The organism is Streptomyces sp. SAS_272 (genome assembly GCF_052543235.1).
The window spans coordinates 58,131-109,572 of record NZ_JBMNDR010000017.1 but is presented as its reverse complement, the minus strand read 5'-3'; the positions used below and the strand labels follow the sequence as shown (position 1 = coordinate 109,572).

Annotated in this window: 42 protein-coding genes and 1 pseudogene; 26 read left to right on the top strand and 17 right to left on the bottom strand. The window is 71.0% G+C overall.

Annotated elements, in window-relative coordinates; genetic code table 11:
* Positions 1 to 40 precede the first annotated feature (40 nt).
* Complete coding sequence (locus ACN6LD_RS13405) at positions 41 to 1,309, bottom strand: MFS transporter (RefSeq protein WP_445043265.1); 1,269 nt, start codon at positions 1,307 to 1,309, stop codon at positions 41 to 43.
* Between the two features lie 743 nt (positions 1,310 to 2,052).
* Here ACN6LD_RS13405 and ACN6LD_RS13400 point away from each other — a divergent pair.
* Genes ACN6LD_RS13400 through ACN6LD_RS13390 form a run of 3 tightly spaced genes read left to right on the top strand, consistent with a single transcriptional unit; the run spans position 2,053 to position 4,682 of the window.
* Positions 2,053 to 3,057: a C-terminal binding protein gene (locus tag ACN6LD_RS13400; protein WP_445043264.1), complete on the top strand. Its 1,005-nt coding sequence runs from the start codon at positions 2,053 to 2,055 to the stop codon at positions 3,055 to 3,057.
* Positions 3,054 to 4,106 (top strand): phosphotransferase family protein, encoded by a 1,053-nt coding sequence (locus ACN6LD_RS13395; protein WP_445043263.1) that lies wholly within the window; start codon positions 3,054 to 3,056, stop codon positions 4,104 to 4,106. Before ACN6LD_RS13400 ends, ACN6LD_RS13395 begins: the two co-directional genes overlap by 4 nt.
* 45 nt (positions 4,107 to 4,151) lie before the next feature.
* Positions 4,152 to 4,682: a cupin domain-containing protein gene (locus tag ACN6LD_RS13390; protein WP_445043262.1), complete on the top strand. Its 531-nt coding sequence runs from the start codon at positions 4,152 to 4,154 to the stop codon at positions 4,680 to 4,682.
* Positions 4,683 to 4,865: 183 nt separating this feature from the next.
* Here ACN6LD_RS13390 and ACN6LD_RS13385 read toward each other — a convergent pair.
* Together ACN6LD_RS13385 and ACN6LD_RS13380 are read right to left on the bottom strand one after the other, a co-directional pair.
* Positions 4,866 to 5,230: pseudogene (locus ACN6LD_RS13385) on the bottom strand (acyl-CoA dehydrogenase family protein).
* A complete protein-coding gene (locus ACN6LD_RS13380) occupies positions 5,227 to 6,942 on the bottom strand; it encodes an AMP-binding protein (RefSeq protein WP_445043261.1) in 1,716 nt (571 codons plus the stop codon). The pseudogene ACN6LD_RS13385 and the gene ACN6LD_RS13380 overlap by 4 nt, the downstream one beginning before the upstream one ends.
* Positions 6,943 to 7,052: 110 nt before the next feature.
* On the opposite strand from ACN6LD_RS13380, the gene ACN6LD_RS13375 reads away from it, so the two are divergent.
* Positions 7,053 to 7,910 (top strand): LuxR C-terminal-related transcriptional regulator, encoded by an 858-nt coding sequence (locus tag ACN6LD_RS13375; protein ID WP_445043260.1) that lies wholly within the window; start codon positions 7,053 to 7,055, stop codon positions 7,908 to 7,910.
* Between the two features lie 420 nt (positions 7,911 to 8,330).
* Entirely contained in the window at positions 8,331 to 9,428 is a 1,098-nt protein-coding gene (locus ACN6LD_RS13370; protein WP_319190812.1) for an NmrA family NAD(P)-binding protein, read from the top strand.
* 464 nt (positions 9,429 to 9,892) lie between these two features.
* Here the strand turns inward: ACN6LD_RS13370 and tnpA are convergent, their stop codons facing one another.
* Positions 9,893 to 10,291, bottom strand: a complete 399-nt coding sequence (gene tnpA / locus ACN6LD_RS13365) for an IS200/IS605 family transposase (RefSeq protein ID WP_445043269.1) — start codon at positions 10,289 to 10,291, stop codon at positions 9,893 to 9,895.
* A gap of 43 nt (positions 10,292 to 10,334) precedes the next feature.
* On the opposite strand from tnpA, the gene ACN6LD_RS13360 reads away from it, so the two are divergent.
* Positions 10,335 to 11,558, top strand: a complete 1,224-nt coding sequence (locus ACN6LD_RS13360; RefSeq protein WP_445043259.1) for an RNA-guided endonuclease InsQ/TnpB family protein — start codon at positions 10,335 to 10,337, stop codon at positions 11,556 to 11,558.
* A 56-nt stretch (positions 11,559 to 11,614) separates the two neighbouring features.
* Here ACN6LD_RS13360 and ACN6LD_RS13355 read toward each other — a convergent pair whose 3' ends face one another.
* A complete protein-coding gene (locus ACN6LD_RS13355) occupies positions 11,615 to 12,610 on the bottom strand; it encodes a LacI family DNA-binding transcriptional regulator (protein ID WP_319188432.1) in 996 nt (331 codons plus the stop codon).
* Between the two features lie 492 nt (positions 12,611 to 13,102).
* Here ACN6LD_RS13355 and ACN6LD_RS13350 point away from each other — a divergent pair, with 492 nt between their 5' ends.
* From ACN6LD_RS13350 to ACN6LD_RS13315, 8 genes are all read left to right on the top strand, one after another.
* Positions 13,103 to 14,641 (top strand): ABC transporter substrate-binding protein, encoded by a 1,539-nt coding sequence (locus ACN6LD_RS13350; RefSeq protein ID WP_445043258.1) that lies wholly within the window; start codon positions 13,103 to 13,105, stop codon positions 14,639 to 14,641.
* Positions 14,642 to 14,643: 2 nt separating this feature from the next.
* Positions 14,644 to 15,678: an ABC transporter permease gene (locus ACN6LD_RS13345; protein ID WP_319188435.1), complete on the top strand. Its 1,035-nt coding sequence runs from the start codon at positions 14,644 to 14,646 to the stop codon at positions 15,676 to 15,678.
* Positions 15,675 to 17,603, top strand: a complete 1,929-nt coding sequence (locus ACN6LD_RS13340) for a dipeptide/oligopeptide/nickel ABC transporter permease/ATP-binding protein (RefSeq protein WP_445043257.1) — start codon at positions 15,675 to 15,677, stop codon at positions 17,601 to 17,603. The genes ACN6LD_RS13345 and ACN6LD_RS13340 overlap by 4 nt, the downstream gene beginning before the upstream one ends.
* A 1-nt stretch (position 17,604) precedes the next feature.
* Entirely contained in the window at positions 17,605 to 18,621 is a 1,017-nt protein-coding gene (locus tag ACN6LD_RS13335) for an ABC transporter ATP-binding protein (protein WP_445043256.1), read from the top strand.
* A gap of 250 nt (positions 18,622 to 18,871) precedes the next feature.
* Positions 18,872 to 19,699 carry an alpha/beta fold hydrolase gene (locus ACN6LD_RS13330; RefSeq protein WP_445043255.1) on the top strand — a complete coding sequence of 276 codons (828 nt, stop codon included), beginning with the start codon at positions 18,872 to 18,874 and terminating at the stop codon, positions 19,697 to 19,699.
* Between the two features lies 1 nt (position 19,700).
* Positions 19,701 to 20,846 carry a serine hydrolase domain-containing protein gene (locus ACN6LD_RS13325; RefSeq protein ID WP_445043254.1) on the top strand — a complete coding sequence of 382 codons (1,146 nt, stop codon included), beginning with the start codon at positions 19,701 to 19,703 and terminating at the stop codon, positions 20,844 to 20,846.
* A gap of 58 nt (positions 20,847 to 20,904) precedes the next feature.
* Positions 20,905 to 22,593 carry a CocE/NonD family hydrolase gene (locus tag ACN6LD_RS13320; RefSeq protein ID WP_319188444.1) on the top strand — a complete coding sequence of 563 codons (1,689 nt, stop codon included), beginning with the start codon at positions 20,905 to 20,907 and terminating at the stop codon, positions 22,591 to 22,593.
* Between the two features lie 144 nt (positions 22,594 to 22,737).
* Positions 22,738 to 22,866, top strand: a complete 129-nt coding sequence (locus ACN6LD_RS13315; RefSeq protein WP_319188445.1) for a hypothetical protein — start codon at positions 22,738 to 22,740, stop codon at positions 22,864 to 22,866.
* 317 nt (positions 22,867 to 23,183) lie between these two features.
* On the opposite strand, the gene exaC is transcribed toward ACN6LD_RS13315, so the two are convergent.
* The 4 genes from exaC to xylB form a co-directional block, all read right to left on the bottom strand.
* A complete protein-coding gene (exaC, locus tag ACN6LD_RS13310) occupies positions 23,184 to 24,707 on the bottom strand; it encodes an acetaldehyde dehydrogenase ExaC (protein ID WP_319188447.1) in 1,524 nt (507 codons plus the stop codon).
* 312 nt (positions 24,708 to 25,019) lie between these two features.
* A complete protein-coding gene (locus ACN6LD_RS13305) occupies positions 25,020 to 26,288 on the bottom strand; it encodes a GAF domain-containing protein (RefSeq protein WP_319188494.1) in 1,269 nt (422 codons plus the stop codon).
* 541 nt (positions 26,289 to 26,829) lie between these two features.
* On the bottom strand, positions 26,830 to 28,047 hold the full coding sequence (locus ACN6LD_RS13300) for an ROK family transcriptional regulator (protein WP_319188449.1): 1,218 nt from the start codon (positions 28,045 to 28,047) through the stop codon (positions 26,830 to 26,832).
* 61 nt (positions 28,048 to 28,108) lie between these two features.
* Positions 28,109 to 29,554, bottom strand: a complete 1,446-nt coding sequence (gene xylB / locus ACN6LD_RS13295; RefSeq protein ID WP_319188451.1) for a xylulokinase — start codon at positions 29,552 to 29,554, stop codon at positions 28,109 to 28,111.
* Positions 29,555 to 29,693: 139 nt separating this feature from the next.
* Here xylB and xylA point away from each other — a divergent pair, with 139 nt between their 5' ends.
* Both xylA and ACN6LD_RS13285 read left to right on the top strand, forming a co-directional pair.
* Positions 29,694 to 30,860, top strand: coding sequence for a xylose isomerase (gene xylA, locus ACN6LD_RS13290; RefSeq protein ID WP_445043253.1), 1,167 nt, complete (start codon positions 29,694 to 29,696; stop codon positions 30,858 to 30,860).
* A 186-nt stretch (positions 30,861 to 31,046) separates the two neighbouring features.
* A complete protein-coding gene (locus tag ACN6LD_RS13285) occupies positions 31,047 to 31,505 on the top strand; it encodes a hypothetical protein (protein WP_445043252.1) in 459 nt (152 codons plus the stop codon).
* 53 nt (positions 31,506 to 31,558) lie between these two features.
* On the opposite strand, the gene ACN6LD_RS13280 is transcribed toward ACN6LD_RS13285, so the two are convergent.
* The gene (locus ACN6LD_RS13280; protein WP_445043251.1) at positions 31,559 to 32,962 is read right to left on the bottom strand and encodes an SWF or SNF family helicase; all 1,404 of its coding nucleotides are present in this window, start codon (positions 32,960 to 32,962) and stop codon (positions 31,559 to 31,561) included.
* The gene (locus tag ACN6LD_RS13275) at positions 32,959 to 35,982 is read right to left on the bottom strand and encodes a DEAD/DEAH box helicase (protein WP_319188460.1); all 3,024 of its coding nucleotides are present in this window, start codon (positions 35,980 to 35,982) and stop codon (positions 32,959 to 32,961) included. The genes ACN6LD_RS13280 and ACN6LD_RS13275 overlap by 4 nt, the downstream gene beginning before the upstream one ends.
* Before the next feature lie 313 nt (positions 35,983 to 36,295).
* Between ACN6LD_RS13275 and ACN6LD_RS13270 the strand changes: the two genes are divergently transcribed.
* A complete protein-coding gene (locus ACN6LD_RS13270) occupies positions 36,296 to 36,478 on the top strand; it encodes a hypothetical protein (protein WP_057582629.1) in 183 nt (60 codons plus the stop codon).
* A 54-nt stretch (positions 36,479 to 36,532) separates the two neighbouring features.
* On the opposite strand, the gene ACN6LD_RS13265 is transcribed toward ACN6LD_RS13270, so the two are convergent.
* From ACN6LD_RS13265 to ACN6LD_RS13255, 3 genes are all read right to left on the bottom strand, one after another.
* A complete protein-coding gene (locus tag ACN6LD_RS13265; RefSeq protein ID WP_319188463.1) occupies positions 36,533 to 37,447 on the bottom strand; it encodes a hypothetical protein in 915 nt (304 codons plus the stop codon).
* Between the two features lie 137 nt (positions 37,448 to 37,584).
* The gene (locus ACN6LD_RS13260) at positions 37,585 to 37,914 is read right to left on the bottom strand and encodes a hypothetical protein (protein ID WP_319188465.1); all 330 of its coding nucleotides are present in this window, start codon (positions 37,912 to 37,914) and stop codon (positions 37,585 to 37,587) included.
* A 109-nt stretch (positions 37,915 to 38,023) separates the two neighbouring features.
* Entirely contained in the window at positions 38,024 to 38,548 is a 525-nt protein-coding gene (locus ACN6LD_RS13255; RefSeq protein ID WP_319188466.1) for a PadR family transcriptional regulator, read from the bottom strand.
* Positions 38,549 to 38,709: 161 nt separating this feature from the next.
* Between ACN6LD_RS13255 and ACN6LD_RS13250 the strand changes: the two genes are divergently transcribed.
* Positions 38,710 to 39,468 carry an alpha/beta fold hydrolase gene (locus tag ACN6LD_RS13250; RefSeq protein WP_445043250.1) on the top strand — a complete coding sequence of 253 codons (759 nt, stop codon included), beginning with the start codon at positions 38,710 to 38,712 and terminating at the stop codon, positions 39,466 to 39,468.
* A 4-nt stretch (positions 39,469 to 39,472) separates the two neighbouring features.
* Here ACN6LD_RS13250 and ACN6LD_RS13245 read toward each other — a convergent pair whose 3' ends face one another.
* On the bottom strand, positions 39,473 to 40,072 hold the full coding sequence (locus tag ACN6LD_RS13245) for a class I SAM-dependent methyltransferase (protein WP_445043249.1): 600 nt from the start codon (positions 40,070 to 40,072) through the stop codon (positions 39,473 to 39,475).
* A 152-nt stretch (positions 40,073 to 40,224) separates the two neighbouring features.
* Between ACN6LD_RS13245 and ACN6LD_RS13240 the strand changes: the two genes are divergently transcribed.
* The 7 genes from ACN6LD_RS13240 to ACN6LD_RS13210 all read left to right on the top strand — a co-directional run bounded on the left by ACN6LD_RS13240 (position 40,225) and on the right by ACN6LD_RS13210 (position 47,064).
* Positions 40,225 to 41,028 carry an MHYT domain-containing protein gene (locus ACN6LD_RS13240; protein ID WP_319188472.1) on the top strand — a complete coding sequence of 268 codons (804 nt, stop codon included), beginning with the start codon at positions 40,225 to 40,227 and terminating at the stop codon, positions 41,026 to 41,028.
* A gap of 45 nt (positions 41,029 to 41,073) precedes the next feature.
* Complete coding sequence (locus tag ACN6LD_RS13235) at positions 41,074 to 43,824, top strand: nitrate- and nitrite sensing domain-containing protein (protein WP_319188474.1); 2,751 nt, start codon at positions 41,074 to 41,076, stop codon at positions 43,822 to 43,824.
* Entirely contained in the window at positions 43,821 to 44,258 is a 438-nt protein-coding gene (locus ACN6LD_RS13230; protein ID WP_445043248.1) for a roadblock/LC7 domain-containing protein, read from the top strand. The genes ACN6LD_RS13235 and ACN6LD_RS13230 overlap by 4 nt, the downstream gene beginning before the upstream one ends.
* Before the next feature lie 17 nt (positions 44,259 to 44,275).
* Entirely contained in the window at positions 44,276 to 44,686 is a 411-nt protein-coding gene (locus ACN6LD_RS13225; RefSeq protein ID WP_445043247.1) for a DUF742 domain-containing protein, read from the top strand.
* Positions 44,687 to 44,741: 55 nt separating this feature from the next.
* Positions 44,742 to 45,347: a GTP-binding protein gene (locus tag ACN6LD_RS13220; protein WP_057582619.1), complete on the top strand. Its 606-nt coding sequence runs from the start codon at positions 44,742 to 44,744 to the stop codon at positions 45,345 to 45,347.
* 215 nt (positions 45,348 to 45,562) lie between these two features.
* Positions 45,563 to 45,976, top strand: coding sequence for a roadblock/LC7 domain-containing protein (locus ACN6LD_RS13215; RefSeq protein ID WP_445043246.1), 414 nt, complete (start codon positions 45,563 to 45,565; stop codon positions 45,974 to 45,976).
* Between the two features lie 137 nt (positions 45,977 to 46,113).
* Positions 46,114 to 47,064 carry a DUF6397 family protein gene (locus tag ACN6LD_RS13210; protein ID WP_445043245.1) on the top strand — a complete coding sequence of 317 codons (951 nt, stop codon included), beginning with the start codon at positions 46,114 to 46,116 and terminating at the stop codon, positions 47,062 to 47,064.
* 8 nt (positions 47,065 to 47,072) lie between these two features.
* Here ACN6LD_RS13210 and ACN6LD_RS13205 read toward each other — a convergent pair whose 3' ends face one another.
* Together ACN6LD_RS13205 and ACN6LD_RS13200 are read right to left on the bottom strand one after the other, a co-directional pair.
* Positions 47,073 to 47,939, bottom strand: a complete 867-nt coding sequence (locus ACN6LD_RS13205; RefSeq protein ID WP_445043244.1) for an acyl-CoA thioesterase — start codon at positions 47,937 to 47,939, stop codon at positions 47,073 to 47,075.
* A 67-nt stretch (positions 47,940 to 48,006) separates the two neighbouring features.
* A complete protein-coding gene (locus ACN6LD_RS13200; protein ID WP_445043243.1) occupies positions 48,007 to 50,520 on the bottom strand; it encodes a DEAD/DEAH box helicase in 2,514 nt (837 codons plus the stop codon).
* Between the two features lie 145 nt (positions 50,521 to 50,665).
* On the opposite strand from ACN6LD_RS13200, the gene ACN6LD_RS13195 reads away from it, so the two are divergent.
* Positions 50,666 to 51,442, top strand: a 777-nt coding sequence (locus ACN6LD_RS13195) for a metal-dependent hydrolase (RefSeq protein ID WP_445043242.1), incomplete at its 3' end; no start/stop codon positions are given.

Sequence of the window (51,442 nt, the reverse complement as noted above, 5' to 3'; positions counted from 1 at the left end):
GCGACACGGGCCTTCTCCGGATCCCGGATGGGCCGGCCCGCTAGTGGACCGCGTTGTTGAACCGCGAGGTGCGGACGAAGGTCAGGGCGGCGACGCCCACCAGGGGCAGGACCGCGACCTGCAGCAACCCGGCCTGCTTCCAACCGAAGGAGTCCACCAGGGCGGCGAAGAGCAGGCCCGAGAAGGCAGCCGTTCCGTAGTAGCTGGTGACGAAGAGGCCGGAGGCGCGGCCGATCTGCGACGGACGCACGGCCCGCTGCATCGCGCTGTTGGTGTTCGGATAGATGAAGCCGAGGCCGAAGGCCCCCATGAGGAAGGCGAACCCGCACTGCAGACCGACTCCGGCCTGCGTCGTGTAGATGCACACGCTGACGGCGGAGACGGCCAGCAGGCTCACGATCAGCAGGGTGCGCTGGTCGACTCGGTCACCGAGCCAGCCGCCGAAGAGAGCCGTCATGCCCCCGAAGCCGAGGAGGCTCATGGCCAGCGCGGCCTGCTCGGGGGTGTAGTGCAGCGAGGTGATGAGATACGTCGGGTAGAGGCCGAGGAACCCGTAGATGGCCACACCGCTGACGATCGAGTGGACGATCAGCGCGATGGTGTTGCGGTTGTAGGGGGAGTCCGGCATGTACTCGTAGGTCCTGGTCGAGACGGTCTTCTCCACGGAGTGCTCGGTCAGGCCGGCTTTCACGAGGAACAGGGCGGCGGCGGCGATCAGCAGGCCGGCCGCGCCGAAGAGGTAGAAGGGCGAGTGCCAGGTGCCGTGGGAGTTCGTCAGTCCGACGCCGATGAGCGGGGCGATGAACACGCCGCAGGAGTAGCCCACGCCGATGATGCCGAAGGCGAGGCCGCGACGGTGGGCGAAGAAGGCGCCTATCGCCGCGAAGATGGCGGCGGACTGCATGCCCTCACCGAAGCCGGAGACGACCCGGTACAGGGTCATGTCGGCGAAGCCGGTCGCCAGTGGTGTGGCCATCGTGCCCAGGGAGTAGATCACGATGCTGACCAGCAGCACGGTCTTGCGGCGGAAGCGGTCGAGCAGGTAGCCGGCGGGCAGGCCGGCCAGGGCCATGCCGAGAGTGAAGTTCGTCGCCAGCAGCCCGCCCTGCTCCAGGGAGAACCCGTACTCCTGGCGGATGTCGGGCAGCAGTGGGGGGAAGACTTGGCGGTCCATCGCGTTGACCATGTAGGAGAGGACCACCAGAAGGAAGCCGACCCCGATCATGACGCGGGAAATGGGGGGACGGCTGCTTTCCCGTACGTCGCCGACGGGCACTGCACTGGTGTCGACTTGCGCTGCGTGAGTCATAGCGGCTCCTGAGAGGGAATGGGCTGCGGCGTGCCGCGGCGGATCCACCACCGGTACGGTGCGCGCACGGGCGGTGACGAGAAGCGGTGAGCTGAACACGGACTCGTGCCGTCGGCGGCAAAATGCTGCCGACGGCCGGTGGATGGGGGCTGTGGGCTGCCGCGCGGTCGGACACCGTCTGCGGAATTCAGCCCGTCATTCGCCCGTCGGGGACGTCCGTGGCTATGGCGTCTTCGACAGCCGGACATCGTGTGGACACTTGGCGGTCACACGGTCGGCGTTGGCAGAAACCATGGAGCCAAGTCCACGGCGCGTCAAGACGTGAGGGAAGGAATTTCTCGGCCGGTATTCGATTTCGGCAGAGAAATCGCGTTCCGGTGTTGCGGCAACAGCCCGCCGGGGCACGTCCTCCCAGGAGTGCATGCCGCAACCTTGACGTGCCGCAGACCTCTGGTGCTATCGTTAGCATCGCGTGGCTATGACACAGTGATGCGACGCGCCCCGGCCTCTCGTGACCCGTTCCAGGGACGTACCGCGGCGCCCGGACCGACCACAAGTCGGCGAGCGCCGACACCGAACCGAGTTCAGCGACTCGATCCCCTCTCCCCTCCACCCGTGGTGGCCGGCAGTCCCGTCGGACAGGCTGTCGGCCTCCCGGCGGCGATCACACCGCTCACCGGGCGCGCCGGGCCTGACGCCCGACGCCCGCCGCGGCCGTACGAATTCTGCGAGGACGACCTGCCATGACTTCACCGAGCCGTCTGGGCACCGTGCTGCTCACCGACTACGCCTGGCCCGACGACTCCGTCGAGCGATCGGTCATCGAGGGGGCGGGTCACACCCTGGTGACCGGCCCCGCCGAGCCTGCCTCCGCCGAGGCCATCGAGGCGCTGGTCGCCGAGCATCGGCCCGCCGGGATCCTCACCTGCTGGGCGCCCGTCTCCGCCACCGCGATCGGCGCCTCGCCGGAATTGCGGATCGTGGCCAGACTCGGCGTCGGCCTCGACAACATCGCCGTGGACGCTGCCACCGAGCGTGGGGCGTGGGTCACCAACGTCCCGGACTACTGCGTCGAGGAAGTCTCCGACCACGCCCTCGGCATGGTGCTCGCCTGGACGCGGGGTCTGGCGGTGTTCGACCGCGAGGTCCGAGCCGGCCGCTGGGACCCCGCGAGCGCTCGGCTGCGGCGCCTGTCGACGCTGACCTGCGGCATCGTCGGCTACGGCCGCATGGGACGGGCCACCGCGCGGAAGCTGGGCGCGTTCGGCTGCCGGATCCTGGCCCACGACCCCTTCCCTCCGAAGGACGCCCCCGGGGTCGAGATGACCGGCCTGGAGGAACTGCTGGTCAGCAGCGACGTCGTGATCCTCCACATGCCGCTCACACCCGACACCCACCACATCATCGGCGCGGAGCAGCTGGCGCTGATGAAACAGGGCGGTCTGCTGGTCAACGTCAGCCGAGGCGGCCTGGTGGACACCGACGCGGTCGTCAAGGCACTCGACAGCGGGCACCTCGGCTCGGCCGCCTTCGACGTACTGGAGTCCGAACCGCACGTCCCCGCCTCGCTGCTGGACCAGCCGGGCGCGCTGGTCACCCCGCACGTCGCCTTCTCTTCCGACGTCTCGGTCACGGAACTGCGCCGCCGCGCCGCCGAGGAAGTCGTACGGATCCTGGCGGGCGAGGCGCCGGCCCACCCCCGCAACAACCCCCGCGACCTGACCGCCGGGCCGGGTGATCAGGGATGAGCCCGACCTCCGCGCCGACCAGCCCGGACCCCGTGCTGGCCGATTTCCTGGTCGCCCACGCTCTCGCCGGGCCGGGCGAAGCCGCACGCTGGACGCCGCTGGCCGGCGGCGTCTCCTCGGACCTGTGGCGGGTGGACCTGCCGGGGCGCTCCCTCTGCGTCAAGCGGGCCCTGGCCCGACTGCGGGTCGCGGCCGACTGGCAGGCGCCGGTGTCGCGCAACGCCTACGAATGGGCGTGGATGCGGTTCGCGTCCCGGCGCAGGCCGGACAGCGTGCCGGAGCTGCTCGCCCACGACCCCGAGGCCGGACTCTTCGCGATGGCGTTCCTGCCTCCCGAGCAGTACCCGATGTGGAAGGCCCGACTGCTGGCCGGCGAGGTGCACGTGGCGACCGCGAAGGCCGTCGGAGAGACGCTCGGCGCCCTGCACGCGGCGAGCGCGGGCGACCCCGCCCTCGCCGCCCAGTTCGCCACCGACGACAACTTCCACGCGCTGCGCATCGAGCCCTACCTGCTCGCCACCGCGACAGCCCACCCTGCCCTGAGCGACATTCTCCACAGCCTCTCCGAGCGCACGGCCGCCACACACCTGGCCCTGGTCCACGGCGACGTCAGCCCGAAGAACATCCTCGTCGGCCCGTCGGGTCCCGTCCTCCTGGACGCGGAGTGCGCCTGGTACGGAGACCCGGCCTTCGACCTCGCCTTCTGCGTCAACCACCTGCTCCTCAAAAGCCTGGTGGTGCCCGGTCGCCGTGCCGAACTCCTGCACTCCGCCCGTGCGTTGGCCGAGGCATACGCCCGGTGCGTCGACTGGGAGCCCCGACCCGACATCGAGGCACGGGCCGCGTCCCTGCTTCCGGCGCTGCTGCTCGCGCGCGTGGACGGCAAGTCCCCGGTCGAGTATCTGACGGACGACCGGCACCAGTTGTTCGTACGCACGGTGGCCTCGGCCCTGCTGCGGGCGCCCGCACCCACGGTGGCCGGCGTCCTGGACGCCTGGGCAACGGCGATCGAGACCCCGACCGGCGCCGGCGGCGACCGGTCCGACTGACCGACCTGTTGGACGCGTCCGGCGGAACCGACCGAGGAGAGACACATGCGCAGAGTCGTCACCGGCCATGACGAGGACGGAAGATCGGTCGTCGTCAGCGACGGCCCCGTCCCGCGCAGCCGCGAGTTCACCAGCCTGCCGGGCTGGGTGTCCCGCCTGCCGTGGGCCACCGACCCCGGGGAACCGGTCAGCCGAACCGGAGAGGACCTCACGCCGAAGGTCACGAACCTGCTCCCGGCTCCCGGCGGCACCCGGTTCATCGTGCTGACCTTCCCGCCGGACACCGCGATGGCCGACCCGGCGTTCGACCCCGTCGCCTTCGACCGCGAGCAGCGGGCCGACTCGCCCGGCATCGCGGAGCTCATCGAGCCCGACGGCATGCACACGACTCCGACCGTGGACTACGCCATCGTGCTGCAGGGCGAGATCGTCCTCGAACTCGACGACGGCCACTGCACCCCGCTCTCGACGGGGGACATCGTGATCCAGAACGGCACCCGCCATGCCTGGCGCAACCGCAGTGACCGCCCGGTCACGATGGCTTTCGTCCTCATCGGCGCTCCACACGACGGCTGAGGCCGCTGACGCGGCTGAGCGGGAGACGGTGCTCGGTGCGGACGCGATGCAGGCTCCCGGATCGGGACGGGGTCGGAATTCGGTCCGGGGGTCCGAGCTTGACGACCGGCACGGCTGCGCAATGCGCATCGCGGCCCGGTCGGAGCCGGCAGCGGCTCCGACAGGCAGTGGGCGCCGAGCAGTTCACCGTCGAGCATGCCGGGCAGCCAGTTCCGGCGCTGTTCGTCGGTGCCGTACTCGGCCAGGGCGAAGCAGGACAGAGGTGTGCACGCTCAGTCCGACTCCCACGCCCGCCCAGCGGGCCGAGAACTCCTCGACGACCTGGAGGCGGACCTCGCAGGGCCGGCCGCCGCCCCCGTACTCCTCGGGTGGGGAAGGCTGAGGAGCCCGGCCCGGCCGAGTGTGCCGAAGACGTCGCGCGGGAAGCGCTCGGCGGCCTCGTCGGCGGGGGCCCGGGGCGCGAGGGCGCCGTCGGCGATCTCCCGGGTCAGGTCGAGCAGTTCGGCCGCCTCCTCGCCGGGCAGCAGGCGGGACACGCGCGCCGTCATGAGTTCGCCTTTCGGGTCGGATCGGGCAGCGGTCGACCGGTTGTCTGCGCGCGCTGTCGGCGCAGCAGGAAGCGCTGGATCTTCCCGCTGGGCGTCTTGGGCAGTTGGTCGGTGAAGTGCACCGCTCGCGGGTAGGCGTGGGCGGCGAACCTCCGCTTCACGAGTTGCTGGAGTTCCGTCACCAGGTCCTCGCCGGGCGGTGTTCCGGGACGCAGCACGACGTACGCCTCCAGCACCTCGCCGCGCAGGGTGTCGGGGACGCCGATGACTGCTGCTTCCAGCACCCGTTCGTGCTGCACGAGCACGCTTTCGACATCGAAAGGGCCGATGCGGTATCCGGCCATGATGATCACGTCGTCGTCGCGGGAGGAGAAGGAGAAGCAGCCGTTGCGGTCCCTGGAGCCGGCGTCGCCCGTGAGGCACCAGCGGCCGTCGGCGGTGAAACGCTCGGCGGTCTTCTCCGGCGCGTCCAGATACCCGGTGAACCACAGCAGCGGGCTGTCCGGCACGCTGAGGGCCACCCGGCCGAGGGTGCCGGGTGGGGCGGGTTCGTCCCGCTCCTCGTACAGCACCTCGGCGGACCAGCCGGGCAGCGGTCGGCCCATCGAGCCGGGAGGCACCGGTGTCCGGACGGCGTCGGCCCAGGCGGCGGCGACGACCATGCCGTGCTCGGTCTGCCCGTAGTGGTCGCGCACCGCCACGCCCAGGGCCTTCTCCGACCACTCGACGACCTCCGGGGTGAGCGGCTCGCCGGCGGAGGAAGCCCGCCGCAGGCGTACCCCCTCGGGGACCGGGTCGGTCGCGGCCCGCAGGCTGCGGTAGACCGTCGGCGCGGCCGCGAAGTTGGTGACACCGAAAGCCGCCATGACCTGCCAGGTCAGGGCCGGGCTGAAGCCGGCGTGCAGCAGCAGGCTGCGGCGTCCGGCCGCAAGCGGGCCGAGTATCGCGTAGTAGAGGCCGTACGCCCATCCGGGGTCGGCGGCGTTCCAGAACACGTCGTTCTCGCGGACGTCGAGGCCGAACTCCAGGTAGGCCTGGAACGAGGCCAGGGCCTTGACGGGCACCGGGACGCCTTTGGGGGCGCCGGTGGTGCCCGAGGTGAACAGCAGGACCAGCGGGGCGTCCGCGCCCGTCGAGGCCGGGCGGCCCTGCGGTTCATCACCGGAGTACCGGGAGAGCAGTTCACCGAACGACAGCTCCGCGCCCTCGGGGGCTCCTCCCGCGACCACAGACAGCCAGGGCTGGTCGGCGGGCATGTCCTCCCCGGGCGCGAGCTTGCCCCGCTGGTCCGCGTCGACCACGACGGCCTTCGCTCCGCTCGCGCCGAGCCGCAGGGCCACGGCGGACGGCGCGAAGGCGGTGAACAGCGGTACGTGCACGGCCCCGCGGCGCCAGATGCCCAGCAGGGCCACGACCAGATCGGCAGACTTGCCCATCAGGGTGGCGACCGCGTCGCCGCGCTCGACACCCAGGTCGGCGAGGGCGGCGGCGAACCTGGCAGAGTCGCGGCGCAGCGCTCCGTACGTCAGGTCCGTGGATGTCAGGTCCTTCTCGACCACCGTGAAGGCCACGGAGTCCGCGGGATGGCGGTCGCAGAGCAGTTCGGCGGCGCAGGCGTCCGGAGCGCCGACGAGGCCGAGCAACTCCCGCACCCGGTCTTCCGGCGATCCGCCGGCGGTCGCGGTCACCACTGGGTCTGGTCCTTCGTTCATGGCCACGCAGTCTCCTGTCCGATCGCCGCTGCTCTATGGCGCGGGTGTTACGGCGGTTTATGCTCCGCATCACGACGACGGCGCACTACCCCCGGAAAGGGGTACGGGTGATGCACTCCAACCCCGACGCCCTCCTACGGCCCGATGACCGCGACGCGATCCGGCAGGCGCTCCGCCAGGTCCACGACCGCTCCGACATCCCCGTCCTGTTCGGCGGGCAGGTGGAGAACGGGCTGCTGAGCCTGTCGCAGTTCATCGGTGTGCGTACGGCCGGTCTGCGCGGCCTCAGAGTGCGCGCCGAGGCCGGACTGGGCGGCCGGGTGCTCAGCACGGGGCAGCCGGCCAAGGTGAACGACTACAGGTCGGCCCGCTCGATCACGCACGACTACGACCACCCCGTGCTGACGGAGGGGATCCGCTCCCTCCTCGCCGTGCCCGTCGTGGTGTCCGGCGAGGTGCGCGCGGTGCTCTACGGGGCCAGTCGCGGCCCGGCCCCGCTCGGAGACCGGGCGATCGACGCGGTCGCCGACGCCTCCCGGCGACTGGCCGGCGAGCTGGCCGTCCGTGACGAGGTCGACCACCGCCTGCGCCTGCTGCACGCCGCGCAGGGCAGCGCCATCGACGGGCACCGGGGCGTGCCAACGGAAGAACTTCGTCAGGTGCACGCTGAGTTGCGGCGCCTGGCACAGCAGGTGCCCGACGAGGACCTGCGCGGACGGCTGCTCGACATGGCCGGAAGGCTGGCAGGGCCGTCCACCGCGCCCTCCCCGGGGCCACGGCTGGCGCCCCGGGAACTCGATGTCCTGGCGCAGGTGGCGCTGGGCTGCAACAACGCCGAAACCGGGCGCAGGCTGTCGCTGCTGCCCGAAACCGTCAAGTCGTATCTGCGCAGCGCGATGCGCAAGCTGGGAGCCGGCACCCGCTTCGAGGCAGTGGTCGCCGCACGTCGACAGGGCCTGCTGCCTTGACCGTCCCGTTCTGAGCGGAGTCTCGCAGGTCAGAAGAGTTTCTGCGCGCATCGCGAGGTGGGACGCGGCGTTCCTCCGCGCCGCCCGGCGTCCCTGCCCCCTGACCATGCCCGACGTCACTCCCTGCCCTTGTCGCCGTGGCTGGGCGAGGGCGTGCGCCGCCTACCGGCTGCCTGCCGTTGCCCGGAGACCGGACCGCCCGGGGCGGACGATGCGGACCGACGAGGGCTTGCCGCATGGAAACCGATCGGTGTACCATGATGGAAACCGATCGGTTTCTCGTCATGTGGCCCTCGGGCGGCGGCGTACGTCATCCGGTCGGAGCCGTCGACCATCGAGCCGGCGCTGAGATCAGCCCCCCGACGAGCCGCGTCCGACGTGCGTTGATTGCGCGCACCCAACCCCCCGGAGTCAAGAACCATGTCATCCCATGCCACCTCGGCCATCTTCGTCATCGGAGGCACAGGGGCCCAGGGAATGCCCGTCGTCCGCGCTCTTGTCGAAGACAAGAAGTACTCCGTCCGGGTCCTCACCCGGGATGCCACCTCCGCCCGGGCACAGGAACTCCTCGCGCTCGGCAACGTATCCATCCTCGAAGGGACGTTCGCCGACGAGGATGTGCTCCGCGAGGGATTTCGTAGCTGTGACGGGGCGTTCATCAACATCGATGGGTTCAACACCGGCGAGAAGACCGAGACTTATTGGGCCATCCGCAGTTATGAGATAGCCATCGAGGAAGGAATCAAGTTCTTCGTCTACGGAAACCTCGACTACGCCCTCAAGAAGTCAGGCTACGACTCCAGGTTCCGCACGGGCCACTACGACGGCAAGGGCCGTATGGCCGAATGGGTACTGTTCCAGAACCAGAAGAACAGCGACCGGATGGGAGCGGCGGTCTTCACGTCAGGTCCCTACATCGAGATGGTGATATCGCCGCTCACGCCCATGACGCCCAGCGTCGAGGACGGCGTCGTCACATGGCGGGTTCCGCTCGGCGAGGGAGCCGTTCCGCACGTGTCTCTCGACGACTGTGGATTCTATGTCCGCTGGCTCTTCGACCACCCGGAACGCGCCAACGGCATGGACCTCGAAGTGGCCATCGAGCACATGGCCTATGCCGATATGGCCGCGGCGTTCGAGAAGGTCACCGGGCATCCGGCGCGGTACGTCGACACTGATCTGGAGTCCTATTGGGACGGTCCGGACCTCAAGAATGTCGCTGATCACCCCGCCGGCTACAACGCCGACCCCAACGACAAGAGCACGATGAGCTTCCGTGACAATTTCACGGGCTTCTGGAACGTGTGGAAGCACGGAATCATCACCAGGGACTACGCCTTGCTCGACGAAATTCACCCCAACAGGATCAGAAGCGCTGAGGAATGGTTCCGACGCGAAGACCAGTTGGGACGGGAACTCGGCAAGGGAAGTCTCTGGGAGAGGGTCCAGCCGGAGAACTGGACCCTGGAATCCGCAGTCCTCAAGAGCAGCGCGGATTTCCGGACGGGAAAGCTGTAGACGGACATGATCGGCCCTGCTCAGGGCCCGTCCAACGCCGTGAGAGCAGGCGATCGGGCAGTCCGGCGCCGCAGTGCTCCAGAGCGCTGCGGCGCCCATTGGTTTTCGTGCACACCGGACACAGGTGCGCGCGGGCCCACTGGCCCGGTGGGGCGGCGAACCCCAGCAAAAGGTGTCAGCGAGGCGCCGAAGGCTGTCACTGTGTCGACGCTCTGAACCTTCGTCGTACCCGGGGCAGAGCAGGGTGAGGTGCCGGGACGAAGCGGTCGGCGCTCTGGGAGGCCAAGGCGGCGGCTACCGGGATTCATTCGCAGTGCATCGGGCTTCAGCCCGGTGGTGAAGCGAATCTTGGCGTGGCGACGCGGAGCGTCGCGGATTCCTGGTCGGCGGAGCCGGACGTGCCGTGTTCGCCACCTGTGGCGCGGAGCACCGCGATGGCTGGTCCCGGCGGAGCCGGGTGATGCTCACGCGGGCCGGTTCTGCCGTTCGATGTACTGCTTGACCACGGAGAGTGGGGCGCCGCCGACGGTTCCGGCGAAGTAGGAACCGGACCAGAGCTTGCTGGCCCGCCAGTAGTGCTGTACCAGGTCGGGGAACTCCTGGCGCAGGCGGCGGGAGGAGACGCCCTTGAGGGAGTTGACCAGCTTGGTGACCGCCACCTTGGGCGGGAAGTTCACCAGGAGGTGGACGTGGTTGTCCTCGCCGTTGAACTCCGCCAGTTCGCACTCGAAGTCCGCGCACACCGACCGCATGATCTCCTCCATGCGCGTCAGATGGGCATCGGTGAACACCTTGTGCCGGAACTTGGTCACGAAGACCAAATGCACATGCATCACGAAAGCACAGTGCCGGCCAGTTCTGATCTACTGCATCTCACCCATAACCCAAGTATGTGGCGTGGCCGTCATGCAGCTCCGGTACAGCTTCCGCCTGTACCCGGACACCGGCCGGCAAACGGCGCTGGCGAAGGCGTTCGGGTGTGCCCGCGTCGTGTTCAACGACGCGGTGCGCGCCCGCGAGGACGCCCGCAGAGCGGGCGCGGCGTTCCCGGCGGTCGGTGAACTCTCCAAGAAGCTGATCACCGAGGCGAAGCGAACCGGGGAGCGGTGCTGGCTGGGAGAGGTCTCCGTCGTGGTGCTCCAGCAGTCTCTGCGCGACGCGGAGGCCGCCTACCGCAACTTCTTCGCCTCCCTCAAGGGGGCCCGTAAGGGACCACGGGTGGGTGCGCCCCGGTTCAAGTCCCGCAAGGACAGCCGGCAGTCGATCCGGTTCACGGCCAATGCCCGCTGGTCGGTCACCGGTGGCGGGCGGCTGAACCTGCCGAAGATCGGTGCGGTGAAGGTGAAGTGGTCCCGCACTCTGCCCACAAGGCCGTCCTCGGTCACCGTGATCAAGGACGCGGCCGGACGGTACTTCGCGTCCTTCGTCATCGACGCCGACCCGCACGCCGACGCCGCCGCGATGCCGGACAGCGACCAGACGGTGGGCATCGACCTGGGCCTGACGCATTTCGCGGTCCTCGACGACGGTACGAAGATCGACTCCCCGCGGTTTTTGCGCCGCGCGGAGAAGAAACTCAAGAAGGCCCAGCGCGAGCTGTCCCGTAAGCAGAAGGGGTCGAAGAACCGGGAGAAAGCCCGTCTGAAGGTCGCCCGCGCCCACGCGCACGTGGCCGACGCACGCCGCGAGTTCCACCACCAGCTCTCCACGAAGCTGATCCGCGAGAACCAAGCGATCGGTGTGGAGGACCTGGCGGTCAAGGGACTGGCGCGCACCAGGCTGGCCAGGAGCGTGCATGACGCGGGCTGGTCGCAGTTCGTGGCCATGCTGGAGTACAAGGCGGTCCGGTACGGGCGCACCCTGGTGAAGATCGGCAGGTTCGAGCCGACCTCCCAGACCTGTTCCGCCTGCGGCGTCAAGGACGGCCCCAAACCCCTCCACATCAGGGAATGGACCTGCACCGCGTGCGGCAGGGTCCACGACCGGGACCACAACGCCGCGAAGAACGTGAAAACGGCCGCCGGACTGGCGGTCGCAGCCTGTGGAGCGCAGGTAAGACCAGGAATCGTCCCGGCACAGCGCAACGAAGCAGGAAGCCACGGATTCTCCCCCGAACCCCGTGCCGCGTAGCGGCACAGCAACGGACGAGAAGGCCAGAATCCTCGGGCTTCAGCCCGAGGAGCAAGTCAAGTCGTCTCGCGCTGGATGAGCGAGAGGATGTCGCCTGCTTCGGGGCGGCTCGACCTTGTCGGGGTCGGCGCGCCGAGCGTCGACAGAGTGCTGGTGGTGAGATTGCGGGCCGCTGCGGTGAGGTCCATCCCGATGGTGGTCAGGGCCGGTACGGCGAGCGAGCTCACGGGGAGGTCGTCGACGCCGATCAGCGCCAGGTCGTCCGGGACTGCGATGCGCTGCGTGCGGCAGTTGGCCAGGACGGCGAGCGCGATCAGATCGTTGAAGGCGGCGACTGCCGTGACCGGGGCGGCTCCCTGCGTCCACTCCGTGACGGCGTCCCGGGCGCTGGACCGCGAATAGCGCATGCTGACGACCTGCGGGGCCGGCAGCCCCAGTTCGTCGCAGGCCCGGGTGGCTCCCTGGAGGCGCGGCTGACAGAAGGGGCGCTCTCGTGGGTCGTCAACCGCGCCATAGCCGATGTGTCGGTGCCCGCGCGCGGCGAGGTGCTCGATCTGCAGGCGTCCGATGTCTTCCTGGTTCAGCCCGGTCAGGCGGGTGTTGTCCGGGGTGAACACGCCGTCGATCAGCGGGATTTCCGCCCGCTCCAGTGACATCGCGTCGGCGGGCGGCAGGCTGCCGAAGGCGACGACCACCGCCGGTTGGACGTGCTGCCACAACTCGGCCAGCGGCGTGGCCGTTTGGTCGTGGTGCAGGTACACACAGGTGTAACCGGCCTCGCCCAGCGACCGGCCGAGGGCCAGTTTGAACTGTTCCATGGCCTCGGCGACGGGGAGGTCCGGAACCACGCAGAGCACGACGTTGCTGCGGCCTTTGCGCAGCGCGCGGCCGGCTCCCGACGGTACGTAGCCGAGGCGCTTCGCCGTCTCCAGTACGCGACGGCGGGTCTCCGCGGAGAGGCCGTGCTCGTCCCTGCCGTTGAGCACGAAGCTGACGGTGGTCTGTGAGACCCCGGCCTCGCGTGCCACGTCCTTGCTGGTGACTCTTGGCAATGCCCCTCCCGACCTCTTGCCACGCCTTCACGCACAGGCTACGGTACGGCCACCAGCGTGTCTAATACGTATTAGATCGCCGCATCGGTCGCCGCAATGGCCCGTAGGGGACGGACGCCCCTGCACCCGTTCTGCCCGAGCCGCCCACCCCCGGCTGATCACTGTCTTCGTACGTGCCGACGGGGTGGATCCTCACGAAGAGAGATCTGTCATGGACGACACGATCCCCGTCAGCACCGACGCGACGCCCGGCCGCGTGGCGTCGCCGCCGATCCGGTCTCATGACCACGACCCTTCCGCGTCACGCCGCTTCGACGCCTCCGGGCCTGCCTGCTCGCGCGTCGGACCGGTCCTGACCCGCACCTGATGGGGCCGGCGGGCACTCGCCGTGGCCGAGCGGACCCGCCGGCGACCCCCGCAGTCCCCACGCAAGTGACCACCGCGTATCGACACGCGACTCGTGGCCCAGTTGAGACTTCCAGGAGAAGACGCATGAACCGCAGACCACTGATCGCGCTGCTTGCCGTTTCGGCGCTGGCGCTCGGCACAACAGCGTGCGGCGCCGGCAGCCAGGGAGGGAGCGGATCGGCGCGCGCCGGCGCGAACGAGCTGCGCATCGGCCTCTCGTTCGGGCCGTCCACGCTCGACCCGGCCAAGGACGGCGGCGGCGCACCGAACGTGATGCGTTCCATGACCAACGAATCCCTGTTCCACATGAACGCCGACTACACCGCCGCCCCGGCTCTGGTGAGCAACTACAAGTACGTCGGAAAGGGGAACAGGGTCTTCGAGTTCACCCTCAAGAAGGGGATCCGCTTCAGCGACGGAAGTCCGCTGAACGCGGCGGCGGTCAAGACCTGGCTGGACTACTTCGCGAAGCAGCCCGGGCCGTACACCTCCACGCTCTCGATCGCCTCCGTCGAGACCCAGGGCGAGTACACGGTCCGGCTCGACCTCGCCTCGCCGTCCGCGATCGTGCCCCTCCTCCTGTCCCAGTACGGAAACCGGGGCGCCCTTTCCAGCCCCAAGTCCGTCGCCGACCCCGCCAGCCTGGCGAAGGGCACGTACGGCGTCGGCCCCTACGTCCTGGACCCCGCCCAGTCCGTGACGAACGACCACTACACCCTCGTACCGAGCAAGTACTACTACAACCCGTCGGCCGTCCGGTTCAAGAAGGTGACCGTTCGGATCATCTCCAACCCTTCCTCGATGCTGCGTGCGTTCCAGGCCGGGCAGATCGACTTCGGCAACCTGGACTCCTCCACCGCGCCCGCGGCGGAGAAGGCGGGCGTGAAGGTGATGCACTGGCGCAGCGGCACCGTGACGGTGACGCTCTCCGACCGCAACGGGACCGCCACCAAGCCGCTCGCCGACGTCCGGGTGCGGCAGGCGCTGAACTACGCCGTCGACCGTGAGTCGATCACCAAGGCGATGGTCGGCGAGTACGGTCGGGCCACCTCCCAGACCCAGACCGAGTACACCGACCCGGCGCTGGAGAATCGTTACCCCTACGACCCGGCGAAGGCGAAGGCGCTGCTCGCCCAGGCCGGTTACCCGCACGGCTTCAGCATGGACGTGGTGGACCCGGGATCCATCATCGGCAACTGGGGCGACCCGACGATGCAGACGGTCGCGAAGGACTGGGAAAAGGTCGGCGTCCACGTCAAGGTCACCCCGGCGACCACCGACTTCGTCCAGCAGGCGCTCTCGAAGAAGTTCGCCGCGATGGAGTGGTCACCTGACATCTCCCCGACGTCGATCGCCTACTCGCTCCTGTACGCCCCGAAGGCCTCGCTGAACCCCTTCGGTGCTTCGAACGCCAAGATCGACGCGCTCTACCAGCAGGGGCAGACGGAGCAGGGCGCCCAGGCGGCCAAGACGTTCAGGGAGCTCAACAGCGCGGTCACCGAGCAGGCGCTCAATGTGCCGATCTACGAGTACCACATCCCGTGGGGCATGAACGAGCACATCACCGGAGTCCAGAAGGGCTCCTGGATGGTCTTCGGCGCCGACCTCGGATGGAAGAGCTGACGATGGCCCACACATCGGTTGACACGATGGGAGCGCCGCTCACGCGCTCCCCTCGCGGGCGCACCCTCCGCAGACGCGGCACCGGAGGCGGCGGGCTGACCTCGCTGCTGGCCCGCCGCACGGTGACGGCGGTCCCCTTGCTGCTGGTCGTGTCGAGCTTCAACTTCCTGCTGCTGTCGCTCACCCCGGGAGACGCCGCACGGCAGATGCTCGGAAGCAGCGGCACACAGGAACAGTACGAAACGCTGCGCCGGCAACTCGGGCTGGACCTCCCGGTCTACGAGCAGTACGGGCGCTGGCTGAGCGACGCGGTCTCGGGTGACTTCGGCAACTCGATCACCAGCGGCACCCCGGTCCTGGAATCGATCACGAGCCGAGTGCCCGTCACCATGTCACTCGTCGTCGGCTCTCTGCTGGTGAGCGTCGTGGTCGGCGTAGGCCTCGGCGTGTTCAGTGCCGTGCGTGGTGGAGTGATCGGCCGGGCGGTCGACGCGGTCGCCCTGCTCAGCTGGGCACTGCCGGTCTTCTGGGTCGGCTCCGTGCTGGTCGTCGTGTTCGCCATCAAGCTGCGGTGGTTCCCCGCGCTGGGCTACGTGCCGTTCACCGAGTCGCCCCAGGACTGGGCCCGTTCGCTGGTGCTGCCGGTGACCGCACTCTCCCTCGGGTCCGTTGCCGCGGTCCTGAAGCAGACCCGGGAAGCCATGCTCGACGTGCTGGGAAGTGAGTACATCAGGATGGCCGCCGCCAACGGGGTCTCCCGAACCTCACTGATCTATCGGCACGCTCTCAAGAACGCCGCCATCCCGGTCGTCACCGTCCTGGGTCTCCAGACCGTCAGCCTGCTGGGCGGCGCGGTTCTCATCGAGAGCGTCTTCTCTGTGCCGGGTCTCGGTTCGCTCGTGGTCAGCTCGGCCCTGGCCCATGACATCCCGACGGTCCAGGCGGTCGCGGTGTTCTTCACCGTGGTGGTCATCATCGTCAACCTGTCGGTCGATCTCGCCTACGGGCTGCTCAACCCGAGAGTGAGCGCAACATGACCGTGTCCGATGCCGAAGTGTCGGCGTCAGCTGTTGCCACCCCCGGCTTCGTCCGCCGCCTGATGCGACGGCCGTCGGCCGTCGTGTGCCTGGCGTATCTGGCGATCCTCGTGGTGATCGCCGTCGCCGCCCCGATGCTGATGCCGCATGTCGGCACCGACAGGGCCGGCGATCTCGGAGCCGCCCTACACGGCCCGAGCGCCGCTCATCCCCTCGGCGTCGACAGCCTGGGACGCGACGTCCTCCAGCGTCTGCTGGTGGGCACCCGCGTCACGTTGGTCGGCGTCGTCCAGGCGATGGCGGTCGTCCTGGCGCTGGGCGTGCCCATCGGGCTGGTGGCCGGCTACGTGGGCGGCAAGGTCGACCGGGTGATCATCTGGCTGGCGGATCTCGTGTTGTCGTTGCCGGCGATCATCCTGGTCATCGTCGTGCTGTCGGTCTTCCCACAGAGCGTGGCAGCCGCGATGGCGACGCTCGGTGTCCTGGCCGCGCCGGGTCTCGTACGCGTCGTACGAGCCGCGACACTGCCGGTGCGCGAACAGCTCTACGTCGCCGCCGCCCGGGTGTCCGGCATGTCGCGGACCTACATCATCACCCGGCACGTACTTCCGCGGATCATGGGACCCATCGTCGTGCAGGCGTCCCTGCTGGCGGCGACCGCCTTGCTGGTGCAGACCGGGCTGGCCTTCCTCGCCCTCATCGCCGCCCCGCCCGAGCCGAGTTGGGGAGGCATGGTCGCGGACGGCGTCGGCGCCCTCTTCCAACAGCCCTGGCTGATCTGGCCGCCCGGCCTGGCGATCGCGCTGACCGTGCTGGCGTTCGGACTTCTGGGCGACGCGGTCAGAGACGCCGGCACGGAGGGCTGGTCTGCGAAGTCCGCCCTCCCGCTGCGCGACAAGCGCAAAAGCGCGCCCACGCCGGCTGCCGCTGTCGTTCCCGCGAGCACCGACGACAGTCTGCTCTCGGTCCGCGACCTCACGGTGTCCTTCGCCACGCCCACCGGCCCCGTCCGTGCGATCGACGGGGTGACCTTCGACATCGCCCGTGGGGAGACCGTCGGAGTCGTCGGGGAGTCCGGTTGCGGGAAGACCACGACAGCCCTCGCCATCATCGCGCTGCTCGGCGGCGGCGGACGGATCGACTCCGGACACATCCTCTTCGACGGCAGGGACCTCGCGGCCATGTCGGAGTCCGAACTCCAGGCCGTCCGCGGTACGGAGATCGGTTACGTCTCCCAGGAACCGATGGTCGCGCTCGATCCCGCCTTCCGGATCGGCTGGCAACTCGCCGAAGCCGTCCGGATCAACACCGGAATGAGCCGTGCCCAGGCCAAGCGACGCGCCATCGAGCTGTTGGAGCAGGTGCAGCTCCCCGAGCCCCGTCTCGTGGCCCGCCGCTACCCGCACGAGCTGTCGGGCGGCATGGCCCAGCGCGTCGTCGTGGCACGTGCCCTCGCCGGGGAACCGAAGCTCCTGATCGCCGACGAGCCGACCACCGCCCTCGACGTCACCATCCAGGTGGAGATCCTCGATCTGCTGCGCACGCTCAAGCGCGAGCGGGGCATGGCGATCATGCTGGTCACCCACGACCTGGGCGTGGTCGCCGACATGTGCGACCGGGTCGTGGTGATGTACGCCGGCCAGGTCGCCGAACGCGCAGGTGTGCGAGAGCTGTTCGGCGACCCGCACCACCCCTACACCCGGGCACTGCTCGCCTCGAATCCGCACAGCCGGCACGGCTCGGCAGTGCTGCCCACCATCCCGGGGGCGGTCCCCATGCCGGGCTCGTGGCCGCAGGGCTGCCACTTCCGGTCGAGATGCGCGCGTGCCACCGATCAGTGCGGCAGCGGCGGGATTCCTCTCCTCGACATCGGCGCCTCCCACGAGGCCCGCTGCCTCTACGCCCACCAGATCGAAGGTGCATGACGTGAACGACGAGACGAATCTCCTCGAAGTCCGCGATCTGTCGGTCCACTTCCGCCGCGGCCACGGCTCGCCCGTCCTGCGCGCCGTCGACCACGTGAGCTTCTCCGTGGCCGAGCGGGAGACGCTGGGCGTGGTGGGCGAATCAGGCTCCGGCAAGACCACCATCGGCCGGGCCGTGCTGGGTCTGGCGTCACCGACCGAAGGCCGGATCGAGTTCGCGGGCGAGGACATCACACGAGCCGGCCACAACCGGCGCCGTGCGCTCAGCCGCGACCTGCAAGTGATCTTTCAGGATCCCTACAGCTCACTGAACCCGACGAGAACCGTCGCTCAGACGCTGGGCGAGTCGTTGCGAGCGGAGAAGCCGGCCAAGGACGAGGTCCGCAACCGGGTCGTCACCATGCTCGAACGCGTCGGACTCCCCGCGACCGCCGCCGACCGCTACCCGTCGAGTTTCTCCGGCGGCCAGCGGCAACGCATCGCCATCGCCCGGGCTCTCGTCGCCCGACCGCGGCTGGTGATCTGCGACGAGCCGGTCAGCGCGCTGGACCTCTCGGTCCAGGCCCAGGTGCTCAACCTGCTGCGGGAACTGCAGGACGAGTTCGCACTCGGCTACCTGTTCGTGGCCCATGACCTGGACGTCGTCCGGCACCTCTCGCACCGCATCATGGTCCTCTACCGCGGCCAGATCATGGAGCAGGGGCCCGCCGACACGGTCTACAGCAGGCCGCTGCACCCCTACACCAGGACCCTGCTCGAAGCGGCGCCCGTCCCGGACCCGGTGCGCCAGGCGGAACGCCGTCTGCGGCGCGTGCGCACGGGCGACAACACCGGCCCGGTCTCCGCCGCGGGATGTCCCTTCACCGCACGGTGTCCCCACGCGGCCCCGCTGTGCCACGCCGAACGGCCAGTGCTCGAACAGACCCCGGCGGGCACGACCGTCGCCTGTCACCGGTGGCAGGAACTCAGCACCGTACCGACAGAGGCGGCGGCCGCACCGACGCCTTCCGTGCGCTGAACAACGCCGTCGCCGACGACATCGCACACACGCCGCGGGCCGAACCCGGACGGAGGCTCAAGGCGCCCACCGGTCTGCCCCGACTCACTTATCGGCCACCGCCGGCTCACACATCGGGGCTCTGCGGCCACGGCTCGCTGTTCCCCGTTCCCCGTTCCCCGTTTCTCGTTCCTCGTCAGCGGCACGGCCGCCTTGTGCCGGTGCGCCGGCCATGGGCAGCCGCTCGATCCGACAGTCGAAAAGAGATTTCATGACCGTGATCACCACGCCCGCCGGGGTGTCGCTCAACTACGACACCTTCGGCGATCCCGGCAACCCCCCGCTGCTGCTGATCCAGGGCCTCGGGGCCCACATGCTCGGATGGCGCGCCGATTTCTGCCGACAACTCGCCGACGAGGGCTTCCACGTCCTCCGTTTCGACAACCGGGATGTCGGCCTGTCGGAGAAGTTCCCGCAAGGCGGCTACACCCTGGCCGACATGGCGAACGACACCGCGGGCCTGCTCACCGCGCTCGACATTCCCGCGGCACACATCGTGGGACAGTCACTGGGCGGCATGGTCGCCCAGCAGCTCACCCTCGACCACCCCACGCGCGTACTGACCCTCGCCCTGGTCTACACGGCCCCCCGCACGGACTTCCTCCCCGGACGCGACGTGATCGACGAGCGGACGCAGGTCCCCCGGGCCCGCAACCGCGACGAGGCGATCGCGCAGTACCTGGAGAACGAAGCGGTGTGCGCCTCACCCGGATACCCCCAGGACACCACGTGGCTGCGGGACCTCGGCGGCCAGATGTACGACCGGGACTACGACCCCGACGGCGTCCTGCGGCAGTTGCAGGCGCTGTACGCCTCTCCCGACCGTACGTCCCGCCTGCACGGCATCACCGCGCCCACCACGATCCTGCACGGCGACGGCGACCTCCTGATAGACCCCGACGGGTCCAGGGTCATGCACGAACTGATCGCGGACTCGAAGCTGACCGTCTACCGCGGCATGGGTCATGAGCTTCCGCCTCAGCTCTGGCCTCAGATCATCCCCCAGATACGGGACAACACGGCACGAAGGAGTGCGTGACATGACAGCAGTGCTGGTGGAAGGCCACGTGTCCAGCGGCTTCGAGCGCATCGCGGACGCCTTCGCCGACAACTTCCGGGACCGCGGCGACACGGCCGCCTCCTGTGTGGTGTACGCCGGGGGAGAGCCGGTGGTGGACATCTGGGCCGGGCGGACCGCCCGGGGCGCCTGGACCCCCGACTCCCGCATCACCGTGTTCTCCGTCAGCAAGGGCGTCACCACGGTCTGCCTGCTGATGGCCGCCGAGCGCGGCCTGATCGACCTCGAAGCCCCGGTGGCGAAGTACTGGCCGGAGTTCGCCGCGCAGGGCAAGGAGGCGACGACGGTACGGCAGCTGCTGGCGCACCGGGCCGGCCTGGTGGCGCCCGAGTGGGATGTGACGCTGGAGGAACTGCGTGCGTGGGAGCCGGTGGCGGACGGACTGGCCCGGCAGGCTCCGGCCTGGGCTCCCGGGACGGCGTACGCCTACCACGCGCTCACGTTCGGCTGGCTGGCCGGCGAGGTGCTGCGCCGGGCGACGGGACTGCGGCCCGGCCAGTGGCTGCGCGAGCACGTCACCGATCCCCTGGACCTGACGATGACGTACGGCGCCGACCTCGCGTCCGCCGATTTCCACCCCCTGGCGGACCCGCTGCCCGTCACCGACCCCGAGGCCGCCGCGATGATCGCCGCAGCTTTCGCCACACCCATGATCGAACGCTCCCTCAGCCTGGGCGGTGTCTTCGACGTCGCCCGCCTCATCCAGGCCGCCAACACAGAAGCGTGGCTGTCGGTGGAGATACCGGCAGGCAATCTCGTGACCAACGCCCGCAGCCTGGCACGGCTGTACGCGGCAACCGTGGGCGAGGTCGACGGAGTCAGACTGCTGGGCGCGGACATCGTCCGAGACGCGCTCGTGGTGCGCTCCGAAGGCCGTCCGTTCGTCGGCCCCGACCAGGGCAGCGGCTGGGGTACCGGCTTCATGACCAGCTCCACTCTCCGGCCGATGATCGGCCCCGGCAGCTTCGGCCACGACGGCTTCGGCGGCTGCCTCGCCTTCGCCCACCCGGACGAGGAGATCGCCTTCGCCTACCAGACAGCACAGCCCGGCGGCCTGCCCGACGACCGGGCCAACGCGCTCAGCCGTGCGCTGCACGCCTGCCTGTGAAGCCGACCCGGGCCCGTCACGTCCCGAACACCTCCACCGAATGGCGGGAAACCAAGGAATGACCACGACACTTCCCCGTCCCACCGCATTGGCGCTGCCGCGCCTGACCGCCCGCGCGGCGGACCGCGTCCTGACCCGCCTGATGCGATTGCCGGGCACGCGGCATGGTTACCAGGTCGAGCGGAATCTCCCGGTCCCCACCCGCGACGGCGCCGTCCTGGTGACCGACCACTACGCCCCCGTCACCGGCCGGCCGAAGGGGACCGTCCTCCTGCGCACACCGTACGGGCGAGGCTTTCCGCATGATCTGGAGGCGAGGGTCTACGCGGACCACGGCTATCACGTCGTGATGCAGAGCTGCCGCGGCACGTTCGGCTCCACGGGAGCCTTCTACCCGATGGCGAACGAGGCCGACGACGCCCAGGACGCGGTGGCCTGGCTGCGGACACAGCCGTGGTTCGACGGACGGTTCGCGACCGCCGGGGCATCCTATGTGGGCTGGACCCAGTGGGCGCTGCTGATGGATCCGCCCCCCGAACTGCGCACCTGCTTGATCGCGGTCGCCCCGCACGACATGCGCGACGCGGTCTACGGAGAGGGAGCGTTCCGGCTGGGTGACTTCCTGCCCTGGGCGGAGTCGGTCGTCCACCAGGAGCAGTTCACCGGGCTGCGGAGCGTGACCAGGTTGCTGACGCTGAACCGGAGGCTGGCCCCGGTCTTCGGCGCCCTCCCCTTGGCCGATGCCGCCGACGAGGCGACCGGGCACGAAGCCCAGTGGTTCAAAGAATGGCTGACGACTCCGGACCCCGACGACCCCCTGTGGGACCGGCTCAGACTCGACGACGCCCTCCAGCGCGTGGACGTCCCGGTGCGACTGGTCGCAGGCTGGCAGGACCTCTTCCTCGACCAGACCCTGCACCAGTACCAGGCGCTGCGTGCACGAGGGGTCGACGTTTCACTCACGGTCGGCCCGTGGACCCACCACGAACTGAGCCAAAAGGGCATGGGGCTCTTGCTCCGCGGCAATCTCGAATGGCTGGAGACGCACCTCGCGGACGAAGCGTCGGCACACCCACGGCCCGCACGCCCCGTCGACGTGTACGTCACCGGGCAGGGCGCCTGGCGACAGTCGGCCGAATGGCCACCGGGGCCCGGTGAAACCGTGCGCTACCTGCAGTCCGGCGGCGGACTCCTGGCCGACGAACCGAGCGGCGGCGCGCCGTCCACGTATGTCTACGACCCGGTGGACCCCACGCCCACTCTCGGCGGCCCGCTGCTCCTCCCCGGCGGCGGGGCCAAGGACAACGCCGCACTGGAGAGCCGCTCCGATGTGCTCACCTTCACCACTGCCCCGCTGACCGAGCCGCTGGAGATCATGGGAACACCCGTCGTCGAGCTGGCGCACAGCAGGAGCAACCCGCACGCCGACATCTTCGTACGCCTCTGCGACGTCGACCCTGAAGGCGTGTCCCGCAACTTCGCCGAGGGGTTCCTCCGCCTGGATCCCGGCTCGCCCCTCGACCAAGTACTGCCCGTGCGCGTGCGGCTGGACTCCTGCGCACACGCAATCAAGGCCGGACACCAGATCCGCCTGCTGGTGGCCGGCGGCTCCCACCCACGGTACGCACGCAACGAGGGCACCGGCGAACTGCCCGGCACCGGAAGCGAGTTGCGGCCGTGCACGCACACCGTCCACCACGACACCGGCGCGGTCTCCCGGGTGCTCCTGCCGACACCCTCCGGGTGAGAAGGGCGCCCGGGCAGAGACGAGCCGTGAGGTCCATCCTTTCCGCCGGACCGCGCCCGGGCGCCGAGCCCGTCCAGCAGGAGGCCCCCGAGTCCGGGCAACGCCGCCGGTTGCCCGGTGCAAGTCGTCACAAGAGCCTCTCCGGTGAAGAAGGGAAAGGAGCGCTATGCCCTGCACGCGCTGTTCGACACGGACTCCACCAGCGCCGCGCCCGCCGTCGAGTCGGACAACGATCCCGCGACCGGCGGGGGAGCGTGGCCCGGCGTGGACTGACCACCACCGCGAGCGACATCGCCGCGGTCGGACCAGGGTTGCACCAGCGGGTGTCCGGTCGGGCTGCACCCTGGGCCGCGATGAGGGGATGAGCTACGACGGCGTCCCCGGGCATCGACCCGCTTCCGTGGGTGTCCCAGAGGGCTGTCGTCACCGGTTCCACGCCCCTTCTCCAGGGAAAGCGCCTGACCGGGACCATGGCCCACGTGGCGAGCGCCCATGTGGACGCCACCGCGACCCGCCTTCGCAACAGTGGCATCTCCTACGACATCACCACCGACGCTCCCACACCGGTTCAGGCGCCTTTTGTCGTGCTTCTAAAAGAAGCCGAGTTTCTTCGGCGAGTAGGACACCAGGAGGTTTTTCGTCTGCTGGTAATGCTCCAGCATCATCTTGTGCGTCTCACGTCCGATCCCGGACTGCTTGTAGCCCCCGAAGGCGGCGTGCGCCGGGTACGCGTGATAGCAGTTGGTCCACACGCGCCCGGCCTGGATCGCGCGGCCGGCGCGGTACGCCGTGTTGATGTCCCGTGTCCACACCCCCGCGCCGAGGCCGTACGACGTGTCGTTGGCGATCTTGATGGCGTCGTCGAAGTCGTCGAACGACGCCACCGAGACGACCGGGCCGAAAATCTCCTCCTGGAAGATCCGCATGCGGTTGTCGCCCTCGAAGATCGTCGGCTGGACGTAGTATCCGCCCTTCAACTCCCCGTCGTGCTCGGTGCGTTCGCCGCCGGTGAGAATCCTGGCGCCCTCGTTCCGGCCGATGTCGATATAGGAGAGGATCTTCGCCAGCTGCTCGCCGGAGGCCTGCGCGCCGATCATCGTGTCCGTGTCGAGGGGGTGGCCGGGCTTGATGAGCTCGGTGCGGGCGACGGCCGCCTGGAGGAAGTCGCCGTAGTTGCCGCGCTGTATGAGGCCGCGCGAAGGGCAGGTGCAGACCTCGCCCTGGTTCAGCGCGAACATGGTGAACCCCTCGAGGGCCTTGTCCCGGAGGTCGTCGTCCTTGTCCCACACGTCGTCGAAGAAGATGTTCGGCGACTTGCCGCCGAGTTCCAGCGTGACCGGCTTGAGGTGCTCAGCCGCGTACTGCATGATCAGTCGCCCCGTGGACGTCTCGCCGGTGAAGGCGACCTTCGCCACCCGCGGGCTGGACGCGAGCGGTTTGCCCGCCTCTGGTCCGAACCCGTTGACGATGTTGACCACGCCCGGCGGCAGCAGGTCCGCGACCAGACTCATCCAGTAGTGCAGCGACACCGGGGTCTGCTCGGCGGGCTTGATGACCACCGCGTTGCCCGCGGCGAGGGCGGGCGCGAGCTTCCATGTGGCCATCAGAATCGGGAAGTTCCACGGGATGATCTGGGCGACGACGCCGAGCGGCTCGTGGAAGTGGTAGGCCACGGTGTCGTCGTCGACCTCGCTGAGCGAGCCCTCCTGGGCGCGGACCGCCCCGGCGAAGTAGCGGAAGTGGTCGATGGCCAGGGGAATGTCCGCCGCCAGCGTCTCCCGGACCGGCTTGCCGTTCTCCCAGCTCTCCGCGACGGCGAGAGGTTCCAGGTAGGCCTCCATCCGGTCGGCGATCTTCAGCAGGATGTCGGAGCGCTCGGTCGCCGAGGTGCGCCCCCAGCCCGGCGCGGCGGCGTGCGCCGCGTCCAGCGCCCGCTCCACGTCCTCCGCCGTACCGCGTGCCACCTCCGTGAAGGTCTCCCCGTTGACCGGCGACGGGTTCTCGAAGTACCGCCCGAGAGCCGGGGGGACGTACTCGCCGCCGATGAAGTGGTCGTAGCGCGTCTGGTAGGAGACGATCGCGCCTTCGGTGCCGGGCGCCGCGTAACGGGTCATCCTGCTCTGCCTCCTTCAGCAGCGCTGCCCGCCGTTGGACAGCTCTTCGCGCGAGGCTAGGGAAACGGACGTTGCAACCACGTTGCGTGTGGGCGGAGCGCGCGCAGAGCAGTGCAGCGGCCGCAGTGCCGGGCAACCCACCACCCGCCACCCGGCAACCACAACCCACCACAACGCGCAGCCACCACAACCCACCACAACAGGCAGTCATGACAACCCACCACAACAGGCAGTCACCAGGCGCTCAGCACCAGCGTCTGTCGGGCCATAGGCATCGACGTCGACGGATCCGCGTTCGGCCGTCGCCCCTGGCTAGGAGTGCGGCCACCCCGGCGGGGTCGTCAGTTCGGCCTCCAGGGACGCGAGGCGCGTCCGTGTCGCCGCCGTCGGACGGGCCGTCGCCAGTGCCCGCCACACATCGACGTCGTCCTCGCCCCACGGTGCGTGTGCCCAGTCCGCCAGCAGATCGGGGTCGCCGCAGGCGATCAGCGCGGCGCGCAGACCCTCGGTGAGCCGACGTCTGAGCCGCACCACCGCCGGCGCCTGCGATCCCGGCAGCGGCGGTCCGGCGTACGCCGTCGCCGCCGCCGTCACCGCCCCGGCCGTCAGCCGTCTCTCGACGGCGGCCAGGTCCGACTCGCAGGCGACCGTGAGCCGGTAGGGGCGCGATGCCAGCAGACCGGGTCCGAGGATTCCACGCAGCCTTGCGAGTTCCGCCCGCAGGGTCACCGGAGTCACCGACTCGTCCTCGTACAGCGCGCACAGCAGCTCGTCGCCGGTCATGCCTTCGGGGCGCCGGGCCAGGAGCAGCAGGATCTCGCTGTGCCGACGGCTCAGCCGCAACTCCCGGTCGCCGGTGACCAGTCGCGCCTCGTCCCGGCCCAGCACGCTCAGTCGGGGGGCGTCGGCGCCGGGCCGCGCCGGGGCGAGCAGGGCCAGATGGGCCTCGGCGGCCCGGGCGACGGCCTGGACGAAACCCAGGCTGTGCGGATGGGCCAGCCCGTTGCCGCCCGTGATGTCCACGGCGCCCAGCACCCGACCGGTTCGGGGGTCGTGCACCGGCGCGGCCGCGCACGTCCACGGTTGCACCCGTCGTATGAAGTGCTCGGCGGCGAAGACCTGCACCGGCCGGTCCAGGGCGACCGCCGTGCCCGGGGCGTTCGTCCCGACCGCGTTCTCCGCCCACCGCGCCCCAGGCACGAAGTTCATCTTCCCCGCGTGTCGCCGTGTCGCCGCGTGGCCCTCGACCCACAGCAGCCTGCCGTGCGCGTCGCACACCGCCAGCAGGTGCTCGCCGTCCGCGGCGAATGTGCCCATCAGCTCGCGGAACAGCGGCATGACCCTCGCCAGCGGATGCTCCGACCGATAGGTTCCGAGGTCGCCGTCGGTCAGTTCCACGTCCGCCGTGCCGTCGGGGCCGACGCCGGCCCGCGCCGATCGCCGCCACGAGTCGGCCACGACGGCGCGCACCGGCCGCGGCACGGTGCCCGCCTCGGTGAACGTCTCATGGGCGCGGCGCAGAACCCGTACCCGCTCGGTGGGGTCGGCCCCCGGTTCGAGGGCCACCCAGGGATCGGTCAACTCGTCCTCCTGGAAGGCGTTACGGCTGGACACATCGTCACTCCGGGTGCGCGGGCCGACAACCGTCCGGACGACCCTCACCGAACCAATTCCTCCGGTCCGGGCCCGTCAGGTCCGGCTCCGGCCCGTCCGGCCCCGCTTCGGCCCGTCAGACCCCGTTCCCGCCCGGCAGGTCCCGTCCGGTGCGGACGCGGCCGACGAGCCGCATGGAGTGCCCCCGGTGCCCGTCCGGACCGGGATTCGGGGCGATCGGCGCCCGACACCTCATGGTGTTCCATGACGCGCAGTCGTGTGCCCCGCGCCCGGAATCCGTGGAGGGCCCGGGGTATGTGGACAACTCCTCCACACGAATGGGCAGTTCCGCTTGTCCGACGTGTACCGCATGGCCCGGGGCGTCCAAGGGCCCGGCACGTACGGCAGGCCCGTCAGGTCCGACGGATTCGGCAGGCCCGGCATGTTCGGTGTTCGGCGTCGATCGGTTCGCGGGGGCGGTCAGCGCGCGCGACGGCCGCGGTCCGAGGTGCTCGGACCCGCTCGGCCGTCAGCCGGCTCGGACCCGCTCCGCCACCGCAGCCGGGTCGTCCAGCACCGCCCGCACCACCGAGTGCGCGGCGCCGAGCAGCGGTCCTTCGGGGCCCAGGCGCGAGACGGAGACAGGGCGGGCGGGGCCCGCGGTGCGACGGGAGAGCTCGGTCTCGAGCGACGGGAGGAGCCAGGGCGCGAGGCCGGCCAGCGCGCCGCCGAGCACGACGCTTTCGGGGTCCAGCAGGTTGAGTGCCCCGGTCAGGGCGATTCCGAGCGATGTTCCGGCGTCCCGCAGGGCACGCCGTACGTCCGGATCGCCGTCCGCGGCCCGTCCGGCGAGCAGACCGACGCGGTCCTCGCCCGGTTCCAGCCCGGCTGACCGCAGCACCGCCTCCTCGCCGGCGTACTGCTCCAGACATCCGCGCCCGCCGCACACGCACGCAGGCCCGTCGGGGTGCACCGGCACATGGCCGAGCTCGCCCGCGAAACCGCGGGTGCCCCGCAGCAGGGCGCCGTCCACGACGAGCGCGGCGCCGATGCCGATCTCAGCCGACACGTGCAGAAAGTCCTTCGGAGTGTCCGTGCCGAGCCAGAGTTCGGCCAGGCCGCCGAAGTTGGCCTCGTTGTCCACGGTCAACGGGTACTCCCCGGGCAGCAGGGCGCCGAGATCGACGTCCTGCCAGTCGAGGTTCGGCGCGCGCACGACCGTACGGGCGTCCCGAGCCACGAGACCCGGAACGGCGACGGAGAGCCCGGCCGGCCACAGCCCCTCGCGTTCCGCGGCCGTGACGACCTGATGCAGCAGCTCGGTCAGCTCCTCGACGACTGGCCCGGGGGAGCGGCCGCGGTTGGTGCCGTGCCGCACGGCCCGCGCCCGTACCTCGCCGCGCAGGTCGACGGCACAGACCGCGAGGTGGTCGACCCCGATCTCGGCGCCTATGCCCGCCGGACCGCGCCCGCTGACCGCGAGCGCCGAGCCGGGCCGGCCCACCCGGCCAGGGCGTTCGGGGCCGAGTTCTTCGAGCAGTCCGGCGCGTATGAGCTCGTCGACGAGGGTCGACACCGCTGCCCGGGTCAGACCGATCCGTGAGGCGACCGCGGCCCGCGAGAGCGAGCCCTCGGCACGGACGGCGTGCATCACCCGGGCCAGGTTGCGGCGGCGCATGCCCTGCTGGGTGTCGGGAGTCGCGCGCCCCCGGCTGCCCGGCCGGGCCTCGTGCAGCGGTGCGGTCATGCCTCCGTCGATTCGTCGATCCGTCGATTCCGAGTTGTCGGATGGCCGGTTTCTTCGATGGTCAGTGGGTGTTCGTGCCCCGCTCCAGCAGCGGGGATGCGTCGGAGAGTACCCCGGCGATTCTCGCCAGCGCCGCCTCGTCCCGCTCGACGGCATCCAGGACCGGGCCCCGGGCGGTGTTCCAGCGACGGGCGACGGCGGCCGGGTCCTCGCCGGTCAGCAGCCCTGCCGCCTGCGCGGCGGCCCCCAGCGCGACGAGTTCCTTGGCCTCGGGAACCTGTACCGGACGCCCCGACAGCCGACGCACCGTCTGCTGCCAGGCCGTGCCCCGGGCACCGCCGCCGATCAGAAGCAGAGGGGCCGAGCGGTCCGCGTCCTCGTCGAGGACGAGGTCGAGCGCACCGAGCAGCGAGTGCACAGCCCCGTCGTAGGCGGCCTGGAGCAGCTGGCCTGCGGTCGTGTCGTGACGCAGGCCGTGCAGCACGCCTGACGCGTTCGGCAGGTTCGGGGTGCGCTCCCCGTCGAGGTAGGGCAGGAGCGTGAGGTGCGCGGTGGGCTCCACGGCTTCGCGGTCCAGACCCAGCAGAGCGGCGACCCGGTCGACGGCGAGCGTGCAGTTCAGGGTGCAGGCCAGGGGCAGCCAGTCGCCGTGGGCGTCGGCGAAGCCGGCCACGGTTCCGGTGGGGTCGGTGGGGCGGCGCCTGGCCACCGCGTACACCGTGCCAGATGTGCCGAGGCTCAGCACAGGCGCTCCGGGACGCAGTCCGAGGCCGAGCGCCGCCGCGGCGTTGTCCCCGGTGCCCGGAGCGACCAGCGTTCCCTTGGCGAACGGCAGGTCGTGACTGTCGCGCACGGTGCCTGCCACCTCCCCGGGCCGCACCACGCGGGGCAGCAGGGCCGGGTCGAGACCCACATGGGCGAGGATCTCCGCGTCGTACGACTCGGTTCCCGAAGCCCACCAGCCGGTGCCCGAGGCGTCGCCGCGGTCGGTGGTGCCCTCGCCCGTCAGGCGTTCGGTGAGGTAGTCGTGGGGGAGGCGCACGGCCTTGGTCGCGCGCAGGGCCTCCGGCTCGTTCTCCGCCAGCCACGCCCACTTGGTCACCGTGAAGGAGGCCGCCGGCACGGATCCGGTGCGCTCCGCCCAGAACTTCGCGCCGCCCAGTTCTTCGGTCAGCCGGCGCGCCTGCGGAGCCGAACGGACGTCGTTCCACAGCAGTGCCGGGCGCACCGGCTCGCCCCGCTCGTCCAGCGTGACGAGTCCGTGCTGCTGGCCGCCGATCGACACGGCGGCGGCTTCGCGTGCCGCGTCGCCGCACTGGTGCAGCGCCTCGCGCAGGGCGTCCCACCACTGGCGCGGGTCGCTCTCGCGGCCGGCCCCGGCGGACACCGTGTGCGGCGCCTGGCCGCTCGCGACGACGGCCCCGGTGGCGGCGTCGACGACCAGGACCTTCGTGGACTGGGTGGACGTGTCCACACCGACGACGAGCGGACCCTCGGCTGCTGACATCGGGTTCTCCCTCAAGTTTTTCCGCGGCTCCACGGGATCTGTCTTCCCAGAGATGCGTCCGCATACTAATTTGTAAACGGCCATGACGAAATAGTTCGCCACCGCCCCCGCACGACAGACTTCAAGCAAGGAGCCCGGCATGAGCTACCAGCCCACCCCCGACGACAGGTTCACCTTCGGCCTGTGGACCGTCGGCTGGCAGGGAAGGGACCCGTTCGGCGACGCCACGCGGCGTGCCCTCGACCCGGTCGAGACGGTGACGCGCCTGGCCGACCTGGGCGCCTACGGAGTGACCTTCCACGACGACGACCTCATCCCGTTCGGATCCTCCGACAGCGAGCGCGAGGAGCACATCAAGCGCTTCCGGCAGGCTCTGGACACCACCGGCATGACCGTGCCGATGGCCACCACCAACCTCTTCACGCACCCCGTCTTCAAGGACGGCGCGTTCACCGCGAACGACCGCGACGTGCGCCGGTACGCCCTGCGCAAGACGATCCGCAACATCGACCTCGCCGCTGAGCTCGGAGCGAAGACCTACGTGGCGTGGGGCGGCCGTGAGGGCGCGGAGTCCGGCGCCGCGAAGGACGTCCGCGTGGCCCTCGACCGGATGAAGGAGGCCTTCGACCTCCTCGGCGAGTACGTGGTCTCGCAGGGCTACGACCTGAAGTTCGCCATCGAGCCCAAGCCGAACGAGCCGCGCGGCGACATCCTGCTGCCCACCGTCGGCCACGCCCTGGCGTTCATCGAGCGCCTGGAGCGTCCGGAGCTGTACGGCGTCAACCCGGAGGTCGGCCACGAGCAGATGGCCGGGCTGAACTTCCCGCACGGCATCGCGCAGGCGCTGTGGGCCGGCAAGCTCTTCCACATCGACCTCAACGGCCAGTCCGGCATCAAGTACGACCAGGACCTGCGTTTCGGCGCCGGTGACCTGCGTGCCGCGTTCTGGCTGGTCGACCTGCTGGAGAGCGCCGGTTACGCGGGCCCGAAGCACTTCGACTTCAAGCCGCCGCGCACCGAGGACCTCGACGGCGTGTGGGCGTCGGCGGCGGGCTGTATGCGCAACTACCTCATCCTCAAGGAGCGCGCGGCCGCGTTCCGCGGCGACCCGGAGGTCCAGGAGGCCCTGCGTGCCTCCCGCCTCGACGAGCTGGCGCAGGCCACCGCCGCCGACGGCCTGGAGAGCCTGCTCGCCGACCGCTCCGCCTTCGAGGACTTCGACCCCGAGGCGGCCGCCGCCCGTGGCATGGCCTTCGAGCAGCTCGACCAGCTCGCGATGGACCACCTGCTGGGCGCCCGGAGCTGACCGCACGCACGCGTGCGTGTGTGCGTCGAGTCGAAGGGCCACACGCGCGCGTGCCGCCGACCGTGTTCCTCCTGCGGTCGGTCTCCGTACGCAATACGCCGGAATCATGCCCTCCATGCCATGAACCGGTATCAAGTCGCGTGCGGGGGTCGCCCCCCGAACGGGTTCACGGTCACGCTGGACGCCATGGCCATGCCGCCCGTACCGCCTCAGCCGCCCGGACCGCCCGGTGACATGCCGCCGCCGGGCGGCTTCGGACCGCCCACCGCCCCCTTCGGAACCGGCGCGCCCGGTGGCCCCGGCGGCCCCGGCCGACGACGCAGGAACCCGCTCTTCGTGGTGTTCGCCCTGCTGATCCTGGCCGCGGCCGTCGTCGCCGTCGTGCTGATGGCCTCCGGAAGCGGCGACTCGCCGGACGACAAACCTACGACCGGGGGCAGCGCCACGAGTTCTCCCGAGCCGTCGGACCGCCTTCCGTCGGCCCTGCCCAGCGGCTTCCCCAGCGGCTTTCCCAGCGACTTCCCCAGTGCGCTGCCGACGGATCTGCCCACCGCACTGCCGACCGAGCTGCCGAGCACGCTGCCGACCGAACTGCCCAGCGGGCTGGAGTCGCTGCTGCCCTCGGTGGGGGACCTTGCGCCGTAGCCGGCGCCACCGGCCCAGTCTGCGACGTACGTGAGGCACGCCGCTCCGCGTGTCTACGGTGTGACGGCGGAAGCCACGTCCGTCGGGGACGATGCCTCCGGCGGGGACGGCGTCTCCGCCCGGGACGACACTTCCTCGCCGTCGGGGCGAGCTGTCGCCAGGGCCGTCGCCGGGTCGTCGGCGGCGTCCCCGGCCGGCGTCCAGCGACCGCCCTCCTCGCGGTACGGCCACCAGCGACCGTCCCGCCCCAGTCGGAGTTGGCATGCCTCGTCGACGACCGTCCACCAGTTGGCCCGCGCGCGCAGGACCGGCCGCTCGTCGTCCTCCCAGGCGGCTTCCAGCGCGGCCCGCGCGCGGGTGAGCGCATCGCCCTCGACGGCCCACTCCTCTTCCAAGACCGACAGGGCGGCCGGCCCGCCGTGCCGCCAGGCCCGTACGGCCGAGGCCAGTTGCTCACCGCTGCGGCCGGATCCCGCGGCCAGCCGTTCCGTCGCGGCGGTGAGCCCGTGAGCGCCCGGATGGAAGCCCACGGCACCGGCCGCGAGCCTTACGGCGTCCTGGCCGACCGACAACGGCTCGGCGCCTGCGCCTCGTCCCGCTGGCTCGCGCAGCGCCTCAGCGAGCAACAGGTGCGCCGCGGCGGCTGTCCGGGCGGCCAGGAACTCCAGCGCGGCGGGTTCCACTGCTGCCGGGGGCGGGGTGTCCGTGTCCAACGCGGGCGGAACGCCCGGCTCGGGCGGGAGAGCGGGCGTGGCGGGCAGCGCGGGCAGGATGTCCCCGGCCGCGTACGCCTCCGCCGCGTCCACCCCTTCGGTTCGGGGCGCCTTCGACGCCGATGCCGCCGCAGTGCCGGCGACGCGTGCCTGGAGGGCGTCCAGCAGGACCCCTTCGGCGCGGCCTCGGAGCAGCAGCAGGACGAAAGGATCCTGGTCGAGCAGCCTTGCCACCTGGTAGCAGACGGCCGCCGTGTGACCGCAGTGGTCCCAGGCGCCGCAGTCGCATGCCGCCTCGAGGTCGCCGAGCCCCGGCAGAAGGTGAACACCCGCCGCGTCGGCGTCCTCGACCAGATGGGGCGGCATCTCCCTGTCGAGCAGCGCCGCCATGTGGCCGGCCCGTTCGACCGTCAGGCCCAGGAAGCGGTCCCACTGCGCGTCCGAAAGGGTGTCGAGCAGCACGTCGGCCCGGTGCGGCGTGCGGTCATGGCTGCGGACGACGGCCGTGACGCGGCCCGGCCGCACGGTCACCGCGCCCACGGTGCCCGCGCGCGCGAGGCGTCGGCCCGCCCTCACCTGCTCCGCGTCCATGGCGCCGTCCTCCAGCGCCGTGAGCCACGCCCTGCCCCACCAGGTCTGCGCGAATCCCTTCCCGGGCGCGGGAGGCAGCGCCGCGAACGTGCGCTCCTCGCTTCCCGGAATGCGTCCCTCGCCGCGCCGCCCGGCGCTTTCGTGCCCGTTCATCGCGTGCTCCCTCGCAGCTCCACCAGATCGGCCAGCTCGGCGTCCGTCAGCTCCGTCAGCTCCGTGCGCGCCGCCTCTCCGGCCTCGAGGACGGCGTCGGCCACAGCCCGCTTGCGTCGCAGCATGTCGGCGATACGGTCCTCGATCGTTCCTTCGGCGATCAGCCGGTGCACCTGCACGGGCCGGGTCTGGCCGATGCGGTACGCGCGGTCGGTGGCCTGTGCCTCGACGGCCGGATTCCACCAGCGGTCGTAGTGCACGACGTGCTCCGCGCGCGTGAGGTTGAGTCCGGTGCCCGCGGCCCGCAGGGACAGCAGGAACACCGGTGTCTCGCCGTCCTGGAAGCGCCGGACCATGGCCTCGCGCTCGGCGACCGGCGTACCGCCGTGCAGCAGCAGGGTGGGGACGCCCCGCGCGGCAAGATGCCGTTCCAGCAGCCGTGCCAGGCGCACGTACTGCGTGAAGACCAGCACGCTCGCCCCCTCGGCGAGAAGGACGTCGAGCAGTTCGTCCAGGAGTTCCAGCTTCCCCGAGCGCCCGGCGGTCCTCGGACTGTCCTCCTTGAGGTACTGCGCGGGGTGGTTGCAGATCTGCTTGAGAGCGGTCAGCAGCTTCACGATCATGCCGCGCCGCGCCATGTCGTCGGCCCCGGCGAGCGCCGCCAGGGTCTCGCGCACGACGGCCTCGTACAGGCCCGCCTGCTCGTCGGTGAGGGAGACGGGCCGGTCGGTCTCGGTCTTGGGCGGCAGCTCCGGCGCGATGCCCGGGTCCGACTTGCGCCGACGCAGCAGGAACGGTCCGACCAGGCGGGCGAGCCGCTGTGCCGCCGCAGGATCTCCGCCGCCCTCGACGGCTCGCGCATGGCGCGCGCGGAAGTGGCCGAGCCGGCCCAGAAGGCCTGGCGTGGTCCAGTCCAGGATCGCCCACAGCTCCGACAGATCGTTCTCCACCGGAGTGCCGGTGAGGGCCACCCGCGCGCGTGTGCCGATGGTGCGCAGCGCCCGAGCGGTCGCCGAGTAAGGGTTCTTCACGTGCTGGGCCTCGTCCGCCACGACCAGGCCCCACGCGACCGAGCCGAGCTGCTGCGCGTCCATCCTGAGCGTGCCGTAGGTCGTGAGCACGAACTCCCCGTCGGCCGGCGCCGCGAGGTCACGACGCGGGCCGTGGAAGCGGCGTACGGCGGTGCCCGGGGCGAACCTCTCGATCTCCCGCTGCCAGTTGCCCATCAGGGACGTCGGACAGACCACGAGGGTGGGACCTGCGGACGAGGCGTCCGTCTGGCGGTGCAGGTGCAGGGCGATCAGCGTGACGGTCTTGCCCAGCCCCATGTCGTCCGCCAGACAGCAGCCCAGGCCTAGGGCCGTGTTCCGGGCCAGCCAGTCCAGCCCGCGGCGCTGGTAGTCGCGCAGGGTGGCTTCGAGTGCGGCGGGCTGTGCCACCGGCTCGTGGCCCTCGGGACGCGTCAGCCGCTCTCGCAGGGCCGCCAGCCACCCGGTGGGCTCCACGTCGACCCGGTGGCCGTCCACCTCCGCGGAGCCCGTCAGAGCCGCGCTCAGAGCATCCACTGGAGTCAACTCGCGGTCCTGCCGGGCACCGGCACGACGCAGCTCCTCCGGGTCGATCAGAACCCACCGGTCGTGCAGCCGCACCAGCGGCCGCTTCGCCTCGGCCAGGCGGCCCAGCTCCTCACGCGTGAGCTGTCGTCCGCCCAGCCCGAACCGCCACGTGAACGTCAGGAGGGCGTCGGCAGACATGAACGACGGCGTGTCCGACCCTGTGGTCGGCGACCCCGCGCGCGGCGATCCCGAGCCCTCGTCCGGGGGGCCCACGACCGCGCGGGCGGTCAGCGTGCGGACCAGCTCCCGGGGCCAGTGCACCTCGACGCCTGCCTTCGCCAGTGCTCGAGCACCGTCCCCCAGGAGTTCGATCATCTCCTCGTCGACGAGATCGACGGCGTCGGGGACCGCGGCCGACAGCAGCGGGGTGAGTGCGGGCCAGGCCCGCGCGGCACGGCGCAGGGCGAGCAGGGTGTCCGTCCGCGCGCGGGGTCCGAACGCCTCGCGCGTCGCCTCGGGGCCGCCCCAGATCGCGGCTGCGTCGGCGACGAGCGCGGGATCGCTGACGCTGTGCACCTGAGGCACGGCCCGGAAGCCGGGCATCGCTCCGTCGAGGCCGACGTCGAGGCCGGGGGAGGCGATCGCACCGGCTCCGTGGAAGCCGGTCCCGGACTCGGACTCGGCGGCGTCGCGTTCGCCGGCCGCCGGCGCCCCGGCCTGCGGTTCACGTCCGGCGCCTTCCGGGACTCCGATGCCCGACACCTCGATCCGCAGCGAGATCCGTACGCCGGCGTCGTGGCCTGCGGCGACGTCGGCCGCCCAGTCGCGCAGCTCCGGCATCGCTCGCGGCTCTCGCGCCGCGTACGCGGGCCCGCCGGTCACCAGCTCCGCGGCGGGCGTGCGGGGCAGCGCGTCCACGAGGGCGTCCAGAAACGCGCGCAGCAGCCGCTCGGGGGCGGGGAGCCGCAATGGCGGGGCGTCGTCCACCGGTACGGCGTGCGCCTCGGGCGGCATGGAGGCGGCCAGTCGACGCACCTGCTCGACGTCGTCCGGACCCAGCGGGCCGGCCCGCCAGGCGTCGTGGTCCTGCGCGGACAGGCCGGGCAGCAGCAGGCCGCGCGCCGCGAACCGCAGGGACAGCAGGGCGGCCGCACCCCAGAACGCGGCGGAGCGGTGGGCGTCCGCGGCGGTACGCGCGTGCACGAGGACGGGAAGGGCGTCCAGCACCGGCAGCAGTAGGACGGGCACGCGGATGACCGCCACGCCCGCGTCGGTCGGCCGGACGACGGACAGACTCCCGGTCGGATCCAGCCGGCCCCGCGACCACGTCACGGGAGGGGCCTCGCCGTCGGGTCGCCAGAAGGCGACGCGGCCGGTGCGGGCCGGGGTGCCGGGTACGAACAGGGCACAGCAGCGGACCAGTTCGGAGATCTCGGGTGATACTTCCGTGGGAACCCTCTGCACGGCGATGAGCCTGCTCCTCAAGTTTGACTACCAGGGCGGAGTCGCCGAGGGTACAGCACTCGGGAGAGGAAGGTGCGCGGTGTTTCGGCCCGGTACTCCGGCCCGGTGCTTCGGCGGGCGGATCGGGGTCGATCCCTTCGGTACGTCCGCCGGGTCCGGCCGGCAAGCCCAGGAATCCTCGGCGCCTCGGTGCCTCGGGGGCATCTCGGGGGCGTAGTTCAGGGACGTCTCAGGGTCGCTTCCGGAACCGCGGGCGGCGTGGACCCGTTTTCATGGCAGAGAGCGGCACACGGCCGCGAAGGAGGCGACGCACATGTCGAGAAACGCGAAGATCGCCGCAGGGGGTGTGGCGGTAGGGCTCCTCCTGCTGATCTGGCTGCCCTGGTGGGCAGCCCTGCTGATCGTGGTGGGGGTGCCCGCGGCGGCCTACCTCACGCTGGATCCCTCACAACGGCGCAGGCTGCGCCGTGTCACGCGCAAGGAGCTCGGCCGCTGAGCGACGGGGACCGCGTGGCGGTCCCCGTCGTCCGCCCCGAAGGCCCGACCGGCCTCACAGAGGTCGTACGGCCATTTTGTCGAGCGCCTCCAGCAGTCCGGGCAGCTCGGGACCGCGGCCGACCGGCAGCACCTCGCCGGGCTCGTCGTCGAGCAGTACGAAAGCGATGTCGTCGGTCCTGGCGACGAGCGACCATCCCGGGCCGTCGGCGCGCAGCGTTCGCGCGTCACCGGGAGCGAAGGAGGACCGCACCCGCCCGAGCGGAGGCGGGCTGTCCACGTAGGCGCGCACCTCGGCCAGGACCCGCCGGATCCCGCTGTGCCCGCCCGGCGACGCCTTGCCGGCCGCCTCGGACCCGTGCACCTCGGACCCGGCCACGTCGGGCCCGGGTACGCCGGCCTCGCCCTCACGCCCGCCGTCGCCTGTGGCCCCCGCGGCTGCCTCCGCGCGTTCCCGCGACGACGCGAACTCCGTGTCGTCGATCTGCTCCCGCCACAGGGCCCACTGCAGCGCGATCTCGTCGGCGCCCAGCCGACGCTGCGCCGGACCCCAGGTGCTGGTGTCCGGAGGCGTCAGTGCGGGACCGTCCGCGACGTCCGGGGCAGGGTCGTGCGGAGCGGGCACGCCGGGAGCCGCGACGGCGACCGCCAGCGGCCAGCCGGGCAGCGCGGCGACGACCGTCCGCTCGTCGGGCGACAGGTCGTATTCCATACCGCAGTCCCACGACGCGATGGCGACGGCCACCAAGGACACGTCGTCGATGACGACGGTCCACCGTGCCCCGCCGCCGTCCTGGCCCAGCACCAGGCCGTACCCGTCGGCGAGCGGCGGCATGCCGAGCGCCGCGCAGGCCTCCGGATAGTCGTCGCCCAGCGCGCTCGGGAACTTCGCCGGCGTCAACAGCACCGCCGTGAGCACATAGAGCGCATCGTCCGCGGCGGCGACGGTGTCCTCGTCCGTCCCGGCCATCCCAGCCTCCCCATCGGTTCGTCCAACCGCGCGCACCCTAGTGCGGCGAGAAGGCGCTTGTCACGACTGGCCGACACCCGGAGCTGCAGGTTTCCGGCCGGACGGGGCGAATCGACCACAGGTGGCCGTCGGATGCGTCACGCCGCCGGCAGTCCGAGGAGTTCGCGAGCCACGGTCTGCGGCGACTCGTCGCGTTCCCGTGCCAGGGCGATGACGGCGCGACAGGCCAGTTCGTTGACGCCGAAGGACAACGCCTCCGGCGACACCCAGTCCGCCGCCTCGTCGATCCGGTCCTGATCGTCCTCCGCGCAGGCCGAGACATACACGGCGGCCGCCTCGAACAGGTTGTGCGTGCGCTTTGCATGCGTGCGCGCGGGTTCGTCCGGACTCCCCGCGCCGCCCGGACCGGACCGCGCGCGCCTTGCGTCGAGGAGTCTTCCGCAGGCCTTGCGTATCGCATCGAACATGCCGACCGCCTTCCCAGTGCCTCAATGCGTCGACGGGCTGTCCATCTCCCGCTGCTCACCCTGGAGTTGCCCGTCAGGAGGCAGAAGGGAACGGGGTTGACGTCACGGTTCAGCCGTCGAGCGAGTCGAGCGTGTCGTGCAGCCAGGCGAGCTCGGCCCGTGAGGTCGCCCGGGCGATGGCCAGGACGCCGCGCCGGAAGGGGTCCGTCAGTTCCTCGGCCCGCACCGGACGGTCGCCGTCGTAGAAGAAGCTCGCCGGTTCCTCGAGGAAGGCCAGCCGGCGGCGCAGCACAGCGGCCTGGGCGGCGGAGTCGTCCAGGTGCCGCAGGAAGGCGAGCACCGTGAACCAGCGGTTCTCGTCGGTGATGTCGCGCTGATCGGGTTCGGCGAGCCGTCTGCGCAGTTCGTCGCGGCCGTCGGCGGTGAGGCTCAGGACGTGCCGCGGAGCGGCTACTGCGCCGGGTTCCGTGGCGCGTACCAGGAAGCCCGCCTTCTCCAGGCGCTTGATGGCCGGGTAAAGGGTGCTCTCGGCCACGGGGCGCACGTGCCCCGTGAGCGCGGTGATGCGCTTGCGCAGCTCGTAGCCGTGCAGGGGGGCGTCGAACAGGAAGCCGAGGACGGCGAGCTCCAGCATGCCCGCATTCTGCCGCAGAACAGGGGTACCTCGCCGACTTGGTACACCGGGCAGGGAATACGCCGTTGACGTAATACCTCGACACCGATGTATCGTCGTCGCGATCCTGACGGTGATCGAGCCGGACGGACGACGACGGTGATCAGAGGGGGAGCAGAGCGATGCAGCAGACCGAGTTCGACGACAGGGGCAGTCGAGTGCGGTGGACGGAGACCTGGGGTGGCGGCCCCTCACGGGTGTACGTGCACGGGCTGGGCGCGGCCTCGACCGTGTACCACGCGCACGTGGCGGCGCGGCCGGAACTGGCAGGCCGGCGGAGCATGTTCGTCGATCTGCCGGGGCACGGCATCAGCGACCGTCCCGCGGACTTCGGCTACACGCTCGAGGAGCACTCCGACGCCCTGGCGGCCGCGCTGGACGCGGCGAAGGTGACCGGCGCCGAGCTGGTCGCCCACAGCATGGGCGGCTCCGTCGCCGTCGTCCTGGCCCATCGCCGGCCCGACCTGGTCGCCCGGCTGGTGCTCACGGAGGCCAATCTCGACGCCTGCCCGCCGCCCGCCGCGGGCAGCAGCGGCATCGCCTCGTACGCGGAGGACGATTTCGTCGCCTTCGGGTACGCGCGCGTGCTGGACGAGGTCGGACCTCTGTGGGCCGCGACGATGCGGCTCGCCGACCCGCGCGCACTGCACCGCAGCGCCGTCGGTCTGCGGCGCGGATCCGATCCGGTCATGCGCGAGATCCTGACCGGGCTGCACTCGGTGGAACGCGTCTACCTGCAGGGGGAGCTCACCGGCCCGCTGGACGGAGCGGACGCGCTGGAGGCTGCGGGGGTGCGCGTGGTCACGGTGCCGGGCGCCGGCCACAACGTCATGTTCGACAATCCGGACGCGTTCGTGCGAGCGGTCGGCGGAGGCGAGTGATGCTTCAGTCCTTGCGTACGGCCACTGCCAGGAACCGCGCGTCCTCGTCGACGTACGACGTCATACGCCACCCCGACCCCGCCAGCAGCGGGCGCAGGTTGGGTTCCGCCCGCAGATCCTCCGGCGTGATCCGACGGCCCTGGCGGGCCGCGAGCGCGGCCCGGCCGACGGGGTGGAACAGCGCCAGTGTGCCGCCGGGGCGCACCACGCGCGCCAACTCGATCAGGTTCTCCGCCGGCCGTGGCAGGTGGGCGACGAGGCCCGCACCGAAGACGGCGTCCAGGGCTCCTGAACGCAGGGGGAGCGCGGTGACGTCCGCGAGCACCAGCCGCCCGTCCCGGTCGCGTCCGGCCCGTACGGCGGCCTCCAGCATGGCCGGGGTCAGATCGACCCCGACGACCACTCCCGAACGCCCCACAGCGGCACGCAGCGGCGTCAGAGCCCGTCCGGTGCCGCAGCCCGCGTCCAGCACACGGTCCCCCTCGCGCAGCCCGAGGCCGCCGACCGCGGCCGAGTAGGCGGGACCGTCGTCCGGGAACCGCTCGTCCCACCCGGCAGCGCGGGCCCCGAAGAACTCCTGAACATGTGTGTGACGGTCGCTCATTCTCCGCATGATCCCTCACCGTCCCGGAGGATGCCTCGGCGCACACGTTCGAGCGTGACCCGATCGTTCAGGCGCACCGCTGAGTCATATTCCAACAGCTTTCGAAATGCGCCGCCCTTGTGCCTCCATGGCCCGGCTACCGTCCCGTGGCCATGGGACACCTGGACCACGCCGCCTTCGGCTGGCTGACCCCCGTGCTGTCGTACGCGATGGCCTGCATCGGCGCCGCCCTCGGGCTGCGCTGCACCATGCGCGCGCTCGGCGCCTCCGGGCGCTCACGCCGCAACTGGCTGATCACCGCCGCGTCGGCGATCGGCACCGGCATCTGGACCATGCACTTCGTGGCCATGCTCGGATTCGGCGTCAGCGGCACCGACATCCGTTACGACGTCCCGCTGACCGTGCTCAGCCTTCTCGTGGCCATGGTCGTGGTCTGCGCCGGCGTCTTCGCCGTCGGCTACAGCGGCGACCGCACGCGCGCGTTGCTGATCGGCGGGCTCACCACCGGTCTGGGCGTCGCGAGCATGCACTACCTGGGCATGGCTGCGGTCCGGCTGCACGGCGACGTCACCTACGACGCGGTACGGGTGGGACTCTCCGTCGTGATCGCCGTCGTCGCGGCGACCGCGGCACTGTGGGCGGCGCTCAACATCAAGTCGCCGATCGCCGTCACCCTCGCCTCCCTCGTCATGGGCGTGGCGGTGAGCAGCATGCACTACACCGGCATGTTCGCGGTGCGGGTGCACGTCACGCCCTCCGGCGAGGCGCTGCCCGGGGCCACGGCGATGCAGTTCATCTTCCCCCTCGCCGTCGGCCTCGGGTCCTACCTCTTCCTCACCTCGGCCTTCGTCGCGCTGTCGCCCACCACGGGGGAGCGCGCGGCCTCCGCCTCGGCACAGCAGGCGGTGGAGATCGCCCAGGGCGGTCCGGGGCGACCACAGGCCCGGACCGTCTGACCGGCCGGCACACCCGTCCCAGTCCCCCTTCCGAGCGAGGAGGCCATGCGCACACCCCGCAGGACCCCGACGGCCGGCGCCGACGCGCCGCCCCCCGCGCGCGGGCGGCGCGCACACGCCGGACCCCCGGCCGACGAAGGGCCGGACGAACGGACGGACCCCTCGACGGACCCGTCCCTCGACGCGCCGATCCCGCGCGCTGATGGCTGGCGTCTCAAGCCGCGCACCGTACGAGCCAAGATCGTCTGCCTGTTGATGGTGCCGGTCGTCTCCCTGCTCGCCCTCTGGGCCTACGCCACGGTCAGCACCGCACAGGACGTCTCCCGGCTGCGCCAGTTGCAGCGCGTCGACTCCCAGGTCCGAGCCCCCGTCGCCGCCGCCGTGGCCGCCCTCCAGGCCGAACGGACGGCGGCCGTCCGGTACGCGACCCGTCCCGCACCCGGGCAGGACGCCGACCTGAAAACGCTCGCCTCACGCACCGACAAGGCGGTGTCCGTCCTGCGGCTCGGCGACGACAGCACCGTCGCCGACGGCCAGGACCTGCCCGCGGGCGTGGCCCGGCGCCTCGAGGCGTTCGTCTCCGGCGCCGAACGACTGACCTCGCTGCGGACCGCCGTGCTCGACGGCAGCGCCGGCTGGGAGACGACCTACAGCCGGTACACCGGCGCCATCTCGTCGGCCTTCGCGGTCGGCGGCGCCCTCTCGGGCATCCAGGACGCCGAACTCGGCTCCGACGCGCGCGTGCTGCTCGAGTTCTCCCGCGCGGGAGAGGCCCTGGCCCAGGAGGACGCGGTGCTCGCCGGGGCACGCCTGAACGGGCGCCTCGACGGAAACCGCCTGCGACTGTTCACCGGCGCCGTCGACACACGTCGCGCCCTCACCGGGTCGGCCACCGAGGACCTGCGCGGACCCGAGCACACCGCCTGGCGCCGTCTCGCCGCCGACCGCGCCTACGCGGTCCTGAGGGCCTCCGAGGACAGCGTGCTGGCCGAACGGCCGGGAGCGAAGGCGATCGCGGCCGCTCCCGCGAGCACCTGGGACTCGGCGCGCGCCCGCGTGCAGGACGGGATGCGGACCATCGAGGCGGACGCCGGCAGCGACGTCGCCGACCGCGCCGACCCCCTCACCCGCGGTCTGCTCACGGCACCCGGGGCCGCGGTTCTGCTGGGCCTCGCCGCCGTCGTCGCCTCGCTCGTCATCTCCGTGCGCATCGGTCGCGGGCTCGTCGTCGAACTGGTCGGCCTGCGCAACAGCGCTCTGGAGATCGCCCGGCGCAAACTCCCGGAGGCGATGGGGAAACTGCGCGCAGGGGAGCAGATCGACGTGCGCGCCGAAGCTCCGCCCGGTCCTCCCTCCGAGGACGAGACCGGACAGGTCGCCGAAGCCCTGAACACCGTGCACCGGGCCGCTCTGCGCGCCGCCGTGGAGCGCGCCGAACTCGCCAGCGGCATCTCCGGGGTGTTCGTCAACCTGGCCCGCCGCAGCCAGGTCCTCGTCCACCGCCAGCTGAGCCTCCTGGACAGCATGGAGCGCCGCTCCGACGACCCGAACGAGCTCAGCGACCTCTTCCGGCTCGACCACCTCACCACCCGCATGCGGCGCCACGCGGAAAGCCTGATCATCCTCTCCGGCGCGGCGCCCGGCAGGGCCTGGCGGATGCCGGTCTCCCTCACCAACGTCGTCCGCGCCGCCGTCTCCGAAGTCGAGGACTACGCGCGCGTGGAGGTACGGCAGCTCCCCGAGGCCGCCGTCATCGGCACGGCCGTGGCCGACCTCACCCACCTGCTCGCCGAGCTGGTCGAGAACGCGGCGCAGTTCTCGCCCCCGCACACGCGTGTGCGCGTCACCGGCGAACCCGTCGGCAACGGCTACGCGGTGGAGGTCGAGGACCGGGGCCTGGGCATGGGCAGGGAGACCCTCGACGAGGCCAACCGGCGCATCGCCCAGTCCGAGGCCCTCGACCTGTTCGACAGCGACCGGCTCGGGCTGTTCGTGGTGAGCAGGCTCGCCGCCCGGCACAGCGTCAAGGTGCATCTGCGGACCTCGCCCTACGGCGGCACCACGGCGGTCGTCCTGCTGCCGACGGCTCTGCTGCACAGCGGCACGCCGGAGGCTGCCGCCCGAGAGGCGGCGGGACGGCCGACCGAACGTGCCTACGCGCGCGTGGCGGCAGGCGACAGGCACGCCTCCGAAGTCCACGCGTCCGACGCCCGCACTGCCCACGTGCACGCCTTCGGACCGCACGATGTACCCGAGCGGCCGCTCGACCACCTGCAATCGGTCGACGCCGGCTCTTCCGGCCGACGCCGCGAGTCCGTCCCCGCGCCCGTCGAACGTCCCGCGCTCGCGGCTCCGGCACAGGACACCGCCGAGCCGACCGCGGACGTTCCACCGCCTCCCGGAGTGACAGCCTTGCGCCTGCACCGGCCCCCGGACGACGAAGGCCCCGTAGACGGCGAAGACACCGGACACGGAGACACCGGATACGCAGCAGCCACCGGATACGGAGAAGACGCCGGACGCGGAGAAGTGAACGGATACGGCGAAGACACGGACGACCTTCCACGCCGGGTCCGCCAGGCCAGTCTCGCTCCGCAGCTGCGCCGTTCGCGCCCGGAGGAAACAGCACGGACGCCCGCCCCGCGCGGCGACGAAGGACGTACCCCCGAGCTCGCACGGAACCGCATGGCCGCGTACCGGGAGGGCTGGGCCCGGGGCGGCGGAAGGCAACCCGGCCGTGGAGCCGCCCCGGATTCCGCAGCGGGCAGCGAAAGCACTGAAGGAGACCACGCATGATCCAGGACCCGAGCATGAGGTCGGCCCAGCGGTCCGGCGAACTCGACTGGCTGCTGGACGACTTGGTGATGCGTGTGAGCGAGGTACGGCACGCGGTGGTGCTGTCCAACGACGGCCTCGCCGTCGGCGCCTCCACCGACCTCAGACGCGAGGACGCCGAGCACCTGGCCGCTGTCGCCTCCGGCTTCCACAGCCTCGCCAAGGGCGCGGGCCGCCATTTCGGCGCCGGCGGCGTACGCCAGACCATGGTGGAGATGGACGACGGCTTCCTGTTCGTGGCCGCCGCGGGCGACGGCTCCTGCCTGGCCGTGCTCACCGCCGTGACCGCCGACATCGGCCTGGTCGCGTACGAGATGGCACGGTTGGTCAAGCGCGTCGGCGAGCACCTCTACACGCCCCCGCGCCTCGCCGCGCGGCCGCCCGTCGTCGGATGAGGCGAGAGTCCGCGCTGATGACCGAGGACATGACCGGCGCCCCGCACGAACCGGGCAGCCAGTGGTTCGACACCGAGGCCGGCCCGCTCGTCCGCCCGTACGCCATGACGGGCGGACGGACGAAACCCGGTCCCACCGGAGTGCGATTCGACCTGATCGCCCTGGTCGCCCTGGACCCGGGCGCGCCCGGCACGGAAGGCATGGCGATCGGACCGGAGCACCGTGCCCTCGTCGGTCTCTGCCGTGAGGAGACCCAGTCCGTCGCGGAACTCGCGGCCGGAGCCGACCTGCCCGTGGGGGTGGTCCGGGTGCTCCTCGGCGATCTGCTGGAACTGGGCTGCGTCACCGTCAGCCGCCCGGTGCCGCCCGCGCAGTTGCCCGACGAACGGATCCTGCGCGAGGTGATCGCAGGGCTGCGCGCCCTGTAGACGAACCTCATCGACCCGACTCCGAACCCGAACCCGAACCCGAGAGAAGTGATGCATGGTCTCCGAGCACTCCGACGCCGCCGACGGCGAGTCGGCCCCCATGGCGTTGAAGATTCTGGTCGCCGGCGGGTTCGGCGTGGGCAAGACCACCATGGTGGGCGCGGTCAGCGAGATCAAACCGCTTCGCACCGAGGAACTACTCAGCCAGGCAGGGCAGTCGGTGGACGACACCGACGGCGTGGACCAGAAGGTCACGACCACCGTCGCGATGGACTTCGGCCGGATCACCATCCGTTCCGGTCTCTCCCTGTATCTGTTCGGCACTCCGGGGCAGGACCGCTTCTGGTTCCTGTGGGACGAACTGTCCCAGGGCGCACTGGGCGCGGTGGTTCTGGCCGACACCCGGCGGCTCGAGGACTGCTTCCCTGCGGTCGACTACTTCGAGCACCGGCACATTCCGTTCGTGGTGGCCGTCAACTGCTTCACGGGCACACGGACGTACGGCGCCCGGGACGTGTCGCGCGCGCTCGACCTCGACCCCGGCACCCCGGTCGTCCTGTGCGACGCCCGCGACCGTGACTCGGGGAAGGAAGTGCTGATCCGACTGGTCGAGTACGCCGGGCGGATGCACACCGCCCGGTTGCTCGACTCGGTCAGCTGAGCTCTTGGTCGGCCGCGGCGCCGGCTCGCGATGTCCCGCGGTGGCCACGGACCGTGGAAATCCCGCCGGGCCACGCGGTGAAGGAAGTCGACTTCTGCGCCATGCCGCCGTCCTCCTTGCTCCGGCGACCGTCCCTGGGGAAGGGTGATGTGCGCTCCTCCGGCGAGCCGGGGGCGCACGGGGGCATACCGGAATGGCACACGGGGGAGCGGGACATGGTGGGCAATCAGGGAATGGGCCGGTTGCTGGACGATCTGGCCGGGCGCGTCGACCACGTACGACACGCACTCGTCCTGTCCGACGACGGGCTGGTGGCGGGCGCGAGCACCGGAATGCGCCGGGAGGACGCCGAACACCTCGCCGCCGTCGCATCCGGCCTCCACAGCCTGGCCAAGGGCTCGGGCCGTCACTTCGGGGCGGGCCGGGTACGTCAGACGATGATCGAGTTCGACGACGCGGTGCTGTTCGTCACCGCGGCCGGCGCGGGCAGCTGTCTGTGCGTGCTCAGCGGGGTGGACGCCGACATGGGCCGGATCGCCTACGAGATGACCCTGCTCGTGAACCGGGTCGGCGAACAGCTCACCATGGACTCCCGGCACCCTGACCGCGCCCCACTGTCAGGCCTCTGACCTGCAGTTTCATCCTCCCGTCCGGAGTTATCCACAGGCCGCCACGAAATCGGCGTCCGCGGGTACGGTTTTTTCCGGGGCCACCGCCGAGGGCGCGGGCCTGCTTCACTCCACTCACTCCACGGGGGAGATCGACCATGTCCGGGAACACCGTCACACGCCTGCACGCCACATCCTTCGTGCCCGGTCGGGCGGCACGCGAACTGAGCCTGAAACGAAGCGAGTTCGACCTCGGCGTACATCTCGGGCGGATCAGGACGACACCCGACGAAGGGGGAGGGGGCCGTCGGGTGGCCCGGGCCGAGATCGACCGCCTGCGTGCGGAACCCGGCTTTCCCGAGACTCTGCGCCGGCAGGTGCACGCCGTGGGCACCGGCGAGGGCGCGGCGATCCTGGAGGTGCCGCCCACCCGGTTCACCCGTCTCGCACGAGTGGGACTGGTGGTGCCCGTCAACTTCTACCTCAACCGGTATCGCGCCGTCGTATGGATGTATCTCGCCGAAGAACTGCGGCAGTTCGGTGCCGACCGGACGAACGCGTTCCTGCTCACGGGCCGGACGCCCGAGGTGTTGCGCAGCCAGCTGGCCGCAGGCGTCGACCTGCGGCCCCGGAACTGGCGGGGACGCCATCTGGGCTTCCTGCTCCGACAGACGGAGGACCCCTGGCAGCGTGCCGGAGTGCTGGCGGCCTTCCTCGGCCCGCCGCACGTCGCGGAGATCGTCGACGATCCCTACGAGCGCGCGCACCTGAACAGGTTCCGGCCGGGACCGCCGGCGCACGCCGCTCCGGGCTCCCCCGCCGCCCAGCTCATCGAGAAGATCATGACCGCACAGGACCGCGACGAGATCGACTGGTTGAGCTCCGACCTGACGAACACCCTGGCCGAAGCCCGTGCCGCGAGGCCCGCGCCGCGGCTCTTCCCGAAACCCGTCCGGCAGCGTCCCTCACCACGGTACGAACGACCTGACGCACCTGACGCACCTGACGCGCAGGACGAGTCGTATGCGTACGACCAGTCGGACGCATACGACGAGCCGACCCCCTCGACGCGCGGCCTGTTCGGCTGGCTGCGCCGCCGCAGCGGCTGACGCACGGCCTACAGCGCGCGGAAAAGACCCTCCTGGACGACGGACACCAGCAGCCGCCCGTCCAGGTCGTAGATACGGCCCCGGGCCAGCCCACGCCCGCCCGTGGCGATCGGCGACTCCTGGTCGTACAGGAACCACTCGTCCGCGCGGAACGGCCGATGGAACCACATCGCGTGGTCCAGCGACGCCATGTCGAAGTTCCGCGGCCCCCACAGCGGCTCCACCGGGAGGCGGACCGCGTCAAGAAGCGTCATGTCGCTGGCGTAGGTCAACGCGCAGGTGTGGACGAGCGGGTCGTCGCCCAGCGGCCCGACGGCACGCATCCACACCGCGCTGCGCGGCTCGGCCCCCTTGACCTCGTCGGCGGTCCAGCGCAGCCGGTCCGCGTACCGGATGTCGAAGGGCTGGCGACGCGCCATCCGCTCCAACTGCTCGGGCAGCGAACCGAGATGCGCCCGGACCTCCTCCGTCACGGTCGGCAGTGACTCCGGGTCCGGCACCTCACGCGCCGGCGGCAGCTGGTGCTCGAAAGGACCTTCCTCAGGCTGATGAAAGGAGGCGGTGAGATTGAAGATCGTCCGCCCCTGCTGCACGGCGGTGACCCGGCGGGTCGTGAACGACCGGCCGTCGCGCACCCGTTCCACCTGGTACACGATGGGAACGCCCGGCCGGCCCGGGCGGAGGAAGTACGCGTGCAGCGAGTGCACGGGCCGGTCGCCCTCGGTGGTCCGGCCGGCCGCGACCAGCGCCTGGCCGGCCACCTGGCCGCCGAAGACCCGCTGGAGGGACTCGTGCGGGCTGCGGCCCCGGAAGATGTTGACCTCGATCTGCTCCAGGTCGAGCAGGTCGACGAGTCTCTCGGCCGGATTCGTCATCGGTGCGCTTCTCCTGTGCCCTGTGCTGTGCCTGGTCCGGTTCCCGCGGCGGCGGCCGCCGCTGCGCTCACAACTGGCCGACGGACGTGACGCGGACGACCGCGCGGCCCTCGGCGTCGGAGGCCGTGAGATCGACCTCCGCGCTGATGCCCCAGTCGTGGTCGTCGTTGGGGTCGTCGAAGATCTGACGGACGCGCCACAGCGCGTTCTGCGGCTCCTCCTGGATGACGAGCAGTTTGGGCCCCCGCGCGTCGGGGCCGGTGCCGAGGTCGTCGTACTCGTCCCAGTACTTGTCCATCGCCTCGCCCCAGGCGTCGGCGTCCCAACCGGCCTCCGCGTCCAGCTCGCCGAGTTCGGCGACGCGGTCGAGCGCGGCGAGCTCGACACGGCGGAACATCGCGTTGCGGACCAGGACCCGGAAGGCACGCGCGTTCGCCGTGACCGGCTTGACCTCGTCGGCCTTCTCCTGCGCCTCCTCGGCGGTCATCTCCTCCGGGTTGGCGAGCTGCTCCCACTCGTCCAGCAGGCTGGAGTCCACCTGGCGCACCATCTCGCCGAGCCACGCGATCAGATCCTGCAGGTCCTCGGACTTCAGATCGTCCGGGACGGTGTGGTCGAGGGCCTTGTAGGCGCCGGCCAGGTACCGCAGCACGATGCCCTCCGTGCGGGCCAGCTCGTAGTGGGAGACCAGCTCGGTGAACGACATGGCGCGCTCGTACATGTCACGGATGACGGACTTCGGCGACAGCGGATGGTCGCCCACCCACGGGTGGCTCTTGCGGTAGGTGTCGTACGCGTGGAAGAGCAGCTCCTCCAGCGGTTTCGGGTACGAGACGTCCTGGAGGCGCTCCATGCGCTCCTCGTACTCGACGCCGTCCGCCTTCATCGCGGCAACCGCCTCGCCGCGCGCCTTGTTCTGCTGGGCGGCCAGGATCTGGCGCGGGTCGTCCAGCGTGGACTCCACGACGGAGACCATGTCGAGGGCGTAGGAGGGCGACTCCGGGTCCAGCAGCTCGAACGCGGCCAGTGCGAAGGTGGACAGCGGTTGGTTCAGCGCGAAGTCCTGCTGCAGATCCACGGTGAGGCGGACGACACGGCCGGAGGCGTCCGGCTCGTCGAGCTTCTCCACGACGCCGCCGTCCAGCAACGACCGGTAGATCGCGATGGCGCGCCGGATGTGGCGCAGTTGCTGCCTGCGCGGCTCGTGGTTGTCCTCCAGCAGGTGCCGCATCGCCGCGAACGCGTTCCCGGGGCGGGCGATCACGGACAGCAGCATCGTGTGCGTGACCCGGAAGCGGGACGTCAGCGGCTCAGGATCGGACTCGATGAGCTTGTCGAAGGTGTTCTCCGTCCAGCCCACGAATCCTTCCGGGGCCTTCTTGCGCACCACCTTGCGGCGCTTCTTCGGGTCGTCGCCGGCCTTGCTGAGGGCCTTCTCGTTCTCGATGACGTGCTCGGGCGCCTGCGCCACCACCAGCCCCGCCGTGTCGAAACCGGCGCGGCCGGCCCGCCCCGCGATCTGGTGGAACTCACGGGCCCGCAGTGTCCGCACCCGGTTGCCGTCGTACTTGGTGAGGGCGGTGAACAGCACCGTCCGGATGGGCACGTTGACGCCGACGCCGAGCGTGTCCGTGCCGCAGATGACCTTCAGCAGACCGGCCTGGGCGAGTTTCTCCACCAGGCGCCGGTACTTCGGCAGCATGCCGGCGTGGTGGACGCCGATGCCGTGCCGCACGTAACGCGAGAGGTTCTGGCCGAACTTGGTGCTGAAGCGGAAGTTGCCGATCAGATCGGCGATCCGTTCCTTGTCCTCACGCGAGCACATGTTGATGCTCATCAGCGCCTGCGCCCGCTCCACCGCCTGCGCCTGGGTGAAGTGCACGATGTAGGCGGGCGCCTGCCGGGTGTCCAGCAGGTCGGTGAGGGTCTCCGTCATCGGGGTGTACCGGTACTCGTAGGACAGCGGCACGGGCCGGGTCGCCGAGCGGACCACCGCCGTGGGGCGGCCGGTGCGCCGGGCGAGATCCTTCTCGAAGAAGGACACGTCGCCCAGTGTCGCCGACATGAGCACGAACTGCGCCTGCGGCAGTTCCAGGATGGGGATCTGCCAGGCCCAGCCCCGGTCGCCCTCGGCGTAGAAGTGGAACTCGTCCATGACGACCTGGCCGACGTCCGCCTGCTTGCCGTCGCGCAGCGCGATCGAGGCGAGCACCTCGGCGGTGCAGCAGATGACCGGGGCGTCGGAGTTCACGGACGCGTCGCCGGTGAGCATGCCGACGTTCTCCGTGCCGAAGATCTTGCACAGCTCGAAGAACTTCTCCGACACCAGTGCCTTGATCGGAGCCGTGTAGAAGGTGACCTCGTCGCGGGCGAGGGCCGCGAAGTGCGCAGCCGCGGCGATCATGCTCTTGCCGGAGCCGGTGGGCGTCGAGACGATCACGTTCGCCCCGGAGACCACCTCGATCAGCGCCTCCTCCTGATGGGGGTAGAGCGCCAGACCGCGCTCCTGCGCCCAGGACTCGAAGGCTTCGTACAGGGCGTCGGGATCTGCGGTCGGCGGCAGCTGATCGATGAGGGTCACGACCCCATCTTGCCTGCCCCCGGTCCTGAGAGGGGAATCGGATGCCGACCCGAAGATCACGGCAGCTACGCTGTGTCGCCGACGGAGCGTCATCGCACCCGGTCAACTGGACAGCGGCACATGAGGGATAGGGCGGGCAAGGGCCATGATGGGACCAGCACACTCACTGTCGGGCGCCGCCGCCTGGCTCGGCGTCGGTGCGGCCGCGGCCGCGGCCGGACACACGATGCCCTGGCCGGTCCTGCTCGCCGGTGCGCTGATCTGCGCCGGCGCCGCGCTCGCGCCGGATCTCGACCACAAGGCCGCCACGATCTCCCGGTCCTTCGGTCCCGTCTCACGCTGGCTGTGCGAGATCGTCGACAAGCTCTCCTACGCCGCCTACAAGTCCACGAGGAAGCAGGGCGACCCGCGCCGCTCCGGTGGGCACCGCACGCTCACGCACACCTGGCTGTGGGCGGTCATGATCGGCGCGGGCGCATCGGCGCTGGCGATCACGGGTGGCCGCTGGGCGGTGCTGGGGCTCCTGTTCGTGCACATGGTGCTGGCGATCGAGGGCCTGCTGTGGCGGGCCGCCCGGGGCTCCAGCAGCGACGTCCTGGTGTGGCTGCTCGCCGCGACCAGCGCGTGGATCCTGGCCGGTGTCCTGGACAAGCCCGGAAACGGCGCGGACTGGCTGTTCACCCAGCCCGGCCAGGAGTACCTGTGGCTGGGGCTGCCCATCGTGCTCGGCGCACTGGTCCACGACATCGGGGACGCCCTGACCGTCTCGGGCTGTCCGGTGCTGTGGCCCATCCCGATCGGGCGCAAGCGCTGGTACCCGATCGGTCCGCCCAAGGCGATGCGGTTCCGGGCGGGCAGCTGGGTCGAGCTGAAGGTGCTGATGCCCGTGTTCATGGTGCTCGGGGGAGTGGGGGGGGCAGCC

What these genes read in the sequence shown, in the direction of transcription:
- ACN6LD_RS13405 (WP_445043265.1), bottom strand. Translation starts at nt 1,309, where the DNA reads ATGACTCACGCAGCGCAAGTCGACACCAGTGCAGTGCCCGTCGGCGAC.
- ACN6LD_RS13400 (WP_445043264.1), top strand. Translation starts at nt 2,053, where the DNA reads ATGACTTCACCGAGCCGTCTGGGCACCGTGCTGCTCACCGACTACGCC.
- ACN6LD_RS13395 (WP_445043263.1), top strand. Translation starts at nt 3,054, where the DNA reads ATGAGCCCGACCTCCGCGCCGACCAGCCCGGACCCCGTGCTGGCCGAT.
- ACN6LD_RS13390 (WP_445043262.1), top strand. Translation starts at nt 4,152, where the DNA reads ATGCGCAGAGTCGTCACCGGCCATGACGAGGACGGAAGATCGGTCGTC.
- ACN6LD_RS13380 (WP_445043261.1), bottom strand. Translation starts at nt 6,942, where the DNA reads ATGAACGAAGGACCAGACCCAGTGGTGACCGCGACCGCCGGCGGATCG.
- ACN6LD_RS13375 (WP_445043260.1), top strand. Translation starts at nt 7,053, where the DNA reads ATGCACTCCAACCCCGACGCCCTCCTACGGCCCGATGACCGCGACGCG.
- ACN6LD_RS13370 (WP_319190812.1), top strand. Translation starts at nt 8,331, where the DNA reads ATGTCATCCCATGCCACCTCGGCCATCTTCGTCATCGGAGGCACAGGG.
- ACN6LD_RS13360 (WP_445043259.1), top strand. Translation starts at nt 10,335, where the DNA reads ATGCAGCTCCGGTACAGCTTCCGCCTGTACCCGGACACCGGCCGGCAA.
- ACN6LD_RS13350 (WP_445043258.1), top strand. Translation starts at nt 13,103, where the DNA reads ATGAACCGCAGACCACTGATCGCGCTGCTTGCCGTTTCGGCGCTGGCG.
- ACN6LD_RS13345 (WP_319188435.1), top strand. Translation starts at nt 14,644, where the DNA reads ATGGCCCACACATCGGTTGACACGATGGGAGCGCCGCTCACGCGCTCC.
- ACN6LD_RS13340 (WP_445043257.1), top strand. Translation starts at nt 15,675, where the DNA reads ATGACCGTGTCCGATGCCGAAGTGTCGGCGTCAGCTGTTGCCACCCCC.
- ACN6LD_RS13330 (WP_445043255.1), top strand. Translation starts at nt 18,872, where the DNA reads ATGACCGTGATCACCACGCCCGCCGGGGTGTCGCTCAACTACGACACC.
- ACN6LD_RS13325 (WP_445043254.1), top strand. Translation starts at nt 19,701, where the DNA reads ATGACAGCAGTGCTGGTGGAAGGCCACGTGTCCAGCGGCTTCGAGCGC.
- ACN6LD_RS13320 (WP_319188444.1), top strand. Translation starts at nt 20,905, where the DNA reads ATGACCACGACACTTCCCCGTCCCACCGCATTGGCGCTGCCGCGCCTG.
- exaC (WP_319188447.1), bottom strand. Translation starts at nt 24,707, where the DNA reads ATGACCCGTTACGCGGCGCCCGGCACCGAAGGCGCGATCGTCTCCTAC.
- ACN6LD_RS13300 (WP_319188449.1), bottom strand. Translation starts at nt 28,047, where the DNA reads ATGACCGCACCGCTGCACGAGGCCCGGCCGGGCAGCCGGGGGCGCGCG.
- xylB (WP_319188451.1), bottom strand. Translation starts at nt 29,554, where the DNA reads ATGTCAGCAGCCGAGGGTCCGCTCGTCGTCGGTGTGGACACGTCCACC.
- xylA (WP_445043253.1), top strand. Translation starts at nt 29,694, where the DNA reads ATGAGCTACCAGCCCACCCCCGACGACAGGTTCACCTTCGGCCTGTGG.
- ACN6LD_RS13285 (WP_445043252.1), top strand. Translation starts at nt 31,047, where the DNA reads ATGGCCATGCCGCCCGTACCGCCTCAGCCGCCCGGACCGCCCGGTGAC.
- ACN6LD_RS13280 (WP_445043251.1), bottom strand. Translation starts at nt 32,962, where the DNA reads ATGAACGGGCACGAAAGCGCCGGGCGGCGCGGCGAGGGACGCATTCCG.
- ACN6LD_RS13270 (WP_057582629.1), top strand. Translation starts at nt 36,296, where the DNA reads ATGTCGAGAAACGCGAAGATCGCCGCAGGGGGTGTGGCGGTAGGGCTC.
- ACN6LD_RS13265 (WP_319188463.1), bottom strand. Translation starts at nt 37,447, where the DNA reads ATGGCCGGGACGGACGAGGACACCGTCGCCGCCGCGGACGATGCGCTC.
- ACN6LD_RS13260 (WP_319188465.1), bottom strand. Translation starts at nt 37,914, where the DNA reads ATGTTCGATGCGATACGCAAGGCCTGCGGAAGACTCCTCGACGCAAGG.
- ACN6LD_RS13255 (WP_319188466.1), bottom strand. Translation starts at nt 38,548, where the DNA reads ATGCTGGAGCTCGCCGTCCTCGGCTTCCTGTTCGACGCCCCCCTGCAC.
- ACN6LD_RS13250 (WP_445043250.1), top strand. Translation starts at nt 38,710, where the DNA reads ATGCAGCAGACCGAGTTCGACGACAGGGGCAGTCGAGTGCGGTGGACG.
- ACN6LD_RS13245 (WP_445043249.1), bottom strand. Translation starts at nt 40,072, where the DNA reads ATGAGCGACCGTCACACACATGTTCAGGAGTTCTTCGGGGCCCGCGCT.
- ACN6LD_RS13240 (WP_319188472.1), top strand. Translation starts at nt 40,225, where the DNA reads ATGGGACACCTGGACCACGCCGCCTTCGGCTGGCTGACCCCCGTGCTG.
- ACN6LD_RS13235 (WP_319188474.1), top strand. Translation starts at nt 41,074, where the DNA reads ATGCGCACACCCCGCAGGACCCCGACGGCCGGCGCCGACGCGCCGCCC.
- ACN6LD_RS13230 (WP_445043248.1), top strand. Translation starts at nt 43,821, where the DNA reads ATGATCCAGGACCCGAGCATGAGGTCGGCCCAGCGGTCCGGCGAACTC.
- ACN6LD_RS13225 (WP_445043247.1), top strand. Translation starts at nt 44,276, where the DNA reads ATGACCGAGGACATGACCGGCGCCCCGCACGAACCGGGCAGCCAGTGG.
- ACN6LD_RS13220 (WP_057582619.1), top strand. Translation starts at nt 44,742, where the DNA reads ATGGTCTCCGAGCACTCCGACGCCGCCGACGGCGAGTCGGCCCCCATG.
- ACN6LD_RS13215 (WP_445043246.1), top strand. Translation starts at nt 45,563, where the DNA reads ATGGTGGGCAATCAGGGAATGGGCCGGTTGCTGGACGATCTGGCCGGG.
- ACN6LD_RS13210 (WP_445043245.1), top strand. Translation starts at nt 46,114, where the DNA reads ATGTCCGGGAACACCGTCACACGCCTGCACGCCACATCCTTCGTGCCC.
- ACN6LD_RS13205 (WP_445043244.1), bottom strand. Translation starts at nt 47,939, where the DNA reads ATGACGAATCCGGCCGAGAGACTCGTCGACCTGCTCGACCTGGAGCAG.